Source organism: Stenotrophomonas sp. ISL-67, assembly GCF_018612915.1.
Lineage (GTDB): Bacteria > Pseudomonadota > Gammaproteobacteria > Xanthomonadales > Xanthomonadaceae > Stenotrophomonas.
In genome coordinates, this window is the sequence record NZ_JAGGRL010000001.1 from 707,543 (window position 1) to 758,159 (window position 50,617).

General features: G+C 66.3%; 40 protein-coding genes and 1 other RNA gene (1 of these 41 only partly in view). 22 read left to right on the forward strand and 19 right to left on the reverse strand.

Going from position 1 to position 50,617, the window contains the following annotated elements; all coding sequences use genetic code 11:
• Both J7J08_RS03440 and J7J08_RS03445 read right to left on the reverse strand, forming a co-directional pair.
• Positions 1 to 4,287 carry the 5' portion of a hypothetical protein gene (locus tag J7J08_RS03440; protein WP_214901468.1) on the reverse strand. It extends 2,685 nt beyond the left edge of the window, so only the first 4,287 of its 6,972 coding nucleotides appear in the window; the start codon lies at positions 4,285 to 4,287; its stop codon lies beyond the left edge, outside the window.
• A 244-nt stretch (positions 4,288 to 4,531) separates the two neighbouring features.
• The gene (locus J7J08_RS03445) at positions 4,532 to 5,329 is read right to left on the reverse strand and encodes an isocitrate lyase/phosphoenolpyruvate mutase family protein (RefSeq protein WP_214901469.1); all 798 of its coding nucleotides are present in this window, start codon (positions 5,327 to 5,329) and stop codon (positions 4,532 to 4,534) included.
• Positions 5,330 to 5,474: 145 nt separating this feature from the next.
• Here J7J08_RS03445 and J7J08_RS03450 point away from each other — a divergent pair, with 145 nt between their 5' ends.
• Complete coding sequence (locus J7J08_RS03450; protein ID WP_214901471.1) at positions 5,475 to 5,789, forward strand: hypothetical protein; 315 nt, start codon at positions 5,475 to 5,477, stop codon at positions 5,787 to 5,789.
• Positions 5,790 to 6,028: 239 nt separating this feature from the next.
• Here the strand turns inward: J7J08_RS03450 and J7J08_RS03455 are convergent, their stop codons facing one another.
• Positions 6,029 to 12,229, reverse strand: coding sequence for an autotransporter domain-containing protein (locus tag J7J08_RS03455; RefSeq protein ID WP_214901473.1), 6,201 nt, complete (start codon positions 12,227 to 12,229; stop codon positions 6,029 to 6,031).
• Between the two features lie 550 nt (positions 12,230 to 12,779).
• Between J7J08_RS03455 and J7J08_RS13465 the strand changes: the two genes are divergently transcribed.
• Complete coding sequence (locus J7J08_RS13465) at positions 12,780 to 13,373, forward strand: PAS domain-containing protein (RefSeq protein ID WP_214901475.1); 594 nt, start codon at positions 12,780 to 12,782, stop codon at positions 13,371 to 13,373.
• 373 nt (positions 13,374 to 13,746) lie between these two features.
• Here J7J08_RS13465 and J7J08_RS03465 read toward each other — a convergent pair whose 3' ends face one another.
• Positions 13,747 to 13,965: a helix-turn-helix transcriptional regulator gene (locus J7J08_RS03465; protein ID WP_214901477.1), complete on the reverse strand. Its 219-nt coding sequence runs from the start codon at positions 13,963 to 13,965 to the stop codon at positions 13,747 to 13,749.
• An 8-nt stretch (positions 13,966 to 13,973) separates the two neighbouring features.
• Complete coding sequence (locus J7J08_RS03470; protein ID WP_214901479.1) at positions 13,974 to 14,555, reverse strand: DUF2975 domain-containing protein; 582 nt, start codon at positions 14,553 to 14,555, stop codon at positions 13,974 to 13,976.
• Between J7J08_RS03470 and J7J08_RS03475 the strand changes: the two genes are divergently transcribed.
• Positions 14,539 to 15,855: a retropepsin-like aspartic protease gene (locus J7J08_RS03475; protein WP_214901481.1), complete on the forward strand. Its 1,317-nt coding sequence runs from the start codon at positions 14,539 to 14,541 to the stop codon at positions 15,853 to 15,855. The genes J7J08_RS03470 and J7J08_RS03475 overlap by 17 nt on opposite strands.
• Positions 15,856 to 15,894: 39 nt before the next feature.
• On the opposite strand, the gene J7J08_RS03480 is transcribed toward J7J08_RS03475, so the two are convergent.
• Positions 15,895 to 16,797: a LysR substrate-binding domain-containing protein gene (locus tag J7J08_RS03480; protein WP_251006356.1), complete on the reverse strand. Its 903-nt coding sequence runs from the start codon at positions 16,795 to 16,797 to the stop codon at positions 15,895 to 15,897.
• Between the two features lie 57 nt (positions 16,798 to 16,854).
• Here J7J08_RS03480 and J7J08_RS03485 point away from each other — a divergent pair, with 57 nt between their 5' ends.
• Both J7J08_RS03485 and J7J08_RS03490 read left to right on the forward strand, forming a co-directional pair.
• Entirely contained in the window at positions 16,855 to 17,919 is a 1,065-nt protein-coding gene (locus J7J08_RS03485; protein ID WP_214901483.1) for a glutathione S-transferase C-terminal domain-containing protein, read from the forward strand.
• Positions 17,916 to 18,542 (forward strand): LysE family translocator, encoded by a 627-nt coding sequence (locus tag J7J08_RS03490; RefSeq protein ID WP_214901485.1) that lies wholly within the window; start codon positions 17,916 to 17,918, stop codon positions 18,540 to 18,542. Before J7J08_RS03485 ends, J7J08_RS03490 begins: the two co-directional genes overlap by 4 nt.
• A 167-nt stretch (positions 18,543 to 18,709) precedes the next feature.
• On the opposite strand, the gene ssrA is transcribed toward J7J08_RS03490, so the two are convergent.
• The 3 genes from ssrA to smpB all read right to left on the reverse strand — a co-directional run bounded on the left by ssrA (position 18,710) and on the right by smpB (position 20,312).
• Positions 18,710 to 19,102, reverse strand: a transfer-messenger RNA (tmRNA) gene (gene ssrA, locus J7J08_RS03495).
• Positions 19,103 to 19,213: 111 nt separating this feature from the next.
• Complete coding sequence (locus J7J08_RS03500; RefSeq protein WP_214901487.1) at positions 19,214 to 19,570, reverse strand: hypothetical protein; 357 nt, start codon at positions 19,568 to 19,570, stop codon at positions 19,214 to 19,216.
• A gap of 238 nt (positions 19,571 to 19,808) precedes the next feature.
• Complete coding sequence (smpB, locus tag J7J08_RS03505) at positions 19,809 to 20,312, reverse strand: SsrA-binding protein SmpB (RefSeq protein WP_214901489.1); 504 nt, start codon at positions 20,310 to 20,312, stop codon at positions 19,809 to 19,811.
• Between the two features lie 56 nt (positions 20,313 to 20,368).
• Here smpB and J7J08_RS03510 point away from each other — a divergent pair, with 56 nt between their 5' ends.
• Together J7J08_RS03510 and J7J08_RS03515 are read left to right on the forward strand one after the other, a co-directional pair.
• Positions 20,369 to 20,797 (forward strand): type II toxin-antitoxin system RatA family toxin, encoded by a 429-nt coding sequence (locus J7J08_RS03510; protein ID WP_214901491.1) that lies wholly within the window; start codon positions 20,369 to 20,371, stop codon positions 20,795 to 20,797.
• A 3-nt stretch (positions 20,798 to 20,800) separates the two neighbouring features.
• Positions 20,801 to 21,058: an RnfH family protein gene (locus J7J08_RS03515; protein ID WP_214901493.1), complete on the forward strand. Its 258-nt coding sequence runs from the start codon at positions 20,801 to 20,803 to the stop codon at positions 21,056 to 21,058.
• Between the two features lie 34 nt (positions 21,059 to 21,092).
• Here the strand turns inward: J7J08_RS03515 and bamE are convergent, their stop codons facing one another.
• A complete protein-coding gene (gene bamE, locus J7J08_RS03520) occupies positions 21,093 to 21,488 on the reverse strand; it encodes an outer membrane protein assembly factor BamE (protein ID WP_214901495.1) in 396 nt (131 codons plus the stop codon).
• Positions 21,489 to 21,591: 103 nt separating this feature from the next.
• On the opposite strand from bamE, the gene fur reads away from it, so the two are divergent.
• Positions 21,592 to 22,008, forward strand: coding sequence for a ferric iron uptake transcriptional regulator (gene fur, locus J7J08_RS03525; RefSeq protein ID WP_214901497.1), 417 nt, complete (start codon positions 21,592 to 21,594; stop codon positions 22,006 to 22,008).
• Between the two features lie 35 nt (positions 22,009 to 22,043).
• Here fur and J7J08_RS03530 read toward each other — a convergent pair whose 3' ends face one another.
• Complete coding sequence (locus tag J7J08_RS03530; RefSeq protein ID WP_214901499.1) at positions 22,044 to 23,279, reverse strand: SGNH/GDSL hydrolase family protein; 1,236 nt, start codon at positions 23,277 to 23,279, stop codon at positions 22,044 to 22,046.
• Between the two features lie 96 nt (positions 23,280 to 23,375).
• Between J7J08_RS03530 and J7J08_RS03535 the strand changes: the two genes are divergently transcribed.
• Positions 23,376 to 24,293 carry a LysR family transcriptional regulator gene (locus J7J08_RS03535; RefSeq protein WP_214901500.1) on the forward strand — a complete coding sequence of 306 codons (918 nt, stop codon included), beginning with the start codon at positions 23,376 to 23,378 and terminating at the stop codon, positions 24,291 to 24,293.
• 22 nt (positions 24,294 to 24,315) lie between these two features.
• Here J7J08_RS03535 and recN read toward each other — a convergent pair whose 3' ends face one another.
• The gene (gene recN / locus J7J08_RS03540; RefSeq protein WP_214901501.1) at positions 24,316 to 25,977 is read right to left on the reverse strand and encodes a DNA repair protein RecN; all 1,662 of its coding nucleotides are present in this window, start codon (positions 25,975 to 25,977) and stop codon (positions 24,316 to 24,318) included.
• A gap of 125 nt (positions 25,978 to 26,102) precedes the next feature.
• Between recN and hrcA the strand changes: the two genes are divergently transcribed.
• The 6 genes from hrcA to J7J08_RS03570 all read left to right on the forward strand — a co-directional run bounded on the left by hrcA (position 26,103) and on the right by J7J08_RS03570 (position 33,448).
• Positions 26,103 to 27,170 (forward strand): heat-inducible transcriptional repressor HrcA, encoded by a 1,068-nt coding sequence (hrcA, locus tag J7J08_RS03545; protein WP_214901502.1) that lies wholly within the window; start codon positions 26,103 to 26,105, stop codon positions 27,168 to 27,170.
• Positions 27,171 to 27,252: 82 nt separating this feature from the next.
• Entirely contained in the window at positions 27,253 to 27,768 is a 516-nt protein-coding gene (gene grpE / locus J7J08_RS03550; protein WP_214901503.1) for a nucleotide exchange factor GrpE, read from the forward strand.
• Between the two features lie 129 nt (positions 27,769 to 27,897).
• Complete coding sequence (dnaK, locus tag J7J08_RS03555; protein ID WP_214901504.1) at positions 27,898 to 29,832, forward strand: molecular chaperone DnaK; 1,935 nt, start codon at positions 27,898 to 27,900, stop codon at positions 29,830 to 29,832.
• A gap of 160 nt (positions 29,833 to 29,992) precedes the next feature.
• A complete protein-coding gene (dnaJ, locus tag J7J08_RS03560; RefSeq protein ID WP_214901505.1) occupies positions 29,993 to 31,120 on the forward strand; it encodes a molecular chaperone DnaJ in 1,128 nt (375 codons plus the stop codon).
• 310 nt (positions 31,121 to 31,430) lie between these two features.
• Positions 31,431 to 32,339, forward strand: a complete 909-nt coding sequence (pdxY, locus tag J7J08_RS03565; RefSeq protein ID WP_214901507.1) for a pyridoxal kinase — start codon at positions 31,431 to 31,433, stop codon at positions 32,337 to 32,339.
• The gene (locus tag J7J08_RS03570) at positions 32,336 to 33,448 is read left to right on the forward strand and encodes a prephenate dehydrogenase (RefSeq protein WP_214901509.1); all 1,113 of its coding nucleotides are present in this window, start codon (positions 32,336 to 32,338) and stop codon (positions 33,446 to 33,448) included. Before pdxY ends, J7J08_RS03570 begins: the two co-directional genes overlap by 4 nt.
• Positions 33,449 to 33,644: 196 nt before the next feature.
• Here J7J08_RS03570 and J7J08_RS03575 read toward each other — a convergent pair whose 3' ends face one another.
• The 5 genes from J7J08_RS03575 to J7J08_RS03595 all read right to left on the reverse strand — a co-directional run bounded on the left by J7J08_RS03575 (position 33,645) and on the right by J7J08_RS03595 (position 37,691).
• A complete protein-coding gene (locus J7J08_RS03575; protein ID WP_214901511.1) occupies positions 33,645 to 33,839 on the reverse strand; it encodes a hypothetical protein in 195 nt (64 codons plus the stop codon).
• A gap of 68 nt (positions 33,840 to 33,907) precedes the next feature.
• Positions 33,908 to 35,674 (reverse strand): ABC transporter transmembrane domain-containing protein, encoded by a 1,767-nt coding sequence (locus J7J08_RS03580; RefSeq protein ID WP_214901513.1) that lies wholly within the window; start codon positions 35,672 to 35,674, stop codon positions 33,908 to 33,910.
• Positions 35,667 to 36,275, reverse strand: a complete 609-nt coding sequence (locus J7J08_RS03585) for a YigZ family protein (RefSeq protein ID WP_214901514.1) — start codon at positions 36,273 to 36,275, stop codon at positions 35,667 to 35,669. Before J7J08_RS03585 ends, J7J08_RS03580 begins: the two co-directional genes overlap by 8 nt.
• Before the next feature lie 10 nt (positions 36,276 to 36,285).
• On the reverse strand, positions 36,286 to 37,140 hold the full coding sequence (locus J7J08_RS03590; protein ID WP_214901515.1) for a hypothetical protein: 855 nt from the start codon (positions 37,138 to 37,140) through the stop codon (positions 36,286 to 36,288).
• Entirely contained in the window at positions 37,137 to 37,691 is a 555-nt protein-coding gene (locus tag J7J08_RS03595) for an RNA polymerase sigma factor (RefSeq protein ID WP_343237695.1), read from the reverse strand. Before J7J08_RS03595 ends, J7J08_RS03590 begins: the two co-directional genes overlap by 4 nt.
• Before the next feature lie 205 nt (positions 37,692 to 37,896).
• Here J7J08_RS03595 and J7J08_RS03600 point away from each other — a divergent pair, with 205 nt between their 5' ends.
• On the forward strand, positions 37,897 to 40,797 hold the full coding sequence (locus J7J08_RS03600; protein WP_214901517.1) for an EAL domain-containing protein: 2,901 nt from the start codon (positions 37,897 to 37,899) through the stop codon (positions 40,795 to 40,797).
• Between the two features lie 69 nt (positions 40,798 to 40,866).
• On the opposite strand, the gene J7J08_RS03605 is transcribed toward J7J08_RS03600, so the two are convergent.
• Positions 40,867 to 41,460, reverse strand: coding sequence for a TIGR00730 family Rossman fold protein (locus J7J08_RS03605; protein ID WP_214901518.1), 594 nt, complete (start codon positions 41,458 to 41,460; stop codon positions 40,867 to 40,869).
• A 69-nt stretch (positions 41,461 to 41,529) separates the two neighbouring features.
• Positions 41,530 to 43,026, reverse strand: coding sequence for an aminotransferase class III-fold pyridoxal phosphate-dependent enzyme (locus J7J08_RS03610; protein ID WP_214901520.1), 1,497 nt, complete (start codon positions 43,024 to 43,026; stop codon positions 41,530 to 41,532).
• Between the two features lie 212 nt (positions 43,027 to 43,238).
• Between J7J08_RS03610 and queA the strand changes: the two genes are divergently transcribed.
• The 6 genes from queA (at position 43,239) to fabV (ending at position 50,427) form a co-directional block, all read left to right on the forward strand.
• Positions 43,239 to 44,303 carry a tRNA preQ1(34) S-adenosylmethionine ribosyltransferase-isomerase QueA gene (queA, locus tag J7J08_RS03615; protein WP_214901522.1) on the forward strand — a complete coding sequence of 355 codons (1,065 nt, stop codon included), beginning with the start codon at positions 43,239 to 43,241 and terminating at the stop codon, positions 44,301 to 44,303.
• Between the two features lie 147 nt (positions 44,304 to 44,450).
• The gene (gene tgt / locus J7J08_RS03620) at positions 44,451 to 45,581 is read left to right on the forward strand and encodes a tRNA guanosine(34) transglycosylase Tgt (protein ID WP_214901523.1); all 1,131 of its coding nucleotides are present in this window, start codon (positions 44,451 to 44,453) and stop codon (positions 45,579 to 45,581) included.
• 153 nt (positions 45,582 to 45,734) lie between these two features.
• The gene (gene yajC / locus J7J08_RS03625; protein WP_214901525.1) at positions 45,735 to 46,079 is read left to right on the forward strand and encodes a preprotein translocase subunit YajC; all 345 of its coding nucleotides are present in this window, start codon (positions 45,735 to 45,737) and stop codon (positions 46,077 to 46,079) included.
• 61 nt (positions 46,080 to 46,140) lie between these two features.
• The gene (secD, locus tag J7J08_RS03630) at positions 46,141 to 48,006 is read left to right on the forward strand and encodes a protein translocase subunit SecD (protein ID WP_214901527.1); all 1,866 of its coding nucleotides are present in this window, start codon (positions 46,141 to 46,143) and stop codon (positions 48,004 to 48,006) included.
• 16 nt (positions 48,007 to 48,022) lie between these two features.
• Positions 48,023 to 49,003 (forward strand): protein translocase subunit SecF, encoded by a 981-nt coding sequence (gene secF, locus J7J08_RS03635; RefSeq protein WP_214901528.1) that lies wholly within the window; start codon positions 48,023 to 48,025, stop codon positions 49,001 to 49,003.
• A gap of 167 nt (positions 49,004 to 49,170) precedes the next feature.
• Positions 49,171 to 50,427: an enoyl-ACP reductase FabV gene (gene fabV / locus J7J08_RS03640; RefSeq protein WP_214901530.1), complete on the forward strand. Its 1,257-nt coding sequence runs from the start codon at positions 49,171 to 49,173 to the stop codon at positions 50,425 to 50,427.
• Positions 50,428 to 50,617: the final 190 nt, after the last annotated feature.

Consider the following 50,617-nt stretch of genomic DNA (forward strand, 5'->3'; position numbering starts at 1 on the left):
GCCTGCGGGCATCGCCAGTTGCGCGGGCAGCGCGCAGACCGCATCGAAGCCCACGCGGCTGCAGGCCCCCGGCTGCATGGTATCCAGCAGCGTTGCGCCGTGTCGCAATGCCACGCTCTGCAGCGAGCGACCATACGTGAGCCAGTCCGGAATACCGTCCACCAACAATGCCGGTTGGTCCAGCTCGCTGACCAGCAGCCAGTACAACACACCTAACGCTGCCGGCGAGGCATCGCCATTGGCGTCCAGCACGGTGGCGCGCAGTTCGTGGGCAAGCTGGATGAAGGGAACATCCACGACCTCGGGCGCGGCAAAGCGTTGACGCAGTGCGTCGATCCGCGCACGGCCGATGTAGCGCTCCAGCATTAGCTGCGCAAGCAGCGTCTGCGCACCGCGCGCCGAGACGTCCTGGCTGCCATCTCCGCCGACCCAGCCCGCCCCGGCCAGCAGCGGCCGGCATACTTCCGCGAACTGCCGGGTGCGCGCCATCAGGGCCCAGGCATCGGGAGCGGTCAGGGGCTCTGCATCGCTGCCATCGCGCGCATCCGGGTGCAGCAGCGACAGGCCGAACTGCTCAAGCAGGTCATCCAGCACGGGCAACTGGGCGGGGTCGGGGCGGGTGGCACGGGGGCGGGTTGGTGCCGCGAGCCGATCCAACGCGTCCAGCACCGGATCCTCCGCAGTCTGCGCGTCCACGTCACGTGCGCGGTCCAGCAACAAGGGGAAGGCCAATGATGCGCGCGGTAGCGGCGCCGTGCGCACCGCAGGGGGCAGCAGCGCTGCGCCGAATGCAAGCGCTTCATCGATGGTCAGTGCCGGATGCAGCAGGCGCAGGTCGATCGCCAGTGACAGGACCGGTGCGCCGTCCGCAGCGGGGTCGCTCGCCACTCCGATGGCCTCGCCAGGTGCTGCCAGCTGCACCTCGGCCGACGCGCTGAGCAGGGCGGCGCAGGTGCTCGCCGACAGCGGTGCGTCGCGATCCAGGCGCGAGCCGGCGCTGCGGCCGGCCACCGAACGCTGCAGGTGCCGCCATACCGTCTGTTGTGCGTCGGTGCTGGCGCACCACCGGTCCAGCGCCTGCGGCGCCTTCATGATCCGCGTCCACAGCGTTGGCATGTTCGGCGAAGGGCGGGTGTCCGCGGTGGCGGCAAGGGCATGTTGGACGGCATGGACCACGCTTTCCCGGTTGCTGCGCATGCCTGGCGCGCGCCAAAGCGCCGCCAGCGCGCTGTCAGGCAGCAGGGTCAGCCATTCGTCCGGCGACAGGTGCCAGGTTGACCCGCGCAGGAATCCCTCGCGCCAGCGTCCAAACGCCTCTGCGCCAGGCGCCGCCGCCAGCTGCCGGAAAAAGCCGTGGACCAGTTCGGGGGTGACCTCGTCCATGCCGATGTCCAGTGTCTGCGCCACCAGTTGGTGGCTGTCGCGCCCCCGTTGCAGCCGCAGCAGGTCGCACGCCTGCTGTTGCGGGTCGGCGGCAATCCGGTCGCGACCCAGCAGCTGGCGCAGCACGGCGGTGGGCAAGGACAGGGTGACGGTCATGGGCCGCAGCAGTGGGCGGACGCGTTCCGGATTGTTCGCCAGGTCCAGCGCGTCCAACCGGGCCAGGGCGCTGGACGCACGGGCGCCGCCGGTCCAGGCGAAGAAGCCGGAAAAGGCCGGGTAGGCCAGCGGGTACCACGGGTCGGCCTGGGCCATGGGCAGGTCCAGGCCCGCATAGAGCTGCAGCACCGGCGCGATCAGCGCGCCGGTGAGCACGCGCAGGTCATTGCGGCGAGGATCGATCACGGACTGCAGCGGGGGTTCCAGGTCTTCATAACGGGCCAACGAGGCGGCAATGTGGTGGAACAGCGCGCCCAGTTCGGTGACCCAGTGCGTGCCGGCCGCGGCGGCCTTGTGCTCCAGGTGGTCGCGCCAGTCGGCCGTGGTCGGTGGCTTGCCGCGCCAGTCCCAGCCTGCGCCGAAGCGCAGTTCATCCACGTGGCGACGCAGTGTGACCAGCAGGTCGGCGAGCAGGGTGTCGGCGCGGTCGAGCCGCTGGAATTCGGTTTCGTCGAGCAGTGCAGGTTGCGCGTGGACCAGCCAGGCACGCATCTCGTCTACGCCGGCGCCATGCGGCAGCGGCCAGCCGTAGTCCTGGTGCATGCGCGTGCGGTGCGCCAGCAGCTGCGCCAGCAGCTGCGCCTCGGTCATCGGTGTTGCCAACCGCCCGGCAACGGTGTCGGTGTTCCAGGCCAGCGCATCGAAATGCGCCTGTGCCGAACCGAGCGCAGTGGCGTCCTGCGCCTGCACGTAGGCGACTGCAGCGCGGCCGATCCGGGCCAGGCCGTGCATGGCCCGGCGTTCGCCCGTGGGAGGCGCGTGGCGGGTAAGCAGCTCCAACATGCGGGTGAATGCATAGGCGTGCGCGATGGCACCTCCATCGGCCAGGCTGCGCCGTGCACCTTCGGGCAGCATCGGAAGCTGCAGCAGCGAGGCGTACAACGCGCGTGCCGGTGCCGAGTGGAAGAAAGCGGCCAGCGTATCCGGACCGGGTGCGCGGTGTTGCAGGTCCAGCCCGGCCTGGGCAAAGGCGTCGGTCACGGCCGCGTGCAGGCCGGTGACGGTACGCGGTACCTGCCAGTCCAACGTGTCCCACCAGTCGCCGGGATCGAGGCGGTTGATCAGCGATGCCAGCACGCCCAACGGCAGGCGGCCGTGGACAGGGATCATGTCCTGCGCGGCGGCGCCGTTGAACAGCGCCGGCGCGGCGGAGGCAGCCGCAAGCGGCGCGCCCAGGTCGGTCAGCGCGCCTGCATCGGCGTGCGGGGTGACCCCGCCAGGGGGCAGCGGTGATGACGGAGCGTGCCGGCTGGGTATGGCCTGCAACGCCAACCGTGCGTCTTCGCATGGCGCGGCGCGGATCGCTTCGGGTACCGCCAGCGTGGGCTCGACGGGTTGGCGGTTTAGAAACGCGCCGATGGCTTCCACCTGTTCGCGCAACATGCCCGGTACGTTGTGCCGCGCTTCCCAGCACTGACCGGGCAGCGCCAAGGCGGTGCCCGGTCGCTGGCGGCCGGTCAGGGCGCTTCCGTCCTGCGCGAACGGCGCGTCACCCACCAAACCCACCAATGGCGTGCAGACCACCACGTTCACGGGAGCCACCCACGAACCGCTGCGTGCATGCGGCGCGGCGACGTTGGCAATGGCTTCGGGCGACGGGAGGGTCTTGCTGCCAAGCAACGATGCGCTCTTTGCGACCGCGAAGCCGAGATCGAAACCTGTCCGCACGCACTGCGGCACCTGCCACGGAACACTCAGCAGGCTGACCAGGGTACGCGCGGCGCTGTCGTAGCGCCCTAACGGTTGCATGGGTTGGGCGGTGTCGAGGCTGGCCTGGTGCGCCACTTCCAGCACACGCATGGCCAGAGTCGGGGGGACATGCCGGGCAGGCGACACGCGCGGGGCCCCTGTCCTGGACGGCTCACCCGCCGGGTGCTGCTGCATCGCGATGAGCCGTGCGTGGATCGCTGCAATGGTCGTGGAATCCGAGTCGCGGAAAAGCGCGTCGGTCAGGCCGGCACGCGGATCGAGAAGGCCGGCATCGCATTGCTCGTGTTGGCGTATGCATCGCAGTGCGCGCCGCAGCGTCCGCGCAGACGCAGTGGGCGCCAACTGTGCCAGCTGCACCGCCATCGATGCGTGGCGTGCCTGGGTATCCTGGCCGCCATGCTGCGCGCGCTGGTGCTGGCGTGCCAGCTGACGGGCATCTACTTCGCCCTGACGGTCACGCTGTCCGGCAAGCTGCCGCTGCCACGCGGAAGGCGTCACCTCCAGCGGCCGATACAGCGCATCGCGCAGGCGCTGCAGCAGCGGATCGCGCTCGGCGGTAGCGGCGTTCAAGCGCGGCCGCTCGGCAAGGCATTCGACCTCCCACTGTGCCTGCGGCAGGCGCAGCGCGTACAGCAGCACGCACCGCCACGCGGCGGCCTCGTCGTCGCTGCAGGCGGGCAGCGCGCAGCACGCGGCCAGCCACTCCGACAGTGCGGCGCCCAGCGGTGTACCCGGCAATCCGCCGTCGAGCAGGGCATGCAGCAGTGCGGTGTCGATCGGTCCCTGGGCAAGGGCATCGGCCAGTTCGACCAGCTGCGCGCGGGGTACACCGATCAGCGGCACGTGCAGTGCGGGCAGCGCCTGCGCGCGATTGTGCACCTGCTCCGGCGTCGCCGCCGACGGCAGGTGTTCCGATGCGGCAACGGGGGTAAGCAGTGAGGCAATGGTGGGAGCGGGCAGGGCGTGGCAGCGGGGCATCATCGGCACAGGCAGGCAATCGCGGCAGGCGCCGGGGGGCGCGGAAGGGCGCCGATCCTACGCATGGGCTGCGGCGCTGCAATCGACTACGCCAATGGGACCTGACTGAAACAGTGACGAAGCACATCGAAATCATTGCACCACGCGGAATACGGGGGTGTGATCGGCGGGCAGGCGTGGGAGCGATGCGCTGTCGGTATCGGAATCCTTGTACCCGCCGCCGATCAACGGATGCCGGCGACGGTCAAGCGGTTTCGGCAAACAACGCATTCAACTGTGCGTAGCCGGGCGCGTCGGCCGGGACCGCCAGTGTGTCGTTGAGCATTGCATCCATGGCCCCGGTCATCGCCGTCCAGGTGATGGCCGACAGCGCCGGGCCCGCGCTCAATCGGCGCACACCCGCCTGGGCCAGGGCGGAGTGGGCTGCCATGCCGGGCAACCACATCGCGTTGAGTGGAAGCGCGATATCGCCGGCGATGGCGGCCATGTCGTCGAGCTGCGAGACCCCGGGGACGAAGGCACCTTCGGCGCCGGCACGGGCATAGTCCTGCATGCGCGCCACGCTCATGTGCACCGCTTCAGCTCCCTGCGCCAGACCGCGCAGGTACACATCGGTGCGGGCATTGATGAACAGTGGAGTGCCCGCCAACGCTGTGCGGATCGCCTCGAGTTTCGCGACAAGCAGGGCCGGCGTGCCCGCCCCGTCCTCGATGTTGATACCCGCCACACCCAGTGCGGTCAGTTTCACCACCAGCCCGGCGACCCGCTGCGGGTCGTCACTGTAGCCGTCTTCGATATCCACGGTCACCGGCACGGTCGCAATGCGCACAATCTCGGTAATCCGCTGCAACAGCGCGGCCTGCGGCAAGGCGCCGCCGTCGGGATACCCACACGACCAGGCCATGGCCGCGCTGGTGGTGGCGATGGCCTGCGCGCCCCGTTGCTGGGCGAGGGCGGCGCCACCGGCATCCCAGACGTTGGGGAGTATGAACAGTGAGGGGTTGCGGTGCAGTTCCGAAAAGCGCGGGTACTGGGCATTCATGGCAGGTGCTCCTGGCGGGAATCCGAAGTCTGCACCTGGAGAAGGCAGCGCGCTCGCTGTTTTCGGACAGCATCCCCCCGGATGCGCTGGACCGGGGGGAACCCGGTTACTCTGGTCGATTCCACGCGCAACGCAGGGCCCCCTCATGGATTACCAGCTTGTCATCAAATTCTGGCGAAAGTCGCTCGACGACGAGGCCTTCCTGTCCACGCTGGAGGCCGAACTCACCGCAGCGCTCGGCAGTACCGCCAGGCTGGATGGGTATGACGTGAGCGCGAAGGAAATCAACCTGTTCATGGACACCGCCGACCCGCGGCCGACCTTCCGCAAGGCCAAAGACGTGCTGGAACGGCTGGGCGTGCTGCACAGCGTGTCCGCCGCCTACCGGCTGGTCGGCGGGGCGCAGTTCACCTCGGTGTGGCCGACGCGGATGGCGCGGAAGTTCACGTTGCCGTCGTGAGCAATAAAAAAGCCGGAACCCCTTTGAAGGCGGTCCCGGCTTTTTCTGGTCCTTGCGGACCGTCTTATGGTGGGCGGAATTGAACCGAATGGAAAAATGCCCATCCTGCGCGCATATTCTTGGATGCACTGTTCCGAATACCGCCAAAAATACCGCCAAGTGCGCGTCGCGCCTCGCGCTATCCCGCGACAGGCGAGGGGCCCGCAGCAGCGCGGGCCCCGTGGCGTTGGCCGAGCGACTCAGAGCACCCAGGTCACATTGGCCTTCAGGCCGTGGTCGCGAGCGCCGTCGCCGTGCTGGCTGCTGTAGGCGGCGCCTACGGTCAGGTCCGGGCGCAACGTGACTTCGACGCCGGCTTCGATGGCCAACGTGTCGTCGGCCACTGGCAGTCCATTGATGGCAAAGGCGCTGCTACCGTCGGTGGCAAAGGACAGTCGGGCGCTTCCGGTCACATCATTGAAGGCATGCCGCCAGCCCGCCATCACTCGCCAGTTGGCCTGCAGGGTGCCAGCGCTGAAGGTGCTGCCTGCACGTACGCCGAGAGTTGAGAACAGCGTATCGGTCGTCTCTTTGCGCGCGCTCAGTGCGCTGATGCCGGCATGCTCGCGGAAGCCTTCTGAGGTCATGCCGACGTAGGCCAGGTTGGCAAACGGTTCCAGTTCTACCTCGCGTGTCGGCAGCTTCCAACCCAGCTCGCCGAAGGCTTGAACGCTGCTGGTGTGGTAATCGGCACGGTTGCGTTCATTGACGCCGGTGAAGGTGATCGTTCGGTCGGTCTCGATCAAATGGTGGCCAAACAACGCGCCGCCGCGCAGCTGGAGCGCATCGCCCACCGTGGTGCCGGCATAAAGGCCGAGCTGGTAGCTGTCGATCCTGGCATCTGAGCGTCGGGCATCAACGTCCAGCTTGCCGTGGCTGGCGGCGGCCACCAGGCCGGCGTTCCAGTTGCCGAACTGATGGTCGCTACCGGCCACGATGCCGCCAGCGGAACGCTTGCTGCGTGCCGCGTTGCCATCGCCATCCTGGCGACCCCAGCTGCCATGCATCCGGCCCCATGCGTTGCCATCAGTGGACAGGTCACTGGCTGCGTCCTGTGCGCCTTCGCGCTGGCGCAAGCGGTCGATGGCCGCCTCGCGCACGAATCGACTGTCCTGGATCAGAGTGGCGCGCACGCTGGCATGCACTTCACCGGAGAGCTGGTCGAAGGCCGATACCGCGTTGGCTTCATCCAGTTGAACCACCGCGTCGTACAGGCCTTTGCCTGTGCCCAGGCTCTCAATCGCGGTACTGGTGGCGACCTGGTTGAGCGTGGTGGCCACCGCCGGGAACAGCACTTGATTGCGGGCCAGCGTCAGCGACAGGGTGTGGCCATCGTTGGCCAGGGTCGGAGTCAGGAAGGCGAAATTGGTGCTGATTTCGTCAAAGGCGCCGCTGATCCCGGCATCGGCACTGAGCACCTGATAGGTGGTGCTCGGGGACCAGCTGCCATCGGCGGCCAATACCATGGCGCTGCGGCCCTGCAGGGCGATCGTGCCGCTGGCATGGATGTGGTCGGCGCTGCCGTCCGGCGTCGCTTCGATCTGGTACGTGGACCCGGTGGCGAAGGTGAGATCACCGGCCACGCTCAACCGGCCGATCGAGTTGCCCGGCGCAATCGTGCCGCCGTCCATCACCACGGTGCTGCCGACGCTGCCGGTGCCTTTGAGCGTGGCGCCGTCATGCACGTTCAGCGTGCCGCCCAGTGCCCCGTTCACTGCCAGCGTGCCGGCGTTGACGTGGGTGGTGCCGGTGAAGGCGGTGCTGTCGCCAGTCACATCGAGTGTCCCTCCACCGTTCTTGTTGATACGGCCGCTGCCGCTGAACAGGCTGGAGAAGCTCGCATCGCTGTTCTGCTGCATCGACAGCGTAGCGGTTGCTGCGATATTCATCGTGCCGCTGCCGAGGTTGCTTGCGTTACCAGCCAAGGTGCCTGCGGTGATGGTGGTGCCGCCGCTGTAGCTATTGTTTCCGCTGAGCGTGGTAGAGCCGCTGCCGAGCACCCGCACAGCGCCGCTGCCGGAGATGTCGCCGGTAAACACCACGTCATCGCTGCGGTTGAACGCCAACGTGCCGTGGTTGAGCACATCGCCGGAAATCGCACCGTTGGTGCCGCCATCGCCGATCTGCAAAGTGCCTGCGGAGAGGATGGTGCTTTTGATGTCCGTCAAGGCGCTATCGATGCGCCAGGTACCGCTGTCTTGTTTGAGAAGCTGGCCACGGAAGTAGGTGGAACCGGTCACGGCGTCTGTATACAGCTGCGAGTCGGTACCGCCCAATGCTAATGTGGAGGCCTCGTTGCCGATATCCAGATGACCTTCGATGCGGGAGCCGTCGAACAGCGTGACGTGGTGGGTGCCCGTATCACTCATGCGCACATCACCTCTCATCGTGCCGGAGTTGTTGAGGATGGAATCGCCGGAGACCACATCGAACGAGCCGTTGGTTCCTTGAACAGTCGAGCCCACGCCATTGGTCAAGCTGCCCCCCCGGTACAGCCCCACGCCAACTGTCTGGCTGCTGATGGTGCCACCACCAATGTTGTTGACCGTTGCAAGCTGGCTTGCATAGACGCCGTGGCCGTCGATGAAATGCATGTCGATGTGGGGGAACGTGCCCGTGCTGATAATGGCCCCGCCATTGTTGGTCAACGTGCCGCCACCATCGAGATATACAGCATCACCCACGCCGCTGATGATGCCGTCAGCGGTGTTGGTGATCGTCGCGGTGCTGTCATAGATCTGCACGCCACGGCCATCGGCGGAGCTGATGGTTCCGCTGTTGAGCAGGGTGCCACCGTCAAACATGATCACGCCGCTGTCCTGCCCGGTGACAAGGCCACCGTTTGCGTTCGTGACTGCGCCCGTCCCTCTGATGCGGATGCCGTCCCCGGAGCTTCCCGTGCCGCTGATGGTGCCCGCATCATTGATGACCGCGCCATTTCCGTTGATTGATATGCCACTTGCTTCACCGGTGATAAGACCGCCACCCGTGTTGGTCACCGTTCCTGCGGCGCCGTCGATTCGTATGCCGTCGCCGTTGGCATCCATCGCCTGGATGGTGCCGCCCGCGTTGTTGATGGTGGCCCCTCCGCTGGATTTCACGCCAGCGCCACCCGTTACCGCATTCACGATCGCGCCGTAATTGTCGAGCGTGCCGTTGTTGTCGATGAACACCGAATTGGCAAGGGTGATCCCGGCATTGACCTGCAGGGTGGCGTTATCGCCGGCAGCGTCGTCTACCACCACCTGGTGGCTACCCAGGGCCGAGTCGTGTGCCACCACCAGGGTGCCACCGAGCACCTGGGTGCCGATGCCGCTGTAGCTGTTGGCACCGCTCAGGATCAGCTTGCCGCTGCCAACCTTGATCAAGCGATTGGCCAGGCCGCTATTGACCAGGCTGCTGGCGAGGGTGGCGCTGACCCCGGCATCGGTGTTGATCGTGGCGCTGCTGCCGCTGGCCGGGCTCAACGCCAGGCTGTCGCCAGTGAGCAGATAGCCATCGCTGGCGAACTGCAAGGTGTCGAAGCGCTGCGTGCCGACGATGCTGACCGTCCCGGCAGTACCGCCGAAGTGCGCCACCGAGCCTGCCCAGCTGCTGTTGGTGGTTGCGCTGTCATTGGTCCATGTCGTGCCGGCGCTGCTCCAACTGCCAGCACCACCGGCGCCACCAACGAGACCACTGGGGGTGGCATGGGAGCCATCCCAGAATTGAATGCTTTGGCCGGCGGCGAGAACCGTGAGATTGACCTGGTTTGCGGTGGCGGTGTCCACCTCATGATGGCCGACGGTGAAGCCGGCATGGCTGGAGCTGACCTGGGTATCGTCGAAGCCGCCGCTGAGCGTGCCGCCGTAATTGAACAGCCGGTACCACCCGGCCGAGGCGGTCTGCGCCTGCAAGGTGCCGCCCAGGGTGAGATCGCCCCCCACCTCGACCAGATCATTGGCCGGTCCACCGGCAACCTCGGCCTGGCCAAGTTCGAACACACTGGTAGAGCGGGCATCGAGTGCCAGGTTACCTGCGATGCGCAGGGTGCCGGGGCTGTTGCCGGCCGCCAGCGTACCCCGTACGTTGACGTTGCCGCCGATGTGGCCATTGCCGGCCAGGGTGCCGGCGGTATTCACCTGGACGTTGCCCGCCACCGAGCCGTTGATGACCAGCGTGCCGATTCCGGCGATCGTGCTGCTGGTATAGGTATTGGTGCCCGTGAGCGTAGTGGTTCCTGGGCCCGCCTGAAACAATGCGCCGGTACCACTGATGTCGTTGCTCACGATGAGTGCATCACTGCGACTGAAGACCAGCGAGGCATTGTTGATGACATTGCCACCGCCCAATGTGCCCGTGGTGCCACCGTTACCCACCTGTAGGGTACCGGCGTTGATGGTAGTGGTGTCGGTGTAGGTATTGGTGCCCGTGAGCGTGATCAAGCCACTGCCGCTCTGGATGAATCCACCGATGCCACTGATGTCGTTGTTTACCACCAAAGCGTCGCTGCGATTGAAGGCCAACGCGGCATTGTTGATGACCTTGCCGCTGCCCAGCGTGCCCGTGGTGCCGCCGCTGCCCACCTGCAGCGTGCCGTAGCTGATGGTGGTGTCGGTGTAGGTGTTGTCGGCGGTGAGCATCACAAGACCGCCCGTCTTGGTCAGTGCGTGACCCGAGATCACACCACCCAGGTTGAGGAGGACGCCAGGGGTCACGTCGACCGTTCCGCCGCGCGTCCCCAGGTTCACGGCGCGGGTGCTGTTGACGCCTGCGGTGCTTGCCAAGGTGCCGCCATCGAGCGTCAGGTCACCGGTGACCGCCCCGAGGTTGTCATCGGAAGAAATCACCAGCGTGCCGCCGCTCACCGTGGTACCTCCGGTGTAGCTGTTGGCACGGGTCAGCAGGGTGGTGCCCGCTGCCTGGTTGACCGCACCCGCGCCGGTGATCCGGGTGTCGAAGATGTACGCCGGATCGGTGTGGTTGAAGTTCAAACTGCCGGTGCCCGCGCCAAAGCGCAGTTCGCCCGCTTCCAGCGTGCCAGCCGCGAGCGCAGTTTCGCCGACCGCGGCACCGATGTTCACCGCGCCTGCGGCTGTAGCATTCAGTGCGACGTCGACCAAACCGCTGCCGTTTGTGGCTGACACCTTGCCGCCGTGTTGCACGGTCAAGGTGCCTGTTCGAGAGACACCGACACCTAATTGGCCGCTGCTGGTCCAGGTGGAACCCACACCGTCTACCGTGACCTGGGTGTCGACGGCTCCGTCGATGATTCCAGTGCCGGTACTGCTGACCGTGCCGCCGCTTTGAATGGCCAGCGTGCCGCCACTGACGTTGGCTTTTCCGTAGTCGTTGCTGCCCGTCAGCGTCAATGTGCCGCTACCGGTCTTGGTAAGCGACCCCGTTCCGGTCATGGCGCCCGTGTACTGGGTCGAGCGGTTGTCGCCACCGGTGCTCAGGGAACGGGCGCCCAGGGTGACAGTGCTGCCGGCAACGCCTGCCAAACTGCCAATGGTCAGGTCGGCTGTTGCTGCGGAGATGTCGAAGCCGGCGTCGGCACCACTCAGATTCACCGCGCTCGTAGCAGCCAGGCTGCCGCCCGCACCCAGCGCGAGGGTGCCGTCACTGATGGTGGTGTCGCCGCTGTACGTGTTGACGCCACCCAGAGTCAGCGTTCCGCTATGCCGTTTCTCAATGCCGCCGGCGCCTTCGATCACGCCGTTGAAAGTGCCGCCAGTGATGGCGACAAGGTTGTCCGACAACGCGCCCGTTCTAAGGGTTCCGGCGCCCTGAAGGTCATTGATCGAGGTTGAGGGCGAATTCCTGTTCATGTCGTTGAAATCCAGGATTGCGCCGCCAGCGATGTGTATTGATGGCACCCATTCCAACGGGGTCAGGAAGCTGCTGTTGCCGATGCGTAGCGTGCCGTAATTGATGTTCAGTGCGCTGCGCGTTCCCGAAGAGTTGAACCCTGGGGAGCTGATCACCACCGTGCCTGTGTGACCGGCAGAACCGAAGGCAAGCCCGGCCCCAGACCATAGGTTGGCGGTGCCCGTCAGAGTGAGCGTGGTGCCGGTAGCAGCGGAGATGGTCGGCGTTGTCGCCGCTTCGATAGTGAGATGGTTTGCCAGGGTGATATCGGCGGTACCACGCAGTTCGCCATTGCTGCCCAGTGTCACGTCACCGGTGAGATCAGCAGGACTATCGACCTCCAGCACCAGGTTCTCGATCACGGTCTGCGCGCTCGCCACTTCAACCATCGTCATCCCCAACGCGAGCAGGCAGGCGTTGGCCAGCAGCGACAGACGCGGGGCCAGGCACATCGCTTTCGCGACGGCGCCGCCATGCGCTGAAGCCAGTTCGGAAACCACCTGGCACAGGCCAAGGGCGCGATTGAAGACGACGCGGTAAACGTGGTTCATGGTGTGCTCTCAGCGGGTGCGCAAACGAATAAGCAAGGTCGCGACCGGGTGTGGCAGCGATCGATATGTCGAGTGAAGTGCAGGACCATTCGTGGCCCAGTCGGTGTTGCGGGATTATTTGACCGCCCCGGTGCCGCACAGGACGACGGGCGGACTCGCTGGTTACGGTGCCAAGCCGACATGCGCCTGCCATTCGACTCGATCGATGGTGCGCGCAGAGCGGGTCATGGCATGCAGTAGGTAGGGCAGGGCTGGTGGGGCAGGTCCCGGCGTTGGTGAGGCGCGTCGGCGGCTACCTCACGCTTTGTTTCACTCGTGGCAGCCGTCATCAAGGAGAGTCAGTAGTTCCGGGGGTGTTATTCCGTCGGGATTATCGATAGGGGATTCAGGCTCGTCCATCCTGCTAATCAGCAGCTTGCGGTTCCGGGCATGCCGGCTTAGGCGGTCCACTTTTTGAGCAGCACTCCGGTATGATCCGTGCTGACAATAAGTCTTCGTTCATCCGCTCCAGGAGGCAGGATGAGGCGAGAGTTCACAGGGGAAAACAATAGTGTCGTTCAGCAGTGCCAGCGTGTTTGAAATCTATGACCAGCTGCCCGACGCGGTCTTCATGGTTGATGCAAACCATCGAATTGCCTATGCCAGCGCCGCTTGCGAAGACATCTTCGGATATGTCCCCGGCGAGTTGGCCGGTGTGCCGTTGCTGGATCTGGTGGTGCCGCGTGAACAGGACCGGACCTTGCGCGAGGCACGCAAGGTGGCGCGCGGCGGCGCCCGGGTCGGCTTCGAGAACCGTTACCTGCACAAGGCGGGTAATGAAGTACAGGTCATGTGGTCGGCACGTTGGTTGCAGGCGCAGCAGTTGCGCATCGGTCTTGCCCGCGATGTGACTGCGTTGCGGCAACCGGTGTCTTCAAAGAGCGATGAGCTGCTTGGCGTTGCCCACCTGGCACCTCACGAGAAGAGGGTGCTGCAGTTGCTGCTCACCGAAGCCACCGAGAAACAGATTGCCGAGAAGCTCGGCCTTGCGGTCTCCACCACACATTCCTACGTCACGTTGATCTTCCGAAAGTTTGGCGTGCGTAGCCGTGCCGGGCTGATGGCCCTGTGGCTCCAGGCAATGAAGATCGACCGCGTGTTCTGATCCGCCTCCTGTGTAGTTGGCAGCGCATTGAATCGCTTTTCCGAATTGTATTCAGAAGCACAGTTCCCACCCGTTACGATCTCGGTAGGGCGCGGTCGGCGCTGCCAGTCCGACGGTCCTCGATGTTTCGCTTGTCGAAGGCTCAGTCGAAAGCGGGAACCGTGCGGGGCTTTGCTGCACAAATAACCCCGGCCTCCTTGCTACGCTGAGGCATTGACGCAGAGCAACCGCAGACCCTTGCAGGTCCGCATTGTGAACTTCATGGACATCAAGCCCGTTGGACCTCAGGCTTCGCGTACCCACCGGTATTTGCCCAAGGGTGCGAGCAGAGAAAGGGTGTGAGCCCAACCGGACAGCTATACGATCCAGATCCTCATATGGATTTGTTGTCCGCCTCGTAGACCAGAATATCGCCGGGCTGGCATTGCAGGTATTCGCAGATCTTGCATAGCGTCTCGAAACGGATGCCCCGAACTCGCCCGGATTTGAGCAGGGACAGATTCGACTCGGTGATGCCGATGTGTTGGGCAAGCTCGCGAGAGCGGACTTTGCGCAAGGCGAGTACGACGTCTAAACGTACGACAATGGTCATGATGGTACTCAGACTATTGAGCGTTGGTCTTCCTCGAGCCGACTCGCGACATCGAAGAAGCGGGCAACCAACCACAGCACCGCAGTCACCAGGAGCGCGAGCAGATCGGCCATGTCCACGACCATGACCGGGGCACCGTCATGCGGTGCCAAGACGGCACCGAGCATGATGGACAACGGACCATGGACCACCGCCGCAACGAAAAGCAATGCCGCGAAGTAGCGGTAGCGGCGACTGGTTTGGGCTGGAAACAGCTTTTCGACCCGAACCTGCCCAAGCAGCACAGCCAACTGATACAGCGCAGCGGCGACCAGCAGGCTCTGCAGAATCGCGAGTGCAGAGGCCCACGCCAGCGGTAGCCCTCCGCTATCCAACATAGTGCCTGCGGGACCGTCGCCGCCTTGCCACGCCCCCAGCAATCCACCCGCAGTGAGCAGGGGGGCCAGCAGTACGCCCAGCCACAACAAAAGCCGCAGCCTGCGGGAAGCGCTGTAAAGTCCATTTGACATATCTGTATTGTGCATAGTAATTTCTGTTTTACAGAAAACAATATTCGCAAAAGGATACACGCTGATGATGGGTGGTGACAATAGAGAAGTGGGGGGTAGTCGCCGCGCTGGACGCCTGTCGGCATTGCTTTTGGCGCTTGCTTCCCCAGCTCTGACCTCCGCGTCTTCGCGGGATGCTTCGCAGTGGCTGCAAGCCGCCTCCGACGGCGACATCGCTGCCTTGGAAGTGGCGGTCTCCCAGCTTCCGTCCGACTGGGCCTTACTGGCGCAGGCGCGCATGGCCGCGGGCAACCTGGACGAAGCCACCGCCATAGCCCTGGCCGAACAGTTTTTGACACTGCGTGACGCAGCCGACTGCGATGCCGTGCAGGCACAGGCGGTAATTGCGGATGCGGCTTTTTCATCGGCTCACTACGCGAAGGCGTCCACTGCAGCGCAGATCCACCACGCCCTGTTGGAGCGCTGCAACGGCGATGCCAGCGCAATGGAAGGGGCGGCGATGATCGAGGCCTTGGCCGGTCGACTGGCAGACGTTGCACCTCAGCAAACGGTGAGCTTCATACCCGCATCGACGCCGTATGCGCGTGACAAGGCAGGACTGCCGCGTTCGCAGGTGATGATCAATGGGCAGAAGCAGGAATCCGTGCTGGATACCGGCGCCAATCTCTCCGTCGTATCGGCCAGCACGGCCGAACGCCTGGGTTTGCGTCGACTCGGCGCGGCAAGTGTGGGTAGCTCCAGCCGCGCGCGAGTGCCTGTCGAGGTCGCGGTGGCTGACCGCTTGGCGATAGCTGGCTTGGTGCTTGAGCACGTACCGTTCCTGGTGGTTGAGGACGCGCAGCTTGAAATCCCCTTGCCTGGTGGCTACAGGATTGATGCGATCATTGGGTTCCCTGTTTTCCGGGCGATGGGGCGCGTGCGCTTCAATCACGACGGTACGCTGCTGCCGGAACTGGGCAATGGCGAGACGGAGCGCGGACCCAATCTGTTCCTGGCTGGGAGCGACTTGTTCGTGGATGCGCATGTGAACGGCATCCGTGTACCTTTGCATCTTGATAGCGGCGGTAACAAATCCTTCTTGTCGCAATCATTCTCGGCCGCGCATCCGCAGCCACTCCAAGGACTGGAGAAGGCTCAGCAACGACTGGCCGGCGCCGGCGGCGCTAGTGAACGTGACGTCGTCCTGTGGAGTCAAGCAAACGTTGCAGTGGGTGATCGCGCCATCGTGCTACCAGCGCTACCCGTGGTGATGCGGGATCCGGGGAAGGCACACGAGCGTGGTCAAGGCGTGCTTGGGAATGACGTGCTCAATGCCTTCGATCATTGGACGCTGGATCTGAAAAGCATGCGCCTGGAGTTGGGTGACCTGCTGAACCAATAACGTCCATGCATGTCGTCACGCCCCCAAGATGCTCGGCGCTCAGATCACCGTGTCGCTGTACGCGGCTTGTTCCTTCAGCCAGGTGATGACCGTCGATGCCCCACTGCGCACATTGCGGTGCAGTGGGAGCGCAATCCAGTAAGCCGCTCCGAGCACCACGACGGCATCTTTAATCGGTCTTACGAGTGCGCCCGAGGCGATGTCATCGACTGCAAGCCGATGACGCGCCAGCGCGACGCCTTGGCCCTGCACAGCAGCCCGAAGCACGAGGTCCGAGGATGAGAAGCGGGAGCCGGCAGACACATCCAGCGACGCCGGGCCGTGTAGCTGCCGCCATGCCTCCCACGACGCATGCGGATCACGATCATGCACCAGCCGCGTGCCGAGCAGGTCGGCCGGTTGCGTGGGCCGGCCGGAGGCTTCGAACAGCGCAGGACTCATGACCGGATACAGGATTTCGTCCATCAGCGGCTCGCACTTCACATCGGGCCAGGGCCCGCGGCCCATGCGGATCGCCAGGTCGATGTCACCGGTCTGCAGGTTATCGATCTTCTGGTCCACAACCACCGACACTTCAAGATGGGGGTGTGCCTGCTCGAGCCGTGGCAGGCGCGGAAGCAACCAGCGCGCTGCAAAAGAAGGGGCGGTCGATATGGTGACCGAGCGCCCCGAGCGTGATTCCTGCACTGCGGTGACCGCGCGCTCGATATCGCGGAAGCTCGACATCGTGGCTCGGCCCAGCGCCTCTCCCTGCGGCGTGAACGTGATACCCCGCCGGCCTGCGGCGTCGCTGATCAGCCGCACACCCAGCCAGGCTTCCAGCTCCGCGAGATGGCGGCTCACCGATGAGTGGACGATGCCGAGCTCGCGCGCGGCTGAGCGAATCCCGCCGTGGGCATACACGGTGGCGAACGCACGAAGTGCATTGAGGGGCATCTTCATAATGGACTCGATAATAGACCATTAGTCGCGCTCCCGAGACCCGCCGGGCGGCACACAATGCCGCATCAGGTTCACGCCAACGCGGGGAAGAACATGGGAATGCTGGTCGATGGCCACTGGGTCGATGCCGATTCGACAATCGTCGACGATCGCTTTGTGAGACCGGACAGCGTGTTCTTCCAGGATCTGGGTGACATCGCAGAACGGCTGCGCACGCAACCGGGTCGCTACTGGCTCATTGCTTCGTCCAGTTGCCCGTGGTCGCATCGCACCCTGCTGGTGCGTGCGCTCAAGCGCCTGGAGCATGCCGTGCCGGTGCAGATTGCGGGCGGCGAGCGGACGCAGGGCTACGCGGTCGCCGGCGGTGCCCCATGGGCCGTCCCGGGGTCCGCCTCGCGGATCCGGCACCTGCACGAGCTCTATCGCTTGTCGGCGCCCGGTTACACCGGCCGGGCAACAGTGCCGGTGCTCTGGGACAGCCATGCCTGCCGGATCGTCAGCAACGAATCGGCCCATATCATCCGCGCTCTCGATGCGGCCGATGCGGAGGTCGCAGCCGCCTTCACGCTTACTCCGCCCGCATTCCGCGACCGGATCGATGCCCTCAACGCCGATCTTCAGGCCGGGCTGCTCAACGCCGTCTATCGCGCCGGTTTCGCACAACGACAGGATGCCTACGACGAGGCAGTTGAGAGCGTTTTCGCCACGCTCGGCCAATTGGAACGGCGCCTTGCGAACGCACGCTATCTGTTTGGTCTGATCATCACCGAGACGGACTGGCGACTGTTCCCGACGCTGGTCCGGTTCGACGCCGTCTATCACGGCCACTTCAAATGCGCACGTCGGCGACTGATTGACTATCCGCACCTTTGGGCCTACGCGAGAGACCTGTACTCGTGGCGCGGTGTCGCGGCCACGGTCGATCTGGACGCGATCCGCGAGGGGTACTACCGGCACGACCGAAACCTCAACCCGTTCGGCATCGTCGCCGTAGCACCCGACGCGGACTGGTCGGCCGCACACGGTCGCGAGCGCTTCGGGCCAGTACGGGTGGCGCTTGCCTCGGGACAGGAGGTTGAGATCGATCCTGTGACGCTTCAACGTGGAGAGCCAGGCCGATGAGCGCTCTCTTGATCGGTGCAGGTCTTATCGCCGTCGCCACCATCACGCCTGGTCCCAACAATCTGCTGGTCATGCGCATCGCCGCGCGATCCGGGTTCATGAGCGCGTTGCCAACGATGGCCGGCGTCGTCGCCGGTGGGTTGGCCATGTGGGCGCTGGTGATGGCCGGAGCCAACACCGCATTCCAAGCCGAGCCGCGCCTATACGCCGTAATCACCATCGCCGGCGGGGCGTACCTGTGCTGGATGGGCGCCCGCCTGGTCGTGGAAACGTTCGCCCCATCAGGCAGGCCCCAGCCCGCGCGGACCAGTGTCCGGCCCAGCAGCGCCGTGGCGCTGTTCGGCTTCCAGTTTCTCAATCCGAAAAGCTGGGTGCTGGTGCTGACTGTGACCGCTGCCGCAGGAAACGGCGCCGAACCCCTCCAGACAACTCTCATGCTGGCCGCGCTGTTTACGGCGATCCCCGCACTTTGCTTGGCGCTCTGGTGCGCGATGGGCATCCTGATGATGCGCTACCTGGACACACCAGCGGCGCGCAACTGGATCGATCGGGTGATGGGCGCGCTTCTCTTCGCATCGGCACTGTTGCTCGTGCTCGTTCCGGTCGACATGCCGCATCCGTAATCGCAATCCCAGTCGTTGCCCGGGGTGCTCAAGAACACGATCGATTAGGTGTCCCGGGCCGCGCCCGACGACGTGCTGGCTGGAAAGCCGGTCGCCATCATGGGGGCGACATCCGGCTTTTCCAAACGACAGGCAATAAAAAACCCCTGATAAATCAGGGGTCTAAATGGTGGAGGTGGGCGGAATTGAACCGCCGTCCGAAGGCACTCCATCCCCAGTTCTACATGCTTAGCTCACCGTTTGGTGTCGTCCTGTGGCAGTACGGTGTGCGAAACGCACCCCAGGATCAGCCTGCTTCAAGTTAAGTCGTGACTGACAGGCAGCCATCACAACCGATTCCGTGATAATGACCCTACACCGACGAGCATGGACACAAGTGGGTTCGGGGCTCCGCCTAAGTCGGCAGAAGGTAACTCAAACAGCTTTTAGGCTGCGAGAGCGACCGGAGCGTAGTTGTCGTCGTTGGCAACTAGAAGTTTGCTGCTGGATTAACGAGGAAAGCTGCCCCCTCGGCATGCACCAAGTGACTTCACAACCCCCGTCGAAACCAATGCACCCCCGGTTTCTTCAAGAACTGCAAGGCGTCTGGCGAACCAGACGTTACTTGATAGGGCCGATCCTACTCCGATTCAGCTGAACAGTCACCTGGAAGCTTTACGGCCCTGTCCGACTTACCTGCCTTCACGCTGGCGCCTGCTGTCGGCCTGGTGCTTGGCGCGGACCTTGCGGTCGTGGTTCTGGGCGTTGCGCTGGGTCATGGCCTGCTTGCGGGCTTCGGGCTCGGCGCGGGCCATCAGGGCTTCGATCCGGGCAACCAGGCGACGGTGCTCGAGCGTGTCGTAGCTCTGGTTTTCCGAGGCTTCGCGCTTGGCGTTGCGCTGCACGTAGGTCAGCACCTTGAGCAGGGCGGCCGGGTCCATCGCCCGGGTGAGCTCGCCGAAGATGGTTTCATAGGCGGCGATGTCGGCCTGGAGCGTGGTGGTGGGGTCCGCGCTGGGGGCGGTGTCCTGGGGGATTTCTTCGGTCACGCAATGCTCCGGATGGGGTGGGCGGGTAGGGCAGCCGGGCAGCGCCCGGCTCTACGGGATGGGTGTCATGATGCGGCAGATCATGGGCGCATGGCGATGCGTCAGGCGGAATGGCGCCCATGCGGTGCATCGGCGCGGCAGGGCCTGGCTCTACGGATGGTTGTCATGATGCGGAAAGTCACGGGCGCATGGCGATGCGCCAGGCGGAACGGCGCCCGCCTGGGGCCTTGGCGCGGCTCTACGCGTCGCGGTTGTGGCGGCGCATGGTGCGCTGCTTTTCGCGGGCCCAGTCGCGGTCCTTTTCGGCGTCGCGCTTGTCGTGGGTCTGCTTGCCCTTGGCCAGCGCCACTTCCAGCTTGATCTTGTTCTTGCTCCAGTACATCGCGATGGGAACGATGGTGTAGCCGTCACGCTCGACCTTGCCGACCAGCTTGTCGATCTCGCTGCGGTGGAGCAGCAGCTTGCGCTCGCGGCGGTCGTTGGCGACCACGTGGGTGGAGGCCTGGATCAACGGGGTGATCTGGGCGCCGATCAGGAAGATCTCGCCGCTCTTGACGTAGGCGTAGGCGTCGATGATGTTGCCGCGCCCGGCGCGGATCGACTTCACTTCCCAGCCCTGCAGGGCCAGGCCGGCCTCGAAACGGTCCTCGAGGGTGTATTCGTGGCGGGCACGCTTGTTGAGCGCGATGGTTTTGTTGGCCGTCGCGTTCTTTGCTTTATCCTTGCCGCTGTTCTTGCTCATTTCCGTATTGTCTCCGATTCGGGCCTCCGTGGTCGATTCGCCAGCCAAGCCTTCGCATGCCAACTATCCAACGTAGTGCCCTGGTTGAACATTCGGCTGCCCGCATGTTCGACCTGGTCAATGATATTGATGCCTACCCGCGCCGCTTCCGGTGGTGCTCGGCCGCGCAGATCCTGGAATCCGGGCCGGACCGGCTGGTGGCCCGACTGGATCTGGGGTTGGGGTCGTTTTCGACCTGGTTCATGACCGAAAACACCCTCCAGCGCCCGCACCACATCGACATGCAGCTGCGCGATGGTCCCTTCAAGCGCCTGCACGGCCGCTGGGAATTCCATGCGCTGGCCGAGGACGCCTGCAAGGTCAGCCTCACGCTGGAGTTCGAACCCAGCTCACGCCTGCTCGGGCCGGCGCTGGCGCTGGGCTTCCAGGGCCTGGCCGACCGCATGGTCAATGACTTCGTCCGCGTCGCCGACGAGCAGGACTGAGCCGTGATCCGGGTGGAGGTGGTGCTGGCCTGGCCCGACCGGGCCGAGGCGCGCCAGCTGGAACTGGCCGACGGCGCCACCGTGGCCGCCGCAGTGGCGGCGGCCGCGATCGACGGCAGCGAGCATTGTCCGGCGGTTGCGGTGCATGGGGTGCTGGCGAAGCTGGAACAGATGTTGCTCGATGGGGACAGGGTGGAGCTGCTGCGGCCGCTGCTGGCCGACCCGAAGGACAACCGGCGCAAGCGGGCTGGGGTGAGGTAGAGCCGGGCTCTGCCCGGCTGCCCCGATTCCCTGATCAGCGGCCGCGCTGCTTCTTCTTGTCCTTGGCCAGGTTGCGGCCGAACTGGCGCACCTGGTCCCGGGCCAGCTGGGCATCGTTGTTGGGGAAGTAGTCGCCTTCCCAACGGGTCACCTGGTCGTTCTCGAAGAACACCACGAAGTTCTTCACTTCGGTGCGGCCGAGGCGGTCCAGCCGCTGGCTGGCGGTGTAATCCCAGCGCTGGGCGTGGAACGGGTCGTCGATGGAGGGGGTGCCGAGCAGCGCGTTGACCTGCTGCTTGCTCTGGCCTACCTGCAGCTGACCGACGGACTGCTCCCGGATCAGGTTGCCCTGGTAGATGGGTTGCTTATAGATGATGCCGCAGCCCGTGGTGGACAGGGCAACGGCGGCGACCAGCAGGAGATTGCGCATCGGGAATGGCGGTTGGGGAAATCCAGTCGATGATACACTCCGAACGTGTCGCCGCGACCCGATCCGAGGCAGCTGGCGCTAAATCGCCAATGAACGGAGACCTATGGAAACCCACGACCTGCGTAAAGTTGGCCTGAAGGTGACCCATCCGCGTATGCGGATCCTTGCCCTGCTCGAGCAGCGCAACGCCCAGCACCATCAGCACCACATGACGGCTGAGGACATCTACCGCCAGCTCCTGGAGCACGGTGACGAGATCGGCTTGGCCACGGTATACCGGGTCCTGACCCAGTTCGAGGCCGCCGGCCTGGTGCTGAAGCACAACTTCGAGGGCGGCCAGGCCGTTTACGAACTGGACCGGGGCGGCCACCACGACCACATGGTCGATGTCGACTCTGGAAAGATCATCGAGTTCGAAAGCCACGAGATCGAAGAACTCCAGCGCAAGATCGCCACCGATCACGGCTACGAACTGGAAGAGCACTCGCTGGTGCTCTACGTGCGCAAAAAGCGCAAGTAGACCTTTAAGGAGAACCCGGGCCGCGCCCGGGTTTTTTATTGCCCGAACACCGCCAGGTCCACCGCTTCGGCCATTGCCCGGTTGCCCGCATCGCCCGGGTGCAGGTGGTCGCCGGAGTCGAAGCGGGGCGCCAGCCGGGCAGGGTCGGCCGGATCGCGCAGGGCGGCGTCGAAATCGATCACGGCATCGAACGGAGCCTCATCGCGCAGCCACGCATTGAGTTGGCGGCGCAGTGCGTCTTTGTCGGGGCGGTAGTAGTCGCTCAGCGAGGTCCCGGGCAGGGCCCCGGCAAACGGGGTCAGGGTGGCGCCAACGATCCGTACGCCTTGGGCATGCGCGCGCTCGATCAGCTGGCGGTAGCCGGCCTGGAGGTCAGCCAGCGACGGTTGCGGCTGGTCGCGGGCGAAGGCGGTGCCCGGCCAGCTGATGTCATTGATGCCGACCAGCACTACCACGCTGGCCACGCCGGGTTGATCCAGCGCATCGCGCTGGAAGCGGGCCAGCGCCGATTCGCCCATGCCGTCGCGCAGCAGCCGCCCGCCTGAAATGCCGGCATTGACCACCGCCATGCCCTGCGACGCCAGCCGGGCGGCCAGGTGATCGGTCCAGCGCTGGTCGCGGTCGAGGCTCGCGGTAGCGCCGTCGGTGATGGAATCGCCGATCACCACCACGGTGCGCGCCGCTGCCGGTGCCTCGACTTCGATTCCGGTCAGGAACAGCCGCGCGGTGGTGGTGGTGCTGTCGTGAAGCGCGGCGCGGCCGGTCTGGTTGCCGGGGGCGATCGCGCTGGTCTGGCGCCCCTCCCAGTGGAAGGTCTGCAGGGGCGCAGGACCGGGAATATAGACGTCGACCTGCACGGCCTGCCGGTCGCGGGTGGGCAGCGCGAGCGGGTCGCTCAGGCGGTCCTGGCCGGACGCGATGAGGGTGCCCGGCTGGCCGTCAAAGGACAGCGCCACCGGTGACGCCCCGGCGCTGCCGGCAACACTGGCAGCGCCGATCCGCAACGGCGTGGTGCCGTACGCGTTGCTCAAGCGCACGCGCAGGCGGGACCCGCCCAGGCTGATCCGGCCGGTCTGACGGAAGGTCTGGTGGGTCAGCGCCTGCGGGATGCCGGTGGGAAACAGGAAGTCAGCGCCCCAGACCGGCTGCGGGCTGGCCTGCCAGCTGGCGACCCAGTGTGGCGGCGCAGGACCCTCTGCAGCGGCGGCGAAAGAGGTAGCGGCGGAAATCGTGAGCAGGGTGCCGGTGGCAATGCGGATCAGGAGGTTCATGCGGGCCATCCCGTGGAAGAGACGGCCATGGTGCGCGGCGGTCGATCTGTGAACTAGACTGCCTGTGGACAATCATCTGTGAATTGAATTCTTCCAATGTCGACACCCGATACCAACCGTTCCGGCCAGCTGGAGATCTTCGTGCGGGTGATCGAGGCCGGCAGTTTCTCGGCGGCGGCGCGCGCGCTGGACATGACTCCCTCGGCGGTCAGCAAGCTGGTGGCGCGGTTGGAGCAGCGGCTGGGCACGCGCCTGCTGCAGCGCTCCACCCGGCAGTTGCAGCTGACCCCGGAAGGTTGCGCATTCTATGAGCGCGGCCTGCGCGTGTTGGCCGATCTGGATGAGGCCGAACGCTGTGCCAGTGCCCACGCCGAACCGCGCGGACGGCTGCGGGTGAACAGCAACGTGCCGTTCGGGAAGCACTTCCTGCTGCCGCTGCTACCGGCGTTCCTGGCGCGGCACCCACAGGTCGAGGTGGACGTGGTGCTCACCGATGAGGTGATCGATCTGCTCGAACAGCGCACTGACGTGGCCGTGCGCGCCGGTCCGCTGAAGAGCTCCAGCCTGGTGGCACGGCGACTGGGCGAGACCCGGATGATGATCGTGGCGGCGCCTTCCTACGCGGCGCGCCATGGGCTTCCGCTCGAGGTGGCGGCGCTGTCGGCGCACAACCGGCTGGAGCTGGGCCAGGCCCGCGCGCACACCGGCTGGCCGCTGCTGCACGAGGGACAGATACAGACGGTGCCGCCCAGCGGAAATGCGCGTGCCAGCGATGGGGAGGCGGTCCGCCAGCTGGCCTTGGCCGGGCTGGGACTGGCGCGATTGGCAGCGTTTCAGGTGCAGGGTGATATCGCCGCCGGGCGGCTGCTGCCGGTGCTGGAGCAGGCCAACCCCGGCGACCTGGAGGAAGTGCACGCCGTGTTCGTGGGGCAGGGCGGCTACCTGCCGTTGCGGGTGCGGGCGTTGTTGGATTTTCTGGTGGAGCAGGTGGATCTGGGGCGGCCGGTGGGATGAAGCAGCGGGGCAGATCCCCGCTCTACGCCTGCAACAATTTGCGTGCGGCCGCGCGGGCTTCCTTGCTGACCTCGACGCCGCCGAGCATGCGCGCCAGTTCTTCCTCGCGGGCTTTGGCATCCAGCTTTTCCACCGCGCTCTGGGTCATGCCCTCCACCGGTGCCTTGCTGACCCGGTAGTGCGCGTGGCCCTTGGATGCAACCTGCGGCAGGTGGGTGACGCACAGCACCTGGCGCTTTTCACCGAGCGCGCGCAGTTTCTGCCCGACGATATCGGCCACTGCGCCGCCGATGCCGGAATCGACTTCGTCGAACACCATGGTCGGTACCGCATCCAGGCCCAGCGCGGCGACCTCGATGGCCAGCGAGATGCGCGACAGTTCGCCGCCGGAGGCGACCTTGCGCAGGGCGCGTGGCGGTTGCCCGGCGTTGGCGGCCACCAGGAATTCAACACGTTCGGCACCGTTCGGGTCCGGCTTGGCCGCCGCATGCGGCTCGATCTCGATCAGGAACTGGCCGCCGCCCATGCCGAGCTCGCCGATCAGCGTGGTGGTGGTCTCCGACAGGGCGTTGGCGGCGGTGGCGCGGCTGCGACTGAGCACCGTGGCCGCGGTCTGCCATTGCGCCGCCGCGCGGTCCATCTCACCTGCCAGCGCCTGCAGGCGGGTATCGGCACCACGCAGCTGCTCCACCTCGGCTTCCATCGCGTCGCGGTGTTCAGCCAGGCCTTCCATCGGCACCCGGTGTTTGCGGGCCAGGTCGTGCAGGCGGCCGAGGCGGCGCTCGATATCCTCGAACTGCTCCGGGTCGGCATCCAGGTCGTCGTGGACCCGGTCAAGCAGGGCCAGCGCTTCGTGCAGCTGGATGACCGCGCTGTCCAGCAGTGCATCCACCTCGCCCAGGCGGGCGTCGTGTTCAGCGACGCGGGCCAGGTCATGCCGGGTCTGCTGCAGCAGCTGCAGCACCGAGACCTCGTCGTCGCCGTTGAGGCGGGCGGCGGCCACGTCGCAGGCGCTGACCAGCGCGCCGGCATGGGCCTGGCGGCGGTGGCTGCTGCCCAGGGTGGCGATCGAGGCCGGCTCCAGGTCTTCGCGCTGCAGTTCGTCCAGCTGGTGTTCCAGGAAACCGATGCGGTCGCTGACGTCGCCCTGCCGCGACAGCGACTCGGCTTCGTCCACCAGTGCCTGCCAACGGCCAGCGGCCTGGCGCACCTGGGTGCGCTCGGCCTCGTTGCGGGCGTACGCATCCAGCAGCGCCAACTGCGACGGGCGTGCCAGCAGTGCCTGTTGTTCGTGCTGGCCATGGATCTCGACCAGCATGCCGGCCAGCTCGGTGAGCTGGGACAGGGTCACCGGGCGCCCGTTGATCCAGGCACGCGAACCGCCGTCGGCGCGGATGATGCGACGCAGCTGGCACTGCTCGTCATCGTCCAGTTCGTTCTCGCGCAGCCAGCGCCGGGCCGGGGCATCGTCGCCCGGGGCGAACTCGGCCGAGAGTTCGGCGCGGGCGGCGCCATGCCGGACCACGCCGCTGTCGGCGCGCAGCCCGGACAGGAAGCCCAGCGCGTCGACCATCAGCGATTTGCCGGCACCCGTCTCGCCGGAAACCACGGTCATGCCCGCGCCGAACTCCAGTTCGGTAGCGCGGACAACGGCAAAATCCTTGATTGATAGATGTTTCAGCATGGTCTTGGGTTCGTGGGCCGGGCAACGCTAGCATGGGTGAGGGAATGCGCCAACGCGCAGCAGCCGGTCACTTGCCAACGCCCGGCCCAGCCATTATCTAATGTGGCGTCTCACAGGCTGATTCCATGCACCCTTCCGCGCCCCATCTTGCGCCGCGCGCCCGCCATCTGCTGCGGACGCTGATCGCGCGCCACATCCAGGACGGTGAACCCGTCGGCTCGCAGACGCTGGCGCGGTTGGCCGGGCTGGACGTCAGCCCGGCCACCATCCGCAACATCCTCGGCGACCTGGAAGACCTGGGCCTGCTCAGTTCGGCGCATGTCTCGGCCGGGCGGGTGCCCACCGCGCACGGCTACCGGGTATTCGTCGACAGCCTGGTCAAGATGCAGCCGCCCGGCGAAAACGAGCTGAACCGCCTGCGCAGCGAGCTGTCCAGTGGCGCGGGCACCCAGGCCCTGCTCGGCAGCGCCTCGGAGCTGCTCTCGGCGATGAGCCATTTCGTCGGCGTGGTCGGTGCGCCGCGGCGCGAGCAGTACGCCTTCCGCCACATCGATTTCGTGGCGCTGGATGCGCGCCGGGTGCTGGCCATCCTGGTGTTTGCCGACAACGAAGTGCAGAACCGGGTAATCGAGCCCCGGCGCAGCTGGGAGCCGGCCGAGCTGGAGAAGGTGGCCAACTATCTCAATGCCCATTGCGCCGGCCGCCCGCTGGCCGACATCCGGTCGACGCTGCTGGTTGAACTGCGCCAGGCGCGCTCGGAAATGGAACAGCTGCTGGCTCACAGCGTGGAGCTGGCTGAACAGGCGATGGCACCGCCGGCCGACGACATGGTGCTGGCCGGGCAGACCCGCCTGATGGGCGTACAGGACCTGTCCGACCTGGACCGCCTGCGCGAGCTGTTCGACCTGTTCGCCAGCAAGCGCGAGATCCTGCAGCTGCTCGAGCGCACCATCCAGGCTCCGGGCGTGCGCATCTTCATCGGCGAGGAAACCGGGGTGATGCCGCTGGAGAACGTGTCGCTGGTCACCGCCCCGTACTCTGCCGGCGGTCAGGTACTGGGCGTGCTGGGGGTGATCGGGCCCAAGCGGATGGCCTACGATCGGATGATTCCCCTGGTGGAGGCCACGGCCCAGGTGCTCGGGGCGGCACTGGATGCCCCCGGCGGCGGTGGATTGTCCCGGGATCGTGCCTAAACGCGGGCTCGGCTCTTGAATCGGGTCCGGCCGCCCACATAGGGGTGGGTGGAGGCGGAGAGTCACCGCCAAGGATCCGGAAATGAACCAAGATCAGTCTGATATCGCATCCCAGGCCCCGGCCGGCGCCGCCGCCGCGGGCGAGTCCCTGCAGCAGCAGCTGGACGCCCTGCACAACGAAGTGGCCCTGCTCCGGTCCGAGTCGCTGCGCGAGCGCGCCGACCTGGACAACCAGCGCAAGCGTGTGGCCCGCGACGTCGACCAGGCGCGCCGGTTCGCCAACGAGAAGCTGCTGGGCGAACTGTTGCCGGTGTTCGACAGCCTGGACGCCGGCCTGAACGCTGCCGGGACCGAACCCAGCCCGCTGCGCGAAGGCCTGGAGCTCACCTACAAGCAGCTGCTGAAGGTCGCCGCCGACAACGGCCTGACCCTGCTGGACCCGACCGGCCAGCCGTTCAACCCGGAACACCACCAGGCCATCAGCCAGGCCGACGCGCCTGGCGCGGTGCCGGGCAGCGTGGTCCAGGTGTTCCAGAAGGGCTACCTGCTCAACGACCGCCTGCTGCGTCCGGCGCTGGTCGTGGTTGCCCGGGACTGACCTGAACGCGTTTGGCCGCCATCGGACACAGCGTTCGATGGATGGCTTGAAACTGTCAATCACGTCCCACACATCCCATTCATAACCCGGCAGCTGCCGGACGTTCCCCAAATTTCAGGAGTCTCCCCCATGGGCAAGATCATTGGTATCGACCTCGGCACCACCAACTCGTGTGTGGCGGTCATGGACGGCGGCAAGGCCCGCGTCATCGAAAACGTGGAAGGCGACCGCACCACGCCGTCCATCGTTGCCTACACCAAGGACGGCGAAGTGCTGGTCGGCGCCTCGGCCAAGCGCCAGGCCGTGACCAACCCGAAGAACACCTTCTACGCCGTCAAGCGCCTGATCGGCCGCAAGTTCACCGACGCTGAAGTCCAGAAGGACATCGCGCACGTGCCTTACGGCATCCTGGCCCATGACAATGGCGACGCCTGGGTACAGACCAGCGATGCCAGGAAGATGGCGCCGCAGGAAATCTCCGCCCGCGTGCTGGAGAAGATGAAGAAGACCGCCGAAGCGTTCCTGGGTGAGACCGTCACCGAGGCCGTGATCACCGTGCCGGCCTACTTCAACGACAGCCAGCGCCAGGCGACCAAGGACGCTGGCCGCATCGCCGGCCTGGAAGTGAAGCGCATCATCAACGAGCCGACCGCTGCGGCCCTGGCCTATGGCCTGGACAAGGGCGACGGCAAGGACCGCAAGATCGTCGTGTACGACCTGGGCGGCGGCACCTTCGACGTGTCGATCATCGAAATCGCCAACGTCGACGGTGAGAAGCAGTTCGAAGTGCTGGCCACCAACGGCGACACCTTCCTGGGCGGCGAAGACTTCGACAACCGCGTCATCGAATACCTGGTGGACGAGTTCAACAAGGACCAGGGCATCGACCTGCGCAAGGATCCGCTGGCCCTGCAGCGCCTGAAGGACGCCGCCGAGCGCGCCAAGATCGAGCTGTCGACCGCCCAGCAGACCGAAGTGAACCTGCCGTACGTCACTGCCGATGCCTCCGGTCCGAAGCACCTGAACATCAAGCTGACCCGCGCCAAGCTGGAAGCGCTGGTTGAAGACCTGATCAAGAAGTCGATCGAGCCGTGCCGCATCGCCCTGAACGATGCCGGCCTGCGTTCGAGCGACATCGGCGAAGTGATCCTGGTCGGCGGCCAGACCCGCATGCCGAAAGTGCAGCAGGCGGTCACCGAGTTCTTCGGCAAGGAACCGCGCAAGGACGTCAACCCGGACGAAGCCGTGGCATTGGGTGCGGCGATCCAGGGCGGCGTGCTCGGCGGCGACGTCAAGGACGTGCTGCTGCTGGATGTGACCCCGCTGTCGCTGGGCATCGAAACCATGGGCGGTGTGTTCACCAAGATCATCGAAAAGAACACCACCATCCCGACCAAGGCGTCGCAGGTGTTCTCCACCGCCGAGGACAACCAGTCGGCAGTGACCGTGCACGTGCTGCAGGGTGAGCGCGAACAGGCCCGCTACAACAAGTCGCTGGCCAAGTTCGACCTCTCCGGCATCGAGCCGGCCCCGCGTGGCCTGCCGCAGGTGGAAGTGTCTTTCGACATCGACGCCAACGGCATCCTGCACGTCTCGGCCAAGGACAAGAAGACCAACAAGGAACAGAAGGTCGAGATCAAGGCCGGTTCGGGCTTGTCCGAGGACGAGATCGCACGCATGGTCGCCGATGCGGAAGCCAACCGCGAAGAAGACAAGAAGTTCCACGAGCTGGTCCAGGCCCGCAACCAGGCCGACGCGCTGATCCACGGTACCCGTACCGCGATCAACGAACATGGCAGCAAGGTCGGTGGCGAGGTGATCGGCAAGGTTGAATCGGCCCTGGCCGACCTGGAAACCGCGATGAAGGGTGACGACAAGGCACAGATCGAAGCCAAGTCGAAGGTGCTGGAAGAGGCGGGCCAGTCGCTGTTCGCCGCCGCTGCCGCAGCCGAGCAGGGCGGTGCCGCCCCGGGTGCCGATGCCGGTGCCGGCAACAACGGCGGCGCGCAGGACGATGTGGTCGACGCCGAGTTCACCGAAGTCAAGGACGACAAGAAGTCCTGATCCGGACACGACGCGGGAGGTTGCGCAGGCAACGTCCCGTTGTCACTCCACTGGGTCCTGACCGCCGTACCCCGGTGTGCCGGGGCGCCCGACGAAAGAGCGGACCTGGTTCCGCTCTTCCGCTTTGACGAATCCCGACTTCCGGATACTGATTCACACCATGAGCAAGCGCGATTACTACGAAGTGCTGGGCGTGTCCCGCACTGCCAACGACGAAGAACTGAAGAAGGCCTATCGCCGTTGCGCGATGAAGCACCACCCTGACCGCAACCCCGGCGACAGCGCCGCCGAGGCGGCCTTCAAGGAGTGCAAGGAAGCCTACGAGACCCTGTCCGACGCCAACAAGCGCCGCATGTACGACGCGCACGGCCACGCGGCCTTCGAGCACGGCATGGGCGGTGGTGGCGGTCCCGGTGGCCCGGACATGGGCGACATCTTCGGCGACATCTTCGGCAACATCTTCGGGGGTGCTGGCGGTGGCCCGCGCCAGGCGCGTCGTGGTGCCGATATCGGCTACGTGATGGAGCTGGACCTGGAAGAAGCGGTGCGTGGCATCGAGCGCCGGATCGAGATTCCCACCCTGGCCGAGTGCGACGATTGCCACGGCAGTGGGTCGGACGACGGCAAGGTGGAAACCTGCAGCGTGTGCCGCGGGCAGGGCCAGGTACGCATCCAGCGTGGCATCTTCGCCATGCAGCAGGCCTGCCACAACTGCAACGGCCGCGGCCAGATCATCCAGAACCCCTGCAAGACCTGCCACGGCAATGGCCGGGTCGAGGAAGATAAAGTGTTGTCGGTCAAGGTGCCTGCGGGCGTCGACACCGGCGACCGCATCCGCCTGGCGGGCGAGGGCGAGGCCGGTCCGGCCGGCACGCCGCCGGGCGACCTGTACGTGGAAGTGCGGGTGCGCGAGCACGCGATCTTCCAGCGCGATGGCGACGACCTGCACTGCGAAGTGCCGATCCGCATCTCGCAGGCTGCGCTGGGCGATACGGTGCGCGTGGCCACCCTCGGTGGCTATGCGGAGATCCGCATTCCGGCCGAAACCCAGACCGGCAAGCTGTTCCGCCTGCGCGGCAAGGGCGTGCGTTCGGTGCGCAGCCGCAGCGAAGGCGACCTGTACTGCCGCGTGGTAGTGGAAACCCCGGTCAACCTGACCATCGAGCAGCGCAAGCTGCTGGAGCAGTTCGAAACCACCTTCACCGGCGAAGAAGCACGCAAGCACTCGCCGAAGTCGGCGACGTTCATCGATGGCGTCAAGGGTTTCTGGGACCGCATGACCTCGTAAGCATAGTTTTGCGGATGACGAAAATGCCGGGCCGACGCCCGGCATTTTTTTGTGTGTCATCCGGGTAGGAGGCCGCGATCGGCATCGCGTGGGCCGGCCAACGGCCGGCGCTACCATTGGCTGCGGATGCTGTGCGCGAACCGTCCGCACCCGGTGGCTGCGGATGCTGTGCGCGAACCGTCCGCACCCGGTTGGCTGCGGATCCTGTGCGCGAACCTTCCGCACCATTGGCTGCGGATCCTGCGGTAGCGCCGGCCGTTGGCCGGACCTCGGGGTGCCCCCCGCGCCCGGCACCGCGTAAAATCGCGGCATGAACGATTCCCTCGAAAGCCACCTGGTCCATGGGCGCCGCCAGCGCCCGGACGGTCCGTCGCCGGTCGACGTCATTTCGGTTCAATCGCAGCTGGTCTACGGCCACGCCGGCAACAGCGCGGCGGTGCCGCCGCTGCGCGCGCTGGGCGTGCGCGTGGCTGAAGTGCCGACCACGCTGCTGAGCAACGCGCCGTTCTATCCCACCACGCGCGGCCGTGTGCTGCCCACCGACTGGTTCGCCGACCTGCTGCAGGGCGCGAACGAACGTGGCCTGCCGGCGCGCGCCAGGATGCTGGTATCGGGCTACTTCGGCAGCGTGGGTAACGGTACGGCATTTGCCGACTGGCTCGACCGCGTGCTGCCGGCCTCACCGCAGCTGCGCTACTGCCTGGACCCGGTGATCGGCGACACCCACACCGGCCCTTACGTGGAGCCGGGCCTGGAAACCGTGTTCGCCGAACGCCTGCTGCCGCATGCGTGGCTGGTGACACCCAATGCGTTCGAACTGGGCCGCCTGACCGGGATGCCCAGCCTGGCCGAAGCCGATGCCATCGCCGCCGCGCAGGCGCTGCTGGCACGGGGGCCGGAATGGGTGCTGGCGCACAGCGTGGGGGGCGACCCGGGCGAGCTGGTCACCCTGGCGGTCAGCCGCGATGCCATCTGGCGCTGGTCGTCGCCGCACCTGCCGGTGGACGTCGCCGGCACCGGCGATGTGTTGATGTCGCTGCTGGTCGCGTTCCTGCTGCGCGGTGAGCGCTTCGAGCAGGCGCTGTCGCGTTCGATCTCCGGCGTGCATGCCGCGCTGGAGGCCACCCTGGCCAACGATCACGAAGAGTTCGACGTGCTGGCCGCCGCACCGGCCGCACTGGCGCAGCCGCACCGCTTCCGCGCCGAGCGCCTGGCGTGAGCCTGCGTCCGGTTGTCGGCATCGTCGGCAGTGCCGGCGCGTACGGGCGCTGGCTGCGCACGTTCCTGGAACAGCGGCTGGGGCTGGAGGTGATCGGCCATGATCCGGCCGATCCGCAGTCGGATGATCCGGAAACGCTGCTGTCGCGCGCCGAGGTGCTGGTATTTTCCGCACCGATCCGGCACACGCCTGCCCTGATTGCCGATTACGTGAGCCGCTCGGCCGGCCGCGAAACCGGTCGGCTGTGGCTGGACGTGACCTCGGTGAAGAGTGAGCCGGTGGCCGCGATGCTGCGTTCGCAGGCCGAGGTGGTCGGCCTGCACCCGATGACGGCACCGCCCAAGGCGCCCACGCTGAAGGGCAGGGTGATGGTGGTGTGCGAAGCCCGGTTGGCGCACTGGCAGCCGTGGGTAAGTGAACTGTGCACGGCACTGGAAGCAGAATGCGTGCGCGCCACGCCAGCGCACCACGACCAGGTGATGGCGCTGGTGCAGGCCATGGTGCATGCCACCCATCTGGCCCAGGCCGGTGTGCTGCGCGAGTACGCCCCGCTTCTGGGCCCGCTGTCGGACCTGATGCCGTATCGTTCGGCCTCGTTCGAGCTGGACACCGCGATCATCGCGCGCATCCTCTCGCTCAACCCGGCCATCTACGAAGACATCCAGTTCGGCAATCCGCACGTGGCGCCGATGCTGGATCGTCTGCTGGGCCAGCTCCAGGGTCTGCGCGACCAGGTCGAGCGGGGCGATGAGGCCGCGCGGGCTGCGTTCCGCGAGCAGCTGCTGCTGGACAACCGCGAGCACCAGGGCAAGGCGCTGCTGGAGGCAGGCAATTACACCTTTGAACGCGTGGGTTACCTGTTGGCCGACCTGACCGAGCGCAATGCGATCAGCGTGCACCTGCCGGAAGACCGCCCGGGTTCACTGCGTGAGCTGCTGCATGTATTCGAGCGGCATGGTGTCAGCCTGGCCTCGATCCACTCCTCGCGTACGCCCGGTGGGGAAGTGCATTTCAGAATGGGCTTTGTGGCAGGTAGCGATCTGGATGCGCTGCAACGGGCGGCCGTGGAAATCGACGCCACCGGCATCGGCCGGGTGCTGCCGCGCTGACGCGCTGACGCGCTGTCGCATTCATCCACAGAGGATGTGGATGAAAGGCGGACAAGCATGTGGATAACCGTGCGCAGCCCGCGTGGCAAAAGGCTGTCAAGACGCATGGCGATTAATTGACCATCCCGGTAGCGCCGGCCGTCGGCCGGCCCTCCGGGTGTCGATCGGCATCGCATGGGCCGGCCAACGGCCGGCGCTACACGGTCAGGGTGAGCTCGCCACCCGGGGTGCGGAATGAACGACCCTCACGCACCAGATGGCTACCATCGGCCAGCTCGTAGCGGACATGGGGATCGGCTGCGGTACCCGCATCGCCGACCTCATCCTTGAATTCGATGATCACGTATTCCACGTCATTGGCATCGGTAGCGGGAAACTGTCGGAACGACATCAAACACCTCCTGCAGCAGGGACATGGGGCGCTGCCACCATGCAGCCTGCTGCGTTAGCGGTGCGTCATCAATCGATGAACTGCAGCTTTGCCAATTCAGCGTACAACCCGCCTTCGGCCAACAACTGCGCATGGGTGCCCTGCGCGATGATCCGCCCATGGTCCATCACCACGATGCGGTCGGCCTTGAGCACGGTGGCCAACCGGTGGGCGATCACCAGCGTGGTGCGCCCAGCCATCAGCCGTTCCAGTGCCTGCTGCACCGCACGCTCGCTCTGCGCGTCCAGCGCGCTGGTGGCTTCATCCAGCAGCAGGATCGGCGCATCCTTGAGCAGGGCGCGCGCGATGGCAATGCGCTGCTGCTGGCCGCCGGACAGGCGCGCACCGCGCTCGCCCAGCTCGCTCAGGTAGCCGTCGGGCAGTGCCTGCAGGAACTCATCGGCCTCGGCCGCTTCCGCCGCGCGCTGCACTTCTTCGTTGCTCGCCTCCAATCGCCCATAGCGGATGTTGTCCAGCGCGCTGCTGGCGAACAGCGTGGGCTGCTGTGGGACCAGCGCCATCTGCGCGCGCAGTTGCGCCGGATCGACGCGGCGCACGTCGACGCCGTCCACCTGCACGCTGCCAGCGTCAGGATCGTGGAAGCGCAGCAGCATCGACAGCACCGTGCTCTTGCCGGCGCCGGAAGGCCCGACCAGGGCCACGGTTTCGCCCGGGCGCACATGCAGGTTGAAATGCTCCAGCGCCGCACTGTCGGGGCGCTGCGGGTAGTGGAAGACCACGTCCTGGAAGCGGATATCGCCGCGCAGCGGCTGCGGCAGCGGCAACGGATCGCTCGGGGCGCTGATTTCGATGTCCTCGTGCAGCAGTTCGGCGATCCGGCCCATGCCGCCGGAAGCGCGCTGCAGTTCATTCCACACTTCGGCCAGCGCGCCGACCGAGCCGCCACCGATCAGGGCATACAGCACGAACTGGCCCAGCGTGCCGGCCGTCATGCGGCCGTCGTTGACGTCATGCGCGCCCAGCCACAGCACGCCCACGATCGCACCGAACACCAGCACGATGGCGGTGGCGGTGACCAGCGACTGCGCGCCGATGCGGCGGCGCGCGGCACGGATCGATTCGGCCAGCGCTTCGTTGAACCGGTTGCGTTCGTACGGCTCGCGCGCGTGCGCCTGCACGGTACGCACCGCGCCCAGCGTTTCGGCCGCTAGGCTGTTGGCATCGGCGATGCGGTCCTGGCTGGCGCGCGAGATGCCGCGCACACGCCGCGCACCGATGATGATCGGCAGCACCGCAAGCGGAATGCCCACCAGCGACCATGCTGCCAGCCGCGGGCTGGTCACGAACAGCATCACCAGGCTGCCCACTACGGTGACGCTGCTGCGCAGGGCCACGGACATGGTCGACCCGATCACACTGCGCAGCAGTTCGCTGTCGGCGGTCAGGCGCGAGACCAGCTCGCCGCTGCGGCTGCGGTCGTGGAAGCCGGCGCCCAGTGCGATCAGGTGCGCGTACAGGCGGCTGCGCAGGTCGGCCACCACCTTCTCGCCCAGCAGCGACACAAAGAAGAAACGCGCCGCCGTGGCCAGCCCCAGCACCACCGCCACCAGCAACAGCAGGGCAAACGCGCGGTTGATCTGCCCGTTGCCGCTGAAGCCGTGGTCGATCATCTGCTTCACGGCCGGTGGCAGGCTCAGCGTGGCGGCCGAAGAGACTGCCAGCGCCACCAGCCAGGCCGAGAACAGGCCGGCATGCCGGCGCACGAACGGCCACAGCGTGCCCAGGCTGCCAAGGCGGCGCAGCGCCGGGTCCGGTATGGGAGAGGGTTCAGTCATGGACAAGGCCTGGTTCGGTGCGCGAATGCACGCGGATACGATCACGAGTGGCGTCGCGCAGGCGGATTTTCAACGGGTCGGCCTGATCGGCGGGAAGGCGGACGTGCAGTTCCACGCCCGAGGTGGTGAATGCTTCGTCCAGTTTTTCGGCCAGATGCGCCGCTAAAGCGGCATGCAGCACGCCCAGGTCCTCGAACCCGGCCTGCACCGTCAGCTCGGCCAGCGCCACTAGCGGCAGCCGCGGTGCAGTGCGCAGGCACTCGGCGGCGGTGCCGCCATAGGCACGTACCAGCCCGCCGGCGCCCAGCTTGATCCCGCCATACCAGCGGATCACCACCACCATGACGCGATCGAAGCCCTGGCCGTCGATGGCCGCCAGGATCGGGCGACCGGCGGTGCCGGCCGGTTCGCCGTCGTCGCTGGAGCGGTACTCGTTGCCATGCCGGTAGGCCCAACAGTTATGCGTGGCATCGGCAACGGCCACCTGCTGCAGGAAGGCCAATGCATCGCCGGGCGCGTCGATCGGCGCGGCGTGCGCGACGAAACGGCTGTGCTTGATGTCCAGGCTGTGGCTGACGGCGGTGGCGAGCGTATCTGGCATCCACGCCATTCTAGTGGGGGTCGAGCAGCTCGCGCAGATCAGACGGAATACGCGCTTCCGGGTAGTGCTGCAGGTAGCGCTCCAGGCTGGCACGTGCGGTATCCACGTCGCCGTCGTCGCGGCGCTCGCGGATGCGCTTGATCCACTGCCGGCGGGGCAGCGCCGCATCGGCATCGACCGCGACGGTGATGGCGCCAGCCGACAGCGCGCCGAAGGCAGGCGCCGGGGCGGCACGACGCATCACACCCGGCGCGCCCTTTGCCTGCGTACGCTCACGTGATTCGCTGATGCGGCTGCCGGTCACCCCCACGCTGTCGGGCGCGGCGGCCTGATCGGCAGCCACCATGGTATCGGGTGGGCTGGGCGCTGCCATCGGCGCCGCCATGGGGGCTGGCGACACGGGCGCCTGGGCGGGAAGGGCCCTGGCTGGCGCAGAAGGCGGCGGCAGCGGCACCGGCGCGGGCTTCGGCGCAGACACTGCCCGCGCGGCCAGTGGTTTTTCCGCAGCGGCATCGGACCCGACGTCAGCGGCAGGCAGGGCGTCGCCCGTTGCCTCCGCCGCCGCCGTGACCGGCGCAGCCGGCGGCGGTGCCTCGGGCTTGAGCTGCCAGGCAATGCCCACCGCGAACACCAGCGACGCCGCCAGGCCGAACACCGCTGGCAGGCGCGAACGCGGGCGGGACGTGCTGCGTACCGGGGCCGCTGCCGCAGTGGGGTCCTCGGTGGCAGCGCCGGGTTGCACGGCCGCACGTGCGGCCGCCAGCACCGCCTCGTCCACGGCCGCAGACGGCGCGGCCGGCGCGGGGCGACCGAGCAGGCGGGCCAGCTCGCGTTCTTCCGGCGTCAGTGGATCGGGGCGGTTCATGGGCTCAACTCCGCGCGCAGCTTGTCCATCGCGTAGCGCAGCCGCGATTTCACCGTTTCACGGCCCACGCCGGTGATCTGCGCGATTTCTTCCAGGCTGAGTTCCTGCTCCAGCCGCAGCTGCAGCACCGTACGCTGGTCATCTGGCAGTTGTTCCATCGCCAACTGAAGGCGGCGGCGCTGCTCGAAGTCGGACAGTTGGCTTTCCGGGGTGCGAGGGTCGCTCATCCGCGCCACGCGCTCCTCGGCATCGCCCGGCGCCGTTGGCCGATGGCGTGAAGCCCGCCAATGGTCATTGAGCCGATTATGGGCAATGCGGAACAGCCAGGTGGTGAAGGCCGCCTCGGGCTGCCAGCCTGCACGCGCGGCGATCACCCGCTGCCACACGTCCTGGAACATCTCGTCGGCCAGCGCCGCATCGCGCAGCTGGCGCAGCAGGAAGCTGTACAGGCGGTTGCGGTGGCGTGCGTACAGGGCCTCGAACGCGCGCAGGTCGCCACCGGCCCAGGCCAGCATCAGCGATTCGTCGGTTGGCAGGGCAGCGGCATGCACGGCGCACAGAGTAAGCGCTGAATGGGCCTGCGCATAGCCGAGCGGGACAGGAACTGCAGCGGATATCACGAGGGCGGACCAGGGCGGAAGACACAGTGAACAACGGCCGAGGGCCGGCAACGGGGTTGAGGGCTTCCATTGCCCCCCGGGGGGCGCGTTATGCTCGGGGTACAGGGGAGGTGCCGGTTCTCCGGCGCCAGAAGAGATGAACATGTTGTCCAGCCAGGCAGTGACGTCCTCGGGGCATCCGGACCGTGGCGCGGTGGTCTCCTCCGCGCTTGCGCGGATGCTGTGCGCGTTGCTGCCCGAGGGTGCGCAGCTTGCCCTGGGCTGGTCGGACGCCGCACTGGGCGAAGGCTGCATCAGCCAGCCGCCGTCCGCACTGCCCGAGCAGGCGCTGCTGGACGCCCTGCTGGGGCTCCCGGCAACACCCGACACCGGCGCGCCGTATCGCTGGCAGCACCAGGGCGGCGAGCTGGTCATCCACGTAGCGCTGGCCGACGGCACGACGCCACACGACGGCTGGTGGGCGGCGGCACGCACCGGCCTGCAGGACGCCCTGGCACTGGCCCGGCAACGTGAACAGATCCGTTCGCTGGAGAATTCCAAACGCCTGCAGCAGGCGCTTTACGAGATCGCCGACCTGGCCGGTGCCGATCTGGAAATGACCGAGATGCTGCGGCACTTCCACCGCGTGCTCAATTCGCTGATGTACGCGCAGAACTGCTACATCGTCGAATACGACGACGTGCGCCGGCGGATCCGCTTCCTGTATTTCGCCGACCAGCGTGACAGTTTCGTGGCCGATCCCGACCGAAGCTACGAAGAGCACGAGATGCCGCGCAGCCTGACCTTCGCGTTGCTGCGCCATGGACAGCCGTTGAGCGGGCCGTCCAACGAGCTGCTCGCGGCGATGAGCGACGAGTACGACCCCAGCCGCGGACCGGAAAGCCTGGACTGGCTGGGCGTGCCGATGCTGCGCGAGGGCCGGGTCTGCGGTGCGATCGTGGTGCAGAGCTACGAGCACCGCGTGCGCTACAACGAGGCCGACCGCACCCTGCTCGGCTACGTGGCCCAGCACATTCTCACCGCGATGGACCGGCGCCAGGCGCAGGTGCAGCTCGAGCGCCAGGTGGAACGGCGCACCCTGGAGCTGCAGCGGGCCAACCACAGCCTGCAGGACGAGGTGATCGAGCGCCGCCGTGCCGAGAAGCTGCAGCTGGCCCTGTTCAATATCGCCGAAATGGCGATGAGCGCCGAAAGCCTGGCCCAGTTCTATGTGCAGGTGCATGGGGTGGTGGGCACGCTGCTGGATGCGCGCAATTTCTACATCGCCTTGGTGGATGAATCCGGCGAGGGCCTGGAATTCGTGTATTCGGTGGACGAGTACAACCCGGCGCGCGCCGCGCGGCCGTTCAGCAAGGGCCTCACGGAATATATCGTGCGCAACCGGCAGCCCTTGCTGGCCTCGCGCGAACACATCGATGCACTACGCGCCTCGGGCAGCGTGAACGAATTCGGCGCGCGCTCGCACTGCTGGCTGGGGGTGCCGCTGCTGAGCGATGACGACGTGGTCGGCGTGATCGTGGTGCAGAGCTATTCGCCGGAGATCAGTTTCACCGCGCATGACCAGCGCCTGCTCACGTTCGTGGCCCAGAACATCGGCAATGGGCTGGCCCGCCAGCGCGACCAGGAACGGCTGCGCAATGCGCATGCCGAGCTGGAAAAGCGCGTGGAGGAACGCACCCGCGAACTGGCCGAGGTCAACGGCAAGTTGCTGGGCCAGATCGGCGAACGCCTGCGCGCCGAACAGCGGCTGACCCACCAGGCCCTGCACGACGCGTTGACCGGGCTGCCCAATCGCGCGCACCTGCTGGACCGCCTGGAAGATGCCATTGCCCGTGCGCGTTCGCGCGACGGGCTGCGCTTTGCCGTGCTGTTCCTCGACCTGGACCGCTTCAAGCTGGTCAACGACAGCATCGGCCACGCCGCCGGCGACCAGATGCTGGTGGAAGTGGCCAAGCGCATCGTCTCGATGGTGGCCGGCGATGACGTGGTGGCGCGCCTGGGCGGCGATGAATTCGCGATCCTGCTCGAATGCGAGCAGGGGTTGGCGTCGGCGCGCGAGTTCTCGCAGCGCATGCTGGTAGCGCTGGAAGAATCCATGTGGGTGCAGGGCCGCGAGCTGTTCCCGTCGGGCAGCCTGGGCATCGCGATGTGGAGCCCACGCTACCGCAATGGTGAGGAAATGGTGCGCGACGCCGACGCGGCGATGTACCGGGCCAAGGCCCAAGGCAAGGACCGCTGCGCCGTGTTCGATGAGGCCATGCGCGAGGAAGCGCTGCGCAGCCTGGACCTGGAAGCGGACCTGCGGCGGGCGATCAACAACCGCGATTTCCTGCCGTATTACCAGCCGATCGTGCGCCTGACCGATGGCCAGGTGGTGGGCTACGAGGCCCTGCTGCGCTGGCGCCATGAGCGCCGCGGGCTGCTGCTGCCCAGCGCATTCCTGGACCTGGGCGAGGAAAGCGGGCTGATCGAGCAGGTCGACTGGCTGTTGTACGAAGACGTCATCGGCCAGCTGGCGCAGGGCGGCGAGGGCTACCTGTCGGTGAACGTATCGCCGCGGCATTTCCGTTCGGCCGATTTCAGCTCACGCCTGTTCGGCCTGATCGAAGCGGCGGGTGCCGATCCGCGGCGGTTGCGGCTGGAAATCACCGAGGTGGCGCTGCTCGACGACGGCCCGCGTACGCTGCGGATCCTGCAGACGTTGCGCGAGCGCGGCGTACTCGTCCAGCTGGATGACTTCGGCACGGGCTTCTCGGCTCTGTCCTACCTGCACCGTTTCCCGATCTCCACGCTCAAGATCGACCAGAGCTTCATCGCAGGCCTGCATGGCCAGGACCTGCAGAGCACCTATGCGCTGGTACAGGGCGTGTTGTCGCTGGCGCGCACGCTGGGGATCGAAACGGTGGGCGAGGGCATCGAGAACATGGCCCAGCGGCAGACCCTGCTGCAGCTGGGCTGTGACTACGGCCAGGGCTACCTGCTCGGCCGCCCCGCGCCGATGGACACGTACAATCCGGCCATTCCCACGCCGCCGTAGAGCGACGCCCTGCGTCGCTGCGCGTGGCCCCGCCGGCAGGCAGCGGGGCGGAGCCCCGCTCTACCAACCTTATCGCAATGCGGTACGGCGCTTCTCGTCGATCCACTTCGAGGCCTGCGCCGGCTCGTAGGCGCGCATCCAGTCCAGCATGGCGTCGATGTCCGCGCCGTACCAGAGGTCTGCGCGCTGGTCCGGGTGCAGGAAGCGCTCTTCGACCATGCGGTCGATCATGCCGATCAGGGGCGCGTAGAAGCCGTCCACGTCGAGGAACGCGCAGGGCTTGTTGCCAATGCCGAGCTGGCGCCAGGTCAGCATCTCGAAGATTTCTTCCATGGTGCCGAAGCCGCCGGGCAGGGCCACGAACGCGTCGGACAGGTCGAACATGCGCGACTTGCGTTCATGCATGGAACCGACGATTTCCAGTTCGGTCAGGCCACGGTGGGCCACTTCCCAGTCCGCCAGCTGCTGCGGAATCACCCCGGTCACTTCGCCGCCGCCGGCCAGCACGGCATTGGCCACGGTGCCCATCAGGCCCACGTTGCCGCCGCCATAGACCAGGCGCAGGCCATCGCGGGCGATGCGGTCGCCCAGCGCGATGGCGCGTTCGGTGTAGATGGGTTTGCTACCGGCGTTGGAGCCGCAGTAGACGCAGATGGATTTCATGGGAGGTTCCCGCTGGAAACCACCCATTATCGCATGCCGGTAGCGCCGGGCTCTGCCCGGCACCTTCCGTCAGGCGGCCTGGTTCTGCTGGCGCTGTGGGCCTTCCTTCAGGGCGCGGCCCACCAGGCCGACCATCAGGTCCAGCTCTTCGCTGTCCATGCCGAAGTGCGGGGTGAAGCGCAGCGAATTTTCGCCGCCATGGATGACGTTGATGCCATGGTTGCGCAGCCATTCCTCGGTGGAGTTGGCGCCGTAGCACTTGAACTGCGGGGCCAGCTCGCAGGAGAACAGCAGGCCGGTGCCCTGCACCTTGGTGATCAGCCCGCCCAGTTCGGCCTTGAGCTGTTCCAGCTTGCGCACGGCTTCCTCGCCGCGCACGCGGATGTTTTCGCGCACCTGCGGGGTGAGCATGCCGAGCGTGGCGCAGGCCACGTCCAATGCACGCGGGTTCGACGTCATGGTGTTGCCGTAGATACCCTTGCGATACAGCTGCGCGGCATGCTCGGTCACGGCCAGCACCGACAGCGGGTACTGCGCGGCGTTCAGGGCCTTGGAATAGGTCTCCATGTCCGGCACGTCCAGGCCCTCGAAGCCCGGGTAATCCACGATCGACAGCACGCCGTGCGCACGCAACCCGGCCTGGATCGAATCGAGCAAAAGCAGGCTGCCGTGCTGGCGGGTCAACTCACGGGCCAGCGCGTAGAAGGACGGCGGCACGGCACGGCCGGGGTCGCCTTCGCCCATCACCGGTTCCAGGAAGATCGCTTCGATGAACCAGTGGTTCTGCTCTGCCTCGGCGAAGACCCGCTTCAGGGCGTCCTCGTCGTAGGGCGCGATGGCGATCACCGTGTCTTCGCCGCGGTAGCTGGCCAGGTGCTGCAGGTAGGTCCTGCGGCTGGAATCCGAATACAGGCCAGGGCGGTCGGTGCGGCCGTGGAAGCTGCCCTTGACCACCACCCGCTTGATCTTCGCGCCGGCGTGGCGGGCGCCCGGATCGGTCTGCAGCTTCGCGTTGACGTCGGCGATGCGCGCGGCCAGGCCGACCGCTTCCGAGCCGGAGTTCAGGCACATGAACCGTGCGTACGGGCAACCGCCACGGCGGTGCCCGATCTCGCGGCGCAACGCCTGGATGAAGCGCTGCTGCGACAGGCTGGGGGTCATCACGTTGGCCATCACCTGCGGGGCCGACATCGCCTCAAGCACGGCCTCCGGGGTATGCCCGAAACCGAGCATGCCGTAGCCGCCGGCGTCGTACAGCACCGCACCCTTCAGGGTCACCACCCACGCGCCGCGGGCGGCGAGGGCGACGTACGGGGTCACCGCATCATCGGCGTAGAAATTGACGAAGCCGTCCTGCATCGCGTCGATCTGGGCACGCTCATCGAGCGCCAGCACATCGGCAAGGTCGGCGCGGACGCGCTCGAACTCAGCGGCGGCGGCGTCCACGGCGGCCACCAGCTGCGGGTGGCTGGCCGCCAGGCGTTCAAGGGTGGCGTCATCCAGACCGGCGGTAAGGCGGGTGCCGGGCTGGGCGCGAAGGGGGGCGAGGCGTTCGATGAAGCTCATTGCAGATCTCCTGAAACGATTGGCGGCATGGCGCAAATGCAAAACGCGCGACCGGGGGCGCGCGCCTGGGGCAATGCGGCTCATGCATCAGACTTCCAGTTCGATGCTATCACGCGGTTTTTCGCGCGATAACCCCGCCAAATACTGTTGCAAAGCAGCATTTTGCGCGACGTTCAGTGCTTCTCGCGTTGCCACCGGGGGCCAGTCGTACAATGCGCGACATTGTCTACACGTTGCCGTGCGCTCCCTTGAAGAAGTCCGACTTCCATTACGACCTTCCCGCTGAACTGATCGCCCAGACCCCGCTCGCCGAGCGCTCGGCAAGCCGCTTGATGGTGGTGCCGCAGGCGCCGGCCGCGTTCGAACACCGCCAAGTGCGCGACCTGCCGGCGCTGCTTCAGGCCGGCGACCTGCTGGTGTTCAACGATACCCGGGTGATCCCGGCCCGCCTGTTCGGCCAGAAGGCCAGCGGCGGCCGCGTGGAGATCCTGATCGAACGCCTGCTCGGTGGGCAGCAGGCCCGGGCCCAGGTGGGCGCCAGCAAATCGCCGAAGCCGGGCAGCCGGATCGCGCTCGATGCCGGCGGCGAAGCCGAGGTGCTGGGTCGCGACGGCGAGTTCTACGTACTGCAGTTCCACGTGCCCGAGCCGCTGGAGCAGTGGCTGCTGCACGCCGGGCGGCTGCCGCTGCCGCCGTACATCCAGCGTGAGCCGGGGCTGGACGACCGCGAGCGCTACCAGACCGTGTTCGCGCGCGAAGTGGGCGCGGTGGCCGCGCCGACCGCCGGCCTGCACTTCGATGAGGGCCTGCTGGCGGCGCTGGCCGCGCAGGGCGTGAACGTCGGCCACGTCACCCTGCATGTGGGGGCGGGGACCTTCCAGCCGGTGCGCGCAGACGACCTGAAGGACCACGTGATGCACCGCGAGTGGCTCAACGTGGGCCCGGAACTGGTCCAGCAGGTGCGCCGTACCCGCGCCGCCGGCGGCCGGGTGATCGGCGTGGGCACCACCGTGGTGCGCGCGCTGGAAAGCGCGATGCGCGACGGCGAACTGCTGCCGTATGCCGGCGAGACCCAGATCTTCATCACGCCCGGCTACCGGATCCGCAGCGTGGACGCCATGGTGACCAACTTCCACCTGCCCGAAAGCACGCTGCTGATGATGATTTCGGCCTTTGCCGGGCGGGAGCGGGTGTTCGAGGCCTACCGTGCCGCGATCGAGGAAAAGTACCGGTTCTTCAGTTACGGCGATGCCATGTTGCTGTTCCCGCAGGCGTAGAGCCACGCCCTGCGTGGCTGAACCTGGCCGGGCGCTCCGCAGCCACGCAGGGCGTGGCTCTACGGCAGCCCGTTGTTTCGGCACGTTCAGCCGCGCCGGGGTCGGATTTAGGCGATAATCGAGGATTATTTGCCCGATTCTGCCCCGATGTCCCGACTCCAGTTCCAGCTCCAGACCACCGATGGGCGTGCCCGCCGTGGCCGCCTGACCTTCCCGCGCGGGACGGTGGAAACCCCGGCCTTCATGCCGGTGGGCACCTATGGGTCGGTCAAGGGCATCCTGCCGGAGCAGATCCGCGCGCTCGGTGCGGAAATCATCCTGGGCAACACCTTCCACCTGTACCTGCGCCCGGGCCTGGACGTGATCGCTAACCACGGCGGCCTGCACGGCTTCGCGCGCTGGAACGGGCCGATCCTGACCGATTCCGGCGGTTTCCAGGTGTTTTCGTTGGCCCACCGCCGCAAGATCACCGAGCAGGGCGTCACGTTCGCCTCGCCGACCGACGGTGCCCGGGTGTTCCTGGGCCCCGAAGAAAGCATGAAGATCCAGAAGGTGCTCGACTCGGACATCGTGATGATCTTCGACGAGTGCACCCCGTACCCGGCCACCGAGCCGGTGGCACGCACCTCGATGGAGCTGAGCCTGCGCTGGGCGCAGCGCAGCCGCAACGCGCACGACGAGCTCGGCAATGACGCGGCGCTGTTCGGCATCGTCCAGGGCGGGGTCCACCACGACCTGCGCAGCCGCTCGGCCGAAGGCCTGCAGCAGATCGGCTTCGACGGCTACGCCATTGGCGGCCTGGCCGTGGGCGAGCCCGAGCACGAGCGCAACGCGATGCTCGACCACATGCACCCGCTCCTGCCGGCCGACCGCCCGCGCTACCTGATGGGCGTGGGCCGGCCGGAAGACCTGGTCGAAGGCGTCGCCCGTGGCGTGGACATGTTCGACTGCGTGATGCCGACCCGCAACGCGCGCAACGGCCACTATTTCACCTCGTCCGGCACCGTGCGCATCCGCAACGCGCGCTATGAACGCGACATGGACACCATCGAGCCGGGCTGCGGCTGCCACGCCTGCACCAGCGGCTACACCCGCTCGTACCTGCGCCACCTGGACCGCTGCAACGAAATGCTGGCGCCGATGCTGGGCACCATCCACAACCTGTTTTACTACGAGAAGCTGATGGCCGACATGCGCGCGGCCATCGCGTCGGGAACCTTCGAGGCCTTCCGCGAGTCCTTTTATGCGGCCCGGGGCATGGCCACGCCGCCGCTGTAAGCGGCCGGCCCGACCCCGATCCGGCGCGCGGACCCCGCCAAACGGCCCAAGGACGAAGTTCCGGGGCCGTGGCATACTTCGCGGCTGACCCCTGTTTCGCGGCGACTCCCGACCCCATGTGGGAAAGGGCGCCTCCCAACCCAAGGACACACCATGAACCTGATCGCCTTCCTGATTCCCGCCGCCCATGCCCAAGCCGCCGGTGGCCAGCCGCAGGGCATGGGCCTGACCACGCTGCTGTTCCCGATCATCCTGATCGCGATCATGTATTTCCTGATGATCCGCCCGCAGATGAAGCGCCAGAAGGAACACAAGGCGATGCTGGAGAAGATCAAGGTCGGCGATGAAGTGCTGACCAACGGCGGCATCGCCGGCACGGTCAAGGCCATCGGCGACAACTTCGTCACCCTCGAAGTGGCCGACAATGTGAACATCCGCGTGCAGAAGGGCGCCGTGGGCAACGTGCTGCCGACCGGCACCTTGAAGTCGGCCAACTAAGCCACTCCCTTTCCGAAGCACAACCGCGGCGCCGGGACTGGCGCCGCGCAGGAACCTGGCAATGCTTGAATTTCCACGCTGGAAGTACGTCGTCATCCTGATCGTACTGGCGCTCAGCGCGCTGTACGCGCTGCCCAACATCTACCAGAAGGACCCTGCCGTCCAGATCACCGCCAACCGTGGCGGGCAGGTCGATGATGCCCTTCGCGAGCGCGTGCTGGCCGACCTGAAGGTGGCCGGCATCAACAACCTCGGCGCAGAGAAGGAAGGCGACAGCCTGATCGTGCGCCTGCCGGACCTGCAGACCCAGGCCGCGGCGAGCGCCACGCTGCGCGACAGCGTGGGCGAAAACTACACGGTGGCCCTGAACCTGGCCTCGACCGTGCCGGACTGGCTGCAACGCCTGGGCGGTCGCCCGATGGTGCTGGGCCTGGACCTGCAGGGTGGCGTGCACTTCGTGCTGCAGGTGGACCAGAAGGCTGCGGTCGACAAGCGCATGGATGCCTACGCCGAAGACGTGCGCGGCACCCTGCGCGAGTCGCGCGTACCGTTCCAGTCGGTCGAACGCCGCCCGGACAATTCGATTGTCGCCACCCTGAGCCCGTCCGCCGACGATGCCGCCGCGGAGCGTGCGCGCCTGGCGCTGGTCAAGGCGCAGCCCACCCTGGGCTATGACGTGGCGGGCAAGCGCATCACCGTGACCGTGCCGGACGCCGAGCTGAGCCAGATCACCAACGGTGCGATCGAGCAGAACATCAACACGCTGCGCAACCGCGTCAACCAGCTGGGCGTGGCCGAGCCGATCATCCAGCGCCAGGGTGCCGACCGCGTGGTCGTGCAGCTGCCGGGCGTGCAGGACACCGCCGAAGCCAAGCGCATGATCGGCGCAACCGCGACCCTGGAATACCGTGCGGTGGTCGACAACAACCCCGCAAGCGTCGCCGACAAGATCGCCACCGGCCGCATCCCGCCGGAAGCCAAGATCTACCAGCAGCGTGACAATCGTGGCCCGATCCTGCTGAACAAGCGCGTGATCGTCACCGGTGACCAGATGGTGGCCGCCCAGGCCCAGAACGACCCGACCACCGGGATCCCGTCGGTCAGCGTGACGCTCAACAGCGTCGGCGGCCAGCGCATGTTCGACTTCACCAGCGCCAATGTCGGCAAGCCGATGGCGGTGGTCTACACCGAACGCGTGCCGACCGTGACCGAAGTCGATGGCAGGGAAGTGCGCAGCTTCCGGGTCAACGAGGAAGTCATCTCGGTCGCCAACATCAATGGCGTGTTCGGCAAGAACTTCCAGACCACCGGCCTGGAGAAGAAGGAAGCTGACGATCTCGCCAAGCTGCTCAAGTCCGGCTCGCTGGCTGCGCCGATGGACTTCGTGGAAGAACGCGTGGTCGGCCCGAGCCTGGGTGCGGAAAACGTAGAGCGCGGCATCACTGCGGTGATCTACGCCTTCATGTTCACGCTGGTCTTCTTCACCGTGTACTACCGCATGTTCGGCCTGATCACCTCGGCGGCGATGCTGTTCAACCTGCTGATCGTGGTGGCGGTGATGTCGCTGTTCGGCGCCACCATGACCCTGCCGGGCTTTGCCGGCCTGGCGTTGTCGGTGGGCCTGTCGGTCGACGCCAACGTGCTGATCAACGAGCGCATCCGTGAAGAGCTGCGTGCGGGCGTGCCGGGCAAGAGCGCGATCGTGGCGGGTTATGAACGCGCCAGCGGCACCATCCTCGACGCCAACCTGACCGGCCTGATCGTCGGCGTGGCCCTGTTTGCCTTCGGCACGGGTCCGCTGAAGGGCTTTGCCCTGACGATGATCATCGGCATCTTCGCCTCGATGTTCACCGCGATCACCGTATCGCGCGCGCTGGCGACGCTGATCTACGGCCGCCGCAAGAAGCTCCAGAACGTGGCCATCTGACGGGACGACACGCACAATGAAACTGTTTCCGCTGCATATCCTCCCGAACGACACCAAGATCGACTTCATGCGTTGGCGCCATGTTGCAATGGCCGTCACCATCGCGTTGTTCCTGGCTTCCGTCGGCATCGTGGCCTTCAAAGGCTTCACCTTCGCGCTGGACTTCACCGGCGGCACCCTGATCGAAGCCCGCTTCGAGCGCCAGGTTGACGTCGAGGAAGTCCGTGACCGCCTGGAATCCAACGGCTTCGAGGGCACCCAGGTGCAGAGCTTCGGTGGCAACACCGACGTGCTGATCCGCCTGGCCCCGCATGGCGAGCATGCCCCCGGCACCGGCGCAGCCAGTGCCGAGGACAAGGCGACCGGTGCGGCGGTGCTCAAGGCGATCACCACCAGCGACAACCAGGCCACGATCCTGCGCAACGAGTTCGTGGGCCCGCAGATCGGCAAGGACCTGGCGTTGAACGGCCTGTACGCCACGATCTTCATGCTGGCCGGCTTCCTGATCTACATCGGCTTCCGGTTCGAGTGGAAGTTCGCGGTCACCGCCAGCATCGTGGCGCTGTTCGACCTGCTGGTGACGCTGGCCTACATGTCGCTGATGGGCCGCGAGTTCGACCTGAACCTGCTGGCCGGCCTGCTGTCGGTGATGGGCTTTGCGATCAACGACATCATCGTGGTGTTCGACCGCGTCCGCGAAAACTTCCGCAGCCTGCGTGCCGACCCGCTGGAAGTGCTGAACCGCTCGATCAACCAGACGCTGTCGCGTACGGTGATCACCGCGGTGATGTTCTTCCTGTCGGCGCTGGCGTTGTACATGTATGGCGGTGCTTCGCTGGAAGGCCTGGCCGAGACCCACATGGTGGGTGCGGTGATCGTGGTGCTGTCCTCGATCCTGGTGGCCGTACCGATGCTGACGATCGGCTTCCTGCGCGTGAGCAAGCAGGACCTGCTGCCGAAGGCCAAGGACATCGAAGCCCTGGCGCGTAGGCCGTAAGGGATTGCCGGGCAGAGCCCGGCACTACCGATCACGTAGCGCCGGGCTCTGCCCGGCGTTTTCGTTTCCGTACCGGGGCGTCGGTTGTGCTGCCTGCCCCAGCACACTACGATTTCAGGGTTGCGTGCGGCCGTTCCCGTGGCCGCGCCGTTCCTATCGAGGTCTACATGGTCATCAAACCGCGTGTGCGCGGCTTCATCTGCGTCACCACCCACCCGGTCGGCTGCGACGCTGCCGTGAAGCAGCAGATCGATTACATCCAGGCCCAGCCCAAGGTACCGAACGGTCCCAAGCGGGTGCTGGTGCTGGGTGCGTCCACCGGTTACGGCCTGGCCGCGCGCATCACGGCCGCATTCGGCAGCGGCGCTGCCACGCTGGGCGTGTTCTTCGAACGACCGGGTACCGAAACCAAGCCGGGCACTGCGGGCTGGTACAACTCGGCCGCGTTCCAGAAGTACGCCGAACAGGCCGGGCTGTACGCGCGCAGCGTGAACGGCGATGCCTTCTCCGATGAGGTCAAGGCCAAGGTGATCGAGCTCATCAAACAGGACCTGGGCCAGGTCGACCAGGTGGTGTACAGCCTGGCCGCGCCGCGGCGCAAGCACCCGAAGACCGGTGAGGTGATCAGCTCCACGCTCAAGCCGATCGGCGCGCCGATCACCCTGCGCGGGTTGGACACGGACAAGGAAGTGATCACCGAAACGACGATCGAGCCGGCCACGCCGGAAGAGATCGCCGGCACGGTGGCGGTGATGGGCGGCGAAGACTGGCAGATGTGGATCGACGCGCTGCTGGAGGTGGGTGTGCTGGCCGAGGGCGCCACCACCACGGCGTTCACCTACGTAGGCGAAGAGATCACCCAGGCAATCTACTGGAACGGTTCGATCGGTGCGGCCAAGAAGGACCTGGACCAGAAGGTGCAGGGCATCCGCGCCAAGCTGGCGCCGATCGGCGGCGACGCGCGCGTGTCGGTGCTCAAGGCGGTGGTAACCCAGGCCAGTTCGGCCATTCCGACCATGCCGCTGTACCTGTCGCTGCTGTTCAAGGTGATGAAGGAGCGGGGCACGCACGAGGGCTGCATCGAACAGCTCGACACGCTGTACGACATCATCTACGGCGGCAAGGACAGCGGCGCGGCTGTCGAGCGCCTGCGCCACCAGCTGCTGGCCGATGGTCGCACCGTGGAGCTGGTCGACGAAGCCGGCCGCCTGCGTGCGGACTACAAGGAAATGGCGCCGGACGTGCAGGCCAAGGTGGTCGCGCTGTGGCCGCAGGTGACCAACGAGAACCTGTACGAGATCAGCGACCTGGCCGGTTACAAGGCCGACTTCCTGCGCCTGTTCGGCTTCGGCGTGGACGGCGTGGATTACGAAGCAGACGTCGCGACGGATGTAGCCATTCCGAACCTGGTTGATCTGACCTGAGTTCGGTCTGCTGAAAAGCTGAAAAGCTGAAAAGCTGAAAAGCTGAAAAGCTGAAAAGCTGAAAAGCTGAAAAGCTGAAAAGCTGAAAAGCTGAAAAGCTGAAAAGCTGAAAAGCTGAAAAGCTGAAAAGCTGAAAAGCTGAAAAGCTGAAAAGCTGAAAAGCTGAAAAGCTGAAAAGCTGGAAAAGCGA

Bases quoted from the DNA above. Each gene is read 5' to 3' on its own strand.
- J7J08_RS03530 (WP_214901499.1), bottom strand. From the start codon at position 23,279: ATGAACCTCCTGATCCGCATTGCCACCGGCACCCTGCTCACGATTTCC.
- J7J08_RS03490 (WP_214901485.1), top strand. From the start codon at position 17,916: ATGAGCGCTCTCTTGATCGGTGCAGGTCTTATCGCCGTCGCCACCATC.
- J7J08_RS03575 (WP_214901511.1), bottom strand. From the start codon at position 33,839: ATGTCGTTCCGACAGTTTCCCGCTACCGATGCCAATGACGTGGAATAC.
- J7J08_RS03535 (WP_214901500.1), top strand. From the start codon at position 23,376: ATGTCGACACCCGATACCAACCGTTCCGGCCAGCTGGAGATCTTCGTG.
- J7J08_RS03445 (WP_214901469.1), bottom strand. From the start codon at position 5,329: ATGAATGCCCAGTACCCGCGCTTTTCGGAACTGCACCGCAACCCCTCA.
- J7J08_RS03585 (WP_214901514.1), bottom strand. From the start codon at position 36,275: ATGCCAGATACGCTCGCCACCGCCGTCAGCCACAGCCTGGACATCAAG.
- J7J08_RS03455 (WP_214901473.1), bottom strand. From the start codon at position 12,229: ATGAACCACGTTTACCGCGTCGTCTTCAATCGCGCCCTTGGCCTGTGC.
- J7J08_RS03475 (WP_214901481.1), top strand. From the start codon at position 14,539: ATGATGGGTGGTGACAATAGAGAAGTGGGGGGTAGTCGCCGCGCTGGA.
- queA (WP_214901522.1), top strand. From the start codon at position 43,239: ATGCGCGACATTGTCTACACGTTGCCGTGCGCTCCCTTGAAGAAGTCC.
- dnaK (WP_214901504.1), top strand. From the start codon at position 27,898: ATGGGCAAGATCATTGGTATCGACCTCGGCACCACCAACTCGTGTGTG.
- J7J08_RS03465 (WP_214901477.1), bottom strand. From the start codon at position 13,965: ATGACCATTGTCGTACGTTTAGACGTCGTACTCGCCTTGCGCAAAGTC.
- J7J08_RS03450 (WP_214901471.1), top strand. From the start codon at position 5,475: ATGGATTACCAGCTTGTCATCAAATTCTGGCGAAAGTCGCTCGACGAC.
- J7J08_RS03510 (WP_214901491.1), top strand. From the start codon at position 20,369: ATGCCAACTATCCAACGTAGTGCCCTGGTTGAACATTCGGCTGCCCGC.
- bamE (WP_214901495.1), bottom strand. From the start codon at position 21,488: ATGCGCAATCTCCTGCTGGTCGCCGCCGTTGCCCTGTCCACCACGGGC.
- J7J08_RS03480 (WP_251006356.1), bottom strand. From the start codon at position 16,797: ATGAAGATGCCCCTCAATGCACTTCGTGCGTTCGCCACCGTGTATGCC.
- J7J08_RS03600 (WP_214901517.1), top strand. From the start codon at position 37,897: ATGAACATGTTGTCCAGCCAGGCAGTGACGTCCTCGGGGCATCCGGAC.
- smpB (WP_214901489.1), bottom strand. From the start codon at position 20,312: ATGAGCAAGAACAGCGGCAAGGATAAAGCAAAGAACGCGACGGCCAAC.
- fabV (WP_214901530.1), top strand. From the start codon at position 49,171: ATGGTCATCAAACCGCGTGTGCGCGGCTTCATCTGCGTCACCACCCAC.
- hrcA (WP_214901502.1), top strand. From the start codon at position 26,103: ATGCACCCTTCCGCGCCCCATCTTGCGCCGCGCGCCCGCCATCTGCTG.
- dnaJ (WP_214901505.1), top strand. From the start codon at position 29,993: ATGAGCAAGCGCGATTACTACGAAGTGCTGGGCGTGTCCCGCACTGCC.
- tgt (WP_214901523.1), top strand. From the start codon at position 44,451: ATGTCCCGACTCCAGTTCCAGCTCCAGACCACCGATGGGCGTGCCCGC.
- J7J08_RS03605 (WP_214901518.1), bottom strand. From the start codon at position 41,460: ATGAAATCCATCTGCGTCTACTGCGGCTCCAACGCCGGTAGCAAACCC.
- yajC (WP_214901525.1), top strand. From the start codon at position 45,735: ATGAACCTGATCGCCTTCCTGATTCCCGCCGCCCATGCCCAAGCCGCC.
- recN (WP_214901501.1), bottom strand. From the start codon at position 25,977: ATGCTGAAACATCTATCAATCAAGGATTTTGCCGTTGTCCGCGCTACC.
- J7J08_RS03580 (WP_214901513.1), bottom strand. From the start codon at position 35,674: ATGACTGAACCCTCTCCCATACCGGACCCGGCGCTGCGCCGCCTTGGC.
- fur (WP_214901497.1), top strand. From the start codon at position 21,592: ATGGAAACCCACGACCTGCGTAAAGTTGGCCTGAAGGTGACCCATCCG.
- grpE (WP_214901503.1), top strand. From the start codon at position 27,253: ATGAACCAAGATCAGTCTGATATCGCATCCCAGGCCCCGGCCGGCGCC.
- pdxY (WP_214901507.1), top strand. From the start codon at position 31,431: ATGAACGATTCCCTCGAAAGCCACCTGGTCCATGGGCGCCGCCAGCGC.
- J7J08_RS03610 (WP_214901520.1), bottom strand. From the start codon at position 43,026: ATGAGCTTCATCGAACGCCTCGCCCCCCTTCGCGCCCAGCCCGGCACC.
- J7J08_RS03485 (WP_214901483.1), top strand. From the start codon at position 16,855: ATGCCGCATCAGGTTCACGCCAACGCGGGGAAGAACATGGGAATGCTG.
- secD (WP_214901527.1), top strand. From the start codon at position 46,141: ATGCTTGAATTTCCACGCTGGAAGTACGTCGTCATCCTGATCGTACTG.
- J7J08_RS03590 (WP_214901515.1), bottom strand. From the start codon at position 37,140: ATGAACCGCCCCGATCCACTGACGCCGGAAGAACGCGAGCTGGCCCGC.
- secF (WP_214901528.1), top strand. From the start codon at position 48,023: ATGAAACTGTTTCCGCTGCATATCCTCCCGAACGACACCAAGATCGAC.